We start from the raw sequence: 57,671 nt of genomic DNA on the forward strand, positions 1-57,671 counted from the left end.
GGAATCCAGGATGGTCAACAAATGAAACGCAAGACTTGCATCGCATTTATTGCTTTTTACTGGAATCAACTAAATCGCCGGATCTCACAAAGTTTTCGTAAGAACAATCAAACTAAACCTAACACTTGGTTGTCTTTCCGGCTTGCTTCATCTTTATTCCTATTGTTCTTGGGTGTCAGTTTCATCATTCCTGCACTTGTCATAGGTCAGTGCTCATGTATCCGCCGCATTGTCTGTGGCCAGGATGTGAATACTACCAGACTCTGGAACATGTACCTATAGTTTCGCCCTTTTTGTATTCTGGACGGTTAGATGGTGAGATAATCCTTGAAAAAATAAGGCGTTCCGCACATACCCGGTTTTGTGAAAGATTCTGGGAAGGAGGAACGCCAGTTGAAGAGATCTATACCAGATCCGTTCGGGATTGACGAGATTCATTTCAGAGCGTGTTTCAGCGCACCGAGTTTCCGTATCTTCGTTGCGCTGGTGGTCGGTTGGGTGCTCACTATGGGCAAGCACACTATCAGCCAGGTGATTCTGACCATGAGACTCCATGAATCCAAGCACTTCGCCAGCATCTACCGATTCCTCGGCAAGGGACGATGGGAGACTGACTTTGTCTCCTATTTCGTCTTCAGAATGTTGGTAGAAACGCTGATTGCAGAAGGGATCGAGATCCTTGTGGTGATTGACGACACCTTGAACAAGCACACTGGCAAGAAGATCTGTGGCGCGGGCTGGCAGCATGATGGTTCACTCCCAAAGCATACTAAGCAAAAGGGGTATGGAGTGTGCTTTGTCATCATAGGACTGGCGATTCGCCTTCCCGGCATCAGCGATCGCATGTTTTGTCTGCCATACGCTGCCCGCCTTTGGTGGCCGCCAAAGGCCAAGTTTAATCCCAAGAGCCTGCCCTACAAGACAAAACCCGAACTTGGATTGGATCTTATAAATCTGACTCATTCATGGCTCCAAGAGGGAGAAAGACTGAGAATTGTGTTCGACCTGGGATACTGCTGCGATACCATCCTCAAAGCACGACCCAAGAATGTGCACATTACAGGGAGGCTGAGAAAGGATGCAGCTTTGTTCGCTGTGCTGGAACCTGCTCCATTTACAGTGATGGGCAGACCTCGCAAGAGAGGCGCTCGACTGCCCTCCCTGGAAACGATGTTCCAGGACCCCAATCTGGGGTGGAATGAGATTAGGGTCTTCTGCTATGGAAAACAAACTAAGCTCCTGATACATCAGTTCACGGCGCTATGGTATCATAGCGCAGGGCAACAGCCTCTTTCGATCGTGTTGTGCCATGACCCGGCCGGCCACCATGCCAATATGGTGTTTTTCGATACGGACCCTCAGGCTGCACCACAGCAGATTATCGAGCGCTACGCTGCACGCTTTAGCATTGAGATGACCAATCGAGAGACCAAGAACCTCCTGGGTGCGGCTGAACCTCAGTGTCGGAAAGAGACCTCGGTAACCCGTGCCCCTATGTTTGCTTACTGGGCCTACTGCTTTGTAGTGCTTTGGTTCGTTGGGCAATTCGTCACTGCAAAGAACCTCGTTGCCGACCCGGCTCCCTGGTACTGCCGGAAAAAGTCGTTCACCTTTTCAGACATGCTGGCAGCAGCTCGAAGGAGTCATTTCTCGCTGAGAATTTATTCGAAAGCCAGCCGAATCAATAAGTTCGAAAAACTCAACGGCCCGCGCTCCACGCGCGGACTCGACCATGCAAGAATCGCGAAACTATAGGTACTGTGATGAAGCTTATCAGGCTGCGTCTGCGCAAGAAATCAATCCCAAGCAGACCGGCTGCCGTTTTGAAGTGACTTGCCGGCCGAGTGTAGGGGCAAATTTGCTCAAAAACTCCGATTTTACAAAGGGTGCAGACGAATGGGTGCTGTCATCGAATGATTATTTTGTTTCGGGCCCGTCTGGTAGCCGGTCGGTACTGCATCTTACAAAGAACGGGAATCTATCTCAGATTGTGGACCTGTCGAACAAATTTCTGCCTGCCGGGACCGAGGTAACACTGCTCGTAGACCTCCGCAACCAGGTTAACCCCGAGGATCTGCATACTCTATGTATCTCGGAATTGGGAAGCGCCGATTCGAAGGACTTCAATTTGCTGGCCGGTCGCGAATGCAGAACGGTCAAAACGACCTGTATCTGGGCCGCATTCAGCATTTCGTATAAGAAGAAGTTGAATCAGTCACTGCTTAAGGTAGAAGTATGTTGTGTATCCGAGTCATCCGGGCTGTGCGTGACCAATGTATCTCTCATAGTGGATAAAATTGAATCTTGATGCTGATTCGCTTTTCTTCTCATAATCCGGGATGCTGGAGGTATCCTTCACTATCTTATGTGCATAACTGCGAAATGGTATCATACTCTCTCAATACTGGTATCGGATTACTTTAAGACCTTAGAAACACTATAAACAAAAGGTGAGATTATTGTGGATCGAGCCCCTGATGGGGCTCGGATCTTACAAGGTGTTTGAAGAAAGATGTTCTTGCAGGATGTTCTGGATATATTCCGGGTTGGATGTATGCAATTTGCTATTCTGCCTCGAAGATTTTCTCTCTAAGCTCTTTCCCTGCTTTGAAGAAAGGCAAACGTTTTCCATCCACTACGATTTTGTCCCCGGTTTTTGGATTCCTGCCGGTATATCCTTCATATTCTCGTACCTCGAAGGACCCGAATCCCCGAATTTCGATTCGATCATGGTTTGACAACGCATTGAACATCGTGCCGAAAATCACTTCTACTATTTCTTCGGATTTTCGGAGGGGAATATTCAAGTCCTTGGCCAGGGCTGCACTGAGATCTGATTTGTTCATGGTGTACACTCTTAATTATTCGCCTTTGGCAGCTTCTCTTAAGGCCTTGGCCGCCGTAAAACCGGGAACCTGAGTCGCGGGGATTTCCATTTTTTGACCGGTACGGGGATTGACACCGGTACGGGCTTTGCGCTGGGTGATTTTAAACGTGCCCAGGTCGGGGATGCGGATTTGACCTTCAGAGCTTTTCAAGGCTTCATGTATCGATTGCACAATTGTTTTCAGAACCGAATCGGCGGCTTTTTGCGTGATACCGGCGTCCTTCGCCATTCTTGCGACAAGATCAGTCTTAGTCATGATTCCTCCGACAAATAAATAGTATTCAAATGACCATTGTAGCGCAACATCCTATCCGGAACGACCTTTGTTGTCAAGGCTGCTTAATTCTTACCCCCAATGGATGTTTTATAAAAGGTAGTTGATACAATGACGTACTCAGATGGTTTTGAGCACTCCCGTAAGCCAATCAATTTACCAAGGTTTTTTGCGCATTTTGCTCCATGCTATAGTTTCGCCCTTTTTGTATTCTGGACGGTTAGATGGTGAGATAATCCTTGAAAAAATAAGGCGTTCCGCACATACCCGGTTTTGTGAAAGATTCTGGGAAGGAGGAACGCCAGTTGAAGAGATCTATACCAGATCCGTTCGGGATTGACGAGATTCATTTCAGAGCGTGTTTCAGCGCACCGAGTTTCCGTATCTTCGTTGCGCTGGTGGTCGGTTGGGTGCTCACTATGGGCAAGCACACTATCAGCCAGGTGATTCTGACCATGAGACTCCATGAATCCAAGCACTTCGCCAGCATCTACCGATTCCTCGGCAAGGGACGATGGGAGACTGACTTTGTCTCCTATTTCGTCTTCAGAATGTTGGTAGAAACGCTGATTGCAGAAGGGATCGAGATCCTTGTGGTGATTGACGACACCTTGAACAAGCACACTGGCAAGAAGATCTGTGGCGCGGGCTGGCAGCATGATGGTTCACTCCCAAAGCATACTAAGCAAAAGGGGTATGGAGTGTGCTTTGTCATCATAGGACTGGCGATTCGCCTTCCCGGCATCAGCGATCGCATGTTTTGTCTGCCATACGCTGCCCGCCTTTGGTGGCCGCCAAAGGCCAAGTTTAATCCCCAAGAGCCTGCCCTACAAGACAAAACCCGAACTTGGATTTGGATCTTATAAATCTGACTCATTCATGGCTCCAAGAGGGGAGAAAAGAATGAAAAATTGTGTTCGACCTGGGATACTGATGGGATACCATCCTCAAAGCACGACCCAAAGAATGTGCACATTACAGGGAGGCTGAGAAAGGATGCAGCTTTGTTCGCTGTGCTGGAACCTGCTCCATTTACAGTGATGGGCAGACCTCGCAAGAGAGGCGCTCGACTGCCCTCCCTGGAAACGATGTTCCAGGACCCCAATCTGGGGTGGAATGAGATTAGGGTCTTCTGCTATGGAAAACAAACTAAGCTCCTGATACATCAGTTCACGGCGCTATGGTATCATAGCGCAGGGCAACAGCCTCTTTCGATCGTGTTGTGCCATGACCCGGCCGGCCACCATGCCAATATGGTGTTTTTCGATACGGACCCTCAGGCTGCACCACAGCAGATTATCGAGCGCTACGCTGCACGCTTTAGCATTGAGATGACCAATCGAGAGACCAAGAACCTCCTGGGTGCGGCTGAACCTCAGTGTCGGAAAGAGACCTCGGTAACCCGTGCCCCTATGTTTGCTTACTGGGCCTACTGCTTTGTAGTGCTTTGGTTCGTTGGGCAATTCGTCACTGCAAAGAACCTCGTTGCCGACCCGGCTCCCTGGTACTGCCGGAAAAAGTCGTTCACCTTTTCAGACATGCTGGCAGCAGCTCGAAGGAGTCATTTCTCGCTGAGAATTTATTCGAAAGCCAGCCGAATCAATAAGTTCGAAAAACTCAACGGCCCGCGCTCCACGCGCGGACTCGACCATGCAAGAATCGCGAAACTATAGCTCCATGAGCAGTTTCACAATCTCCTGTTTGCCGGCCCTGGAGGCAACGAGAAGAGCGGAATATCCCAAAGAATTCACTGCCCTGCAATCAACCCCTTTATTTATCAACAGCTTCACTATATGAGTCTGGCCGAAAGCGCATGCACCCAGGAGTGCCGTGTAACCGTCCTGAGTTTCAGTCGCCGGCATTGCCCCGTGAGAAAGCAGAATTTCTACAAGTTCGGAGTGGCCCTTGATGCACGCCAACATGAGAGGAGTGCGACCCTTTTTATCTTGTGCATTCGGGTCGGCTCCGGATGAAAGCAGCAATTCTGCAATTTTCGGAAATCCGTGGCAGCAGGAAACAATGAGAGGCGTGCGCTGATTCTTGTCCGGAGCGTCTGCTGTGGCACCGTTTGACAGCAAGCATTCCGCAACTTCAATATGATTTTCACGGACTGCCACCATAAGAGGAGTGCGCCCCCATTTATCGCGCGAGTCAATTTTGGTCTCTCTCACAAGAAGATGGACCATATCCGTGTGGGCTTCAAAGACCGCCCAATGCAATGCTGTCCAGCCGTTCTTGTCCGAAATCCGGGGATCTGCGCCAGCATCAAGGAGAAGCTGTGCAAATTCTCCGTAGCCCTCGAGTGCGCAGAATATTAGTGCCGTGCGTCCGAATTGATCTAGATCGTCTGGCTGGGCACCATGATTGACCAATATGCGCCCTACTCCAACGTGTCCCGCCCGTGCCGCTTCCATGAGAGGCGTCTTACCCACATGATCCGGTTCGTGTATATCCGCGCCTCGGGCGAGGAGCAGTTCTACGGCTCCGTTGTGGCCGCGAAAAGCTGCCTGCATCAATGCGGTTCGCCCCTGCCTGTCCGTCAAATCGATTCCGGCACCATATTCGAGAAGGAGAGAAATCACCTCCGTTTGTCCACTGAAAGATGCAACTGTCAGTGGTGTGACCCCGAATACGTCGTCTATCTCATTCACGTCCATGCCATGAGTCAACAAAAGTCGGATTGTTTCACAGTCGCCGTTCTGAGCGGCTTTCATCAATGCGTAATCCATGGTACGCCCTAACCGGAACTAGTCGCCGAATCTTGTTCTCAGCAGATACAATTGTAACCGTTTTATTTCGTGAAGGAAAGAGATGCTGTGTCTTGACTTGCCGATTCGAGTCTTGCACCGCAGAAAAACCGGTCCAACCGAGGACCGGAATGCTCGAGGTGAGTTCGGGGAATTTCTCTAAACTGATTACCAAAAATTCTGATGGTTATCTCATGCTCTAACTCAAAATATCAGTGGGGACCGGCGTCCCTGTCGGCCCATTCTATTGATATCATTTATTATATTGAAGATATGCCGGCACGGAGGCCAGCCCCCACCAATACTCTTATCCTCAGTCGGACATTAATTTTGGCAATTATTCTAAAAGGCAGAAATGTACTCCGTCTTTGGCGAGGTTCCCCGATTTTCGAAATGATGTGAATGAGATTCCGATTATACGATTTTGTATTCAAGATGCTAATGCACTGACCTGACTGCGCAGGTCAGTGCTGTCGCCCCAAATGAGACCTATCTCGATCGCAAGTCCGTATTACTATGAAGACGGTTCAGAAATTGACCTTCTCTTTGCCTTTCAAGTGAAGGATTTCTCTGGCCTCATTGGGAGTTGCTATATCACGGTTCAGCATATCGGCCAGTTTAGCGATTTTTTCCACTAATTCAGCGTTGCTCTTAGCCAATACGTTGCGCTTCAAGAAAATATTGTCCTCGAGACCGACCCTCACGTGACCTCCCATCAATATGGCCATGGTGGACAGGTTAATCTCTGCAGCTCCTACGCCGATTACGGACCACGTAAAGTTCTTCTTTCCGAAAAGTACCTCAGCTTTGGTGGTAAGAAATGTCAAGTCTTCAGGCGTGCCTCTGATTGCCCCAAGTACTCCCATAACAAACTGAAGGTGCAGAGGCGGAGACATCAATCCCTCGCTGACAAGATGATCCAGGTTATAGAGGTGGCCGACGTCATAGATTTCCAGTTCGGCTTTTGTGTCATTCTCTCGGGTGACTTTGGCCAGGTACTCAAAATCCTTGAAAGTGTTCTTGAATATGAAATCCTTGCTCATTTCGAGATACTGCTGTTCCCAGGGATACTTGAACTCTTTTATGTGTTTTGCAGAAGTATGCAGAGCAAAATTGATGGAGCCCATATTGAACGAGCACATCTCCGGCTTAAACAGGGGAATTGTCGCGGCTCTTTGTTCTACCGTCATGAGGACCGAACCGCCGGTCGTAATACAGATTACGGCATCACAATTGTGCTTTATTCTCGTGATTATTTCGCGAAAATGCTCCGGATCGGCAGACGGAAAACCGTCTTCGGGCCTTCTTGCATGAATATGGACGATTGAAGCTCCCGCCTGAGAAGCCTCAATTGCTGAATCGGCAATTTGCCTTGGGGTTAAAGGGAGGTAAGGCGATAGTGATGGAATGGTAGCTGCACCTGTTATCGCCGCGGTGATGATTAACTTCTGCATGAGATGCTCCTTTCGGCAGGCCGAACTTAGAAGTCCGAGAGGACCCCGATGGCGGTTTGTTAACCAAACTTTTTCGTCACAATTGACGGTTCATGGCCGGGGATCAGAAATTTCGTATCCCGCAAGAAGGATTTAATGCGATATATCGATTTGAACCATGCATAATGATCGTACACGAGGCTCGAAGCCACAGCCGGTCCCCAATGCCTCGGAGCCGGGGTAATGGGCAGCGGCCGACCGTCCATGAGAATCATCTCGGTCATCTCGGGAAACGCTATGGGTAAGACGTGAATAGTGTCTCCCGCCAGGATATAATCGCCGTCCAGCGTGGTAACGATGAGGCATTGGCTTCCCGCTGTATGCCCAGGAGTGAGAATCAAACGCAGACCCGGCATGAAATCGAGATCGCCAACGAGCTTCATACATTTCAGGCTCTCCAGCACGGGAATGAGGCTCTGATCGAAATCACCCCGGATACGCATGGAGGGGAGCGGATCCAGCAATTCTTTCCACTCGGCCTCCTGAAACACGTGAATCGCGTCCGGGAAAAGATCGCAGTTTCCGGCATGGTCATTGTGGAGGTGACTGTAAATAACGTATTGAATGTCTTTTGGAGACAAACCGATCCCGCCCAGGGAATCGATCACCCATTGTCCGCCACCTTCCGCCGGACTCCCGGCCCATGCCCTGCCGTTCACGATGTACTTTGAATTGATACCTGTATCTAGAAGCACATTGCAGGAACCGTCTGTAAGGTGAAAACCGAGATACGGCACAACCAGCGGCAAACCTGCATCCAGGCCAACGGTGAGCTGGTCTTTTTTTACCTCGATGGTTCCGAAAACCAGCGGTCGAATAACCCAGGTGGACACTTCATTCTCCTTTTCAGGGTCGGTATTTCTTTCAGAGATTTTCTACTTGACGGTCAATTGAACAATGTTCTTCAGTATTCCAAATATTCTTTCATGACCGATTCAGCTCAATTCAAGGAGCAGAGCCGGGTTGAGCAACATCTTCCGAGGTTTCTTCGGGAAGTGTTTTCCGAGGTTTGAAAAATTCGATAATGCCGTTCGGCATAAATACAATAACGACAATAAATAGACAGCCGTAGATAATTCGTGCAAATTCGGCTTTTACAAATGTGGAAAGCCCTTCATTTATGAATGTCAGCGCTGTTGCTCCTACCAGTGGCCCCAGCCACGATGTACCACCGCCGAACAATGCCATGAGAACGATGAGAATAGATATATTTACGTCAAATACAATATCCGGATGAATGTAGGTCAAATAGTAAGCAAAAATTCCACCTGCAACTCCCGGAAAAAAGGCGGAGACAGCGAAAGCCTGAATTTTAAGACGCGGAGCGTTTACCGCCATAGTCTGAGCCACATCTTCGTCTTCCTTGATCGCTCTCAAACCTGCACCGAATTTGGACGACGCAATCCTCATGCTCGCAAGCAGCGTGATGACCGTCAAACCGAGCATTAACTCAAACAGAATCGCCCGGCTCACATGAATAGGCAGTTCCATAGATTTGATCCACAGGCCGTCGGCTCCCCCCAAAAATGAGAAATTCTTGACGGCCAAATGGACGACAAAGGCGAAACAAAGCGTGATAACCGCAAAATACGGCCCCCGCAGTGCCAAACAGGGATAACCTATGATGACAGCTATCAGGGCAGCGATTGCCCCTGAAGGAATTGTGCCGAGCACTGTGCCGATGGGAGAAAGATTCAGGAGATTCGCCATCATCACGGTTGCATACGCACCAATCCCGAAGAAGGCCACATGGCCGAATGAAAGGTAGCCGGCGTAACCGCCGATGATATTCCATGATGTTGCCAGAACGATGTACATGAAGACGGTAAATAAGAAGGAGACAAAATAAACGGGCGGCCCGAGCCATGGGAAAAGAGCCAGGCAGAACAGAACGAAAACTGCTGCAAATACCCAATATCGTTTACTGGGAGAATTGTCCGGCACTGTTCACACCTCACTCGTGAAAAGACCCTGCGGCCTCAATACGAGCACTATCATCAAAAGACCGAATGTAAGGATGTTCACCCATTGATATGGAAGAAACGCCAGGGAAAGTCCTGTGATTATTCCGATCAACAGCCCTGCGGCCGCCGTGCCAAGCACGTTTCCTACTCCCCCGACGATTACCACGAGAAAAAGGTGCACAAGCCACAGGTTGTGTGCATGGGGCTCAAAGGAATACAGGAATGCCATGGCAACTCCGCCGGCACCGGCAGATGCAACGGCAAGTCCGAATGTGATCGTGCTGATCCAATTGAGATTGACTCCGCACAGTTGCGCAGCTTCCGACTGCTGCCACGCGGCTCGAACCGCTTTGCCGGTATAGGTTTTCTTCAAGAAGAAATGAATCGACAAAACGCCGGCCATGGCCATCAAGAATCCTGCCACCCTGGGATACTGAAAATAGAACGGGCCAACTACGAGGACCTTACTCGTGTACCACGTAGTAAGGAGTCGCGGGTCCGGTCCCCAGATCACGAGCATCAGATTTTCCAGGATAATTGCCATGCCAAAAGTGAGTATCATAGAAGACACGATGACTTCCTTGGCCCTGGTGATCGGGTTTATCAGGATCCGATAAAGGAATGCAGCAGCGAAAAAGAGAAAAGGAGTCGTGAATACGAGAGATACAATAGGATCGATTCTCCACGTATTGAGCAGCGTGTACGCAATGAAAGCAGCTATGAGCCCGAACGCTGCATGCGCTATATTGATGACCTTCATCACTCCCCAGGTGAGAGAAAACCCCACCCCAAGGAGAGCATATACTGCTCCCATCATGATCCCACTGAGAAGAGATTGCAGCACCAGTACAGTTTTCATTGCGATCCGAAATCTTCTGTGGCCGTTTGCGTTTAATAGCGAGTGTTATAAACAGTGTCCAATTGCGAAAAGCACTTCTCGGCAATTGGTAGGTGCCGTGCCTCCGTGCCGGCACATTTTTCAAATACCCAAATCAACCGGTTCGGGCCGACTGGGACGTCGACCCCTACCGTCCATTGAAAGCACGATGTGTTCAAGAGGTCCGAAATTATGTCATCTGCTATTCCGGCGATGCGAGTTCTTCGGGCTCAGGTTTCAGCATTTCTCGTATTCGGATGCTCCGGAACAGCCTGACACTAATTTGCATTCAAAATCCCCCATTCCCCCCTTTAATAAAGGGGGGTTAGAGGGGATTTTCTTCCCACTTTGAAAGCAAATTGATATGATGTGCCTGCAATCACTCAAATATCAGACTTCCCGGAGTGTTCCCATCCTTAGTTCCAGGGCGGTTTGGGATATACAGGAGCTTTCGTTCTGAACTTCTCAGGCCAGATTAACTCGACCTGTCCATCGATAATCTGAGTGCAGAAGTTGATCGGCTGGGGCAACCCCTTTTCATCAAAGGTCATGGGGCCGCAGATCGTCTTTACTTCGTTTGCTCGCAACCAATCTCGGATTTTCGTCTGATCCAGGCTCTTCGCTCCCTCGACGGCCTGTCCCAGAGTCTGCATCCAGGCATATCCGAATCCGAAGTACTCGGGATATCCATCGAGTTTGAATTTTTCCTTCACGTACGCATTCAACTTGTCGTTACCCGGATAGCTGAGCTTGTTGTGCAACGAAGTGCCCGAAAAGACATAGTACCCGTCTTTTCCCAACTCTTTCAGCCATGCGGGAACAATGGAGCCTATGCCTTGAACGATTGCTTTCGGATTATAGTCCAGTGCCTTGGCCGCACGAATCATCATGACCCCGTCGGAAAACAGTCCGTTTGCAAAGAAAATGTCGCAGTTCATCTGTTTGGCTTTGAAAATCATTGGAGTCGCGTCCGGCAGAGGCAAATCGTACCTTTCGTCGATGGCTATCTCGATATTCAGTTTCTTGGTCCAACGGTTAATGGAGTCCATGAGAGATCCCCCTATGGGATTGTTCATGGTGTAAACCGCGGCTTTTTTCGGTCTCTTATCCGGTGGCACGGTCTCGAGCCATTGAAAGAAGCCCTCATACCACCATTCACCCATGAGCGGAGGAGCGCCGAAAGAAAACTTGTAGCCCTGTTCGAAGCTTTTCATGTGACCGCCCATGGACACGTACACGTACTGGTGCTTTTCAGCTACCGGCATAACTGCGCGAGCAGCGGTGCCGGGGTATCCACCGAAGAGCAGGTCCACTTTGTCGACAGTGATCGCCTTTTCTGCAAAGGTAACTGCTTTCTGAGCATTCGATTCATCGTCGTAAATCTTGAATTCCACAGGCCGACCCAAAAGCCCGCCTTTTGCATTTGTCTCGTCTGCCCAAAATTTCATGCCGCGTTCGATCCAGACTCCAGTTTCGGCAGCTTGTCCCGTAAGCGGGAGCGATCCTCCGATCACGATCGGTTTCTCGGCTGCAAAAACGAAGCACGGTAGCGCAACCAGGCATGCGACCAATGTCCATAGAGAATAGATTCTCGAGAGGTTCAATGTCATTTGAAAACAGTCCTCCTTTCGGTGGGTTGATTCAACTGAAATCGTCCTAGATCCCCAGATATGACGACTTTACTCTTGGATCTTCCACAAGCGCAGCAGCAGGGCCCGCCAGGGTGATTTTGCCGCTTTCCAACAGATATGCGTATTTCGAGATGGACAGTGTATACAGCACTTCCTGAGACACCAGCAGGACCGTCAGACCGTCCCTGTTCAAGTCCGAGACGATACGAAATATTTCCGAAGCGACTATCGGAGCCAGCCCCAGAGAGGGCTCGTCCAGCATGAGCAAACGAGGACAACTCATGAGGCTGCGGCCCAATGCAAGCATCTGCTGTTCGCCTCCGGACAGCAAGCCTGAAGCCTGATTCCTACGTTCCGCAAGACGAGGAAAAAGATCGAAAACTCTACGGATGGTCTGTACGGATTTCGCTCTGGCCTCAGGAAGATACGCTCCCATTTCGAGATTCTCCTGGACCGTCATTTTGGGAAACAGTTTGCGACCCTCGGGAACCTGCACGATTCCAAGACGGCAAATGGCATCGGGCATGAGATTGGTGATGTCGCGCCCTTCCCAGGTTATGGTTCCGCTGCTACGAGGAACAAGTCCGGAAACTGCATTCAAGAGCGTCGTTTTCCCTGAACCGTTGGAGCCGATAAGTGCTGTGAGATCACTCTTTTCCACCTTCAGCGATACGCCTCTCAAAGCTCTCAAGTGCTGGTAGTTGACTTCGAGAGCGTTAATTCCCAGCATAATCGGCTCCCAGGTAAGCTCGGATCACCTCCGGATGGTTCGCCACTTCCTCCGGTTTCCCGTCGGCAATCTTTACCCCGTGATGAAGCGCCATTATGCGCGAACAGGATTCCATGATGGCCTTCATCACATGTTCGATCATGAAAATCGTGACCCTGTATTCATCCCTGATCCGGAAAGTCAGTTCGATTGCCCCCAGAATTTCCTTACGATTCAGGCCTGCAAAGACTTCGTCCAGGAGTATGATTTCTGGTCTGGAGCCAAGTGCCCGTGCCACCTCGAGCCGTTTTCTGTCCTCCAGGACCAACTGTCCCGGAAGGCTGTAAGCTTTTGCTGCCAACCCCGTAAATCGGAGAATTTCGTACGCTTTATCTTTGGCTTCCGTGGACTCGGAAATTCCCATGCGGCCGTAGAGCACCGCAATAGCAACATTCTCTACGAGAGTGAGATCCATGAGCGGCCGGACGATCTGAAAAGTCCGCCCTATCCCCATGGCTGCGATGCGGTGAGGTGGTTTCCCGCTGATACGCTCACCCAGGAGACTCACCTCACCTCCATCAGGTTTGTAGAAACCGGAAATCACATTGAAGAGAGTAGTCTTGCCTGACCCGTTAGGTCCAATAAGGCCGACAATTTCTCCCCTGTTCACCTCGAAATCAACGTCGGAGAGAGCGACAAGTCCGCCAAACCTTTTGGTTATCCCTGATCCTTTAAGCATGGAACAGCCTTTCGCCGCGGCGGACAAAAATGTCCCGTTGCGCACGGGACTGTGTGCTCCCACCGATCACAGTGTGTGACTCGAAGCATTGAATTGAGAAAAAGACTTTCAGTCCTCTTCTACTATGGCAACCGGCCGCACCCAGCCTGCGCTGGCACCCTTGATCTTCACAGGGAAACAGCACACAGTAAAGCCGTGTGACCTGCCGATTGCCGAGAGGTTGGCCATCTTTTCCATATGGCAGTAGCCGATTTCTATACCTGCAAAATGCGCTTCCCAAATTACTTTGGGATCGCCGGTCTCCTGAAAATCTTTCGCGAGGAATGGCAGGGGTCGGTCCCAACTCCAAGCGTCGATACCGACAACTCGGATCCCCTTTTCCGTCAGAAAGAGAGTGCTTTCTCTGTCCATACCCGGCCCTTTTACCAGGTATTCCGGAGTTCCCCACGCTGAATCCGCTCCTGTCTGAATCAGCACAATATCCAACGGCTTGAGCTCATATCCGATTTCATCAAGCGATTTCTCCACGTCAGCCGCGGTAATACGATCTCCGTCGGATTTGTGCCGAAAATCCAGAACAACACCATCGGCAAAACACCATTCCAGAGGAATTTCATCTACGCACAGAGCCTTTTTGCCTCCGTCCATAGTAGGGTGATAATGGTACGGCGCATCCAAATGTGTACCACTGTGTGTGGTAAGCGTAAGGAACTCTACCGCCCAGCCGAGCCCCCCGGGTAACTGATCCGTCGTTACACCGGGGAAAAACATCTTCATCTGCTCGGCCCCGCCTGCATGGTCCAAGTAATCGATTTTCGGGATCATCATAGGCGGGTCGCTCGGAAGTCCTGCTTCTATAGCAATACTCAGATCGACCAAGCGCTTGCGACCCATAGTTGTTACCTGCCTACTTTAACAAGCTTCGGTTTCTTCAATGGTTCGGAAATAGTCTTTCTTACAAGTTTCTTCCTGGCTACCGGAATAGGTTTCTCCTCTTCCTTCTCTTGCGCTTCCGCGCGTATTCCTTCCAGGAAGATTTTTGCGCAATCGTGACTAAGTTCCTCTACGGTCACGAACTCCATCTGCTTCATTACATTTTTGTAAATCGCGAGATTGGATATCATGGCTTGATAGCAGAAGATTACCGTTCTGGGATCGAGATCCTTGAAGGCGCCCTCTGTAATGCGCTGGCCTACATATTCCGACAAGCGACTGATCATGAGGGTGTCTTTTTTGTGGAAATGAACTCTATGGAACCGGTCTTCCTTCAGCCGTGCATACATGAGTATCTTAAAGATCTCTCGATCTTCTCTGTTTACCGTGTGTCCCAGAATGTGACGGGCAAACGCCTCGAAAACTGCAAAATCGTCCTTACGCTGGATCGGTTCTGCAAGATCTTTGTCCATGGGGTGGCCTTTATAGGCCGCCTCGGCTATGGTTTCGTAAATGTTCTGTTTTGACCCGAATAGCTGAATTATTCTCGGCCTGCTGACTCCCACTTTCTCTGCTATATCGTCGAGGGTGGCTTCCGCATATCCCTTTTTGGCAAAGAGTGTGCGTGCAGCCGAGAGAATCTGCGCCTTCCGGTCATCAGAAGACAGCTTCTGTTGCATTTTTGGTTTTTTCATGATGTGAATCCGAATTTACACCCGCCAGGTGGCCAATACATCCCCCTTTGCGGGAGAATAAAATATATAGAGCGACTGCTGGATATGAGATCGCTTTGTGACATCTATAAATTACGTTATCTCGGTTGTCAAGCTTTTTGTCTTACTGACGGGTAAGTCATCCGTTTTCTTACTCTAATAAGAACTCCGACCACGTTTCCCCCTCTCGTATGTACGCTAAATAAGGCTGATTATGAGCCACGATTATCCGTGCGCACTCAACTCTTGTGTCGCAACTTGTTACGAAATATGCAGCGTCAGTAAGCATATAATCGCCATCCACCCGTTTTTCTCCGCGCCCGACGATTGACTATTTTACTGTTCGTGATATGTGTAATGGTTTGTTGAACTGCATGTCAGTACGGCCGAATCGGCCGGATTTTTACTCAGGAAGGACGGCGACCGGATTCGTCACCGTCGGAGGCGTCCAATGGATTACAAAAACACCTTGAATCTGCCCCAAACAGCCTTCCCTATGAAAGCAAACCTGCCCAAGCGAGAGCCGGATCTTCTCAAGAAATGGGAAGAAGAAGAGATCTATTCGAAAATACTTGAAACAAGCAAGGGCAGGAAAAAATACATTTTGCACGACGGCCCCCCGTATGCCAACGGCCATATTCACCTGGGAACCGCGCTGAACAAAATTTTGAAAGATATGATCGTCAAATCCAGATTTATGGCGGGGTTTGACTCCGACTATGTTCCGGGCTGGGACTGTCATGGCTTACCCATCGAGCATCAAGTGGATAAGGAACTCGGCGCAGAAAAGGCCAAGATGAATTATGTCGAGATTCGCCGCCGCTGCAGAGGTTATGCTGAAAAATTCATCGATATTCAGCGGGAGGAATTCAAACGACTCGGCGTATTCGGCGAATGGCAGGACCCGTATCTGACGATGAAATACAAGTATCAGGCTACCATCGTCCGGGAACTGGGTAAATTCTTCGCAAATGGGTCAGTCTATCGCGGTAAGAAACCGGTGTACTGGTGTGCTTCGTGTGTTACTGCGCTTGCGGAAGCTGAAGTGGAATATATGGACGATTCAAGCCCGTCCATTTACGTGCGATTCGCTGCAATCGACGATTTCTCCCAAAGAATACCCGAAGTCAAGGACAAGAAAGTCTTCGTGGTAATCTGGACCACGACTCCATGGACCATTCCTGCGAATCTGGCAATAGCAGTGCACCCGGATGAATCGTATGCAGCCGTCCAAGTAGGTGAGGAAGTTTACATTCTCGCTGAAAGACTTGTCCCGATAAATATGGATGCTTTCGGCATATCCGATTATCGGATTATTGCACGGTTTCAAGGCAAGATCCTGGAAGGGCTCAAAGCGCGGCATCCTCTGTACGACCGCGAATCGCAACTCATCCTCGCGCCTTTTGTAACACTCGACGCGGGCACCGGTTGCGTTCATGTGGCTCCCGGCCATGGGCAAGAGGACTATGAAGTGGGCCGCAAGTACGGCATTGAAGTGTACGCGCCTGTTGACGATCGAGGAATCTTCACCGATGATGTTGAGTTCTTTGCCGGAAAATTCGTTTTTGCCGCGAACAAGGATGTCATCGCCAAATTGAAAGAGGTTGGTGCACTCATGGCATCCGAAACCATGAGCCATAGCTATCCTCATTGTTGGCGATGCAAAAAACCCGTTATCTATCGGGCAACGTTCCAATGGTTCATCTCCATGGAGAACACCGGTCTCAGGAACAAAGCTCTGAAAGAGATCGATACAGTCGGATGGATTCCCAAGTGGGGCCGCGACAGAATCTACGGTATGATTCAGCACAGACCGGACTGGTGCATTTCGCGTCAGCGAGCATGGGGAGTTCCGATCACCGCGCTCAGATGCGCGGATTGCGATGACATTGTAGCGCCCCCTGAATTGTTTGAAAAAGTTGCTCAATTGTTTGAAGAGCAAGGAGCTGACGTTTGGTTCGAGCGCGATGTCACGGATCTTGCGCCTCCGGGAACCACATGCCCGTCGTGCGGAAGCTCCTCACTGATCAAGGAAACCGACATCCTGGATGTGTGGTTCGATTCCGGGGTTAGCTGGGCCGCTGTGTGCGAGCAACGTCCCAATCTGGATTATCCTGCACAGCTTTACCTGGAAGGGAGCGATCAGCATCGAGGATGGTTCCACAGCGCATTGCTGACTTCCGTGGGTACGCGCGGAAGAGCGCCCTATGACGCGGTCCTTACACACGGATTCGTGGTTGACGGTCAGGGTAAGAAGATGTCCAAGTCACTCGGAAACGTAATCCAGCCCGGAGAAATCATTGACAAGTACGGTGCGGACATTTTGAGGCTTTGGGTCTCTGCAGAAGATTACCGAGACGATATCAGGATTTCAAAAGAGATTCTTGAACGGCTTTCCGAAGCGTACCGGCGCATTCGGAATACCTGCAGGTTTCTCCTGGGAAATCTTGCCGATTTCGATCCACAGCAGCACATGATGCCGGTTGCAGACATGAAGCAACTTGACAGGTACGCTTTGCACCGACTCAATGCAGTGATCGCAAGGATTCGGAATGCGTATGAAAATTTCGAGTTTCATGTGGTATTTCACACGCTGTACAACTATTGCACGGTTGACCTGTCCTCCTTGTATTTGGATATTCTGAAGGACCGCCTCTATGTGGAGAGAACCGACGGTACGCTTCGAAGATCTGCTCAAAGTGCACTGTACCGAATCCTGGATGCCCTTGTAAGGCTTATGGCGCCCATCATTACGTTTACTGCCGAGGAAGTGTGGTCAGCCTTCAAAGGAGACCACGCGAGCAGCATCCATTTGACGGAATTTCCCGAGACGATTGGTGGAGTGGATCTTACAGCGGAAGAGAAGAATCGCTGGGATGCGATGTTCTCACTGAGGCAGGATGTTGCAAAATCTCTCGAGGAGGCGAGAGCTTCCAAGATGATCGGATCGTCACTGGAAGCGAAGGTCCTGATCGAGGTCCATCCTGCTCTGGTTACAGCGATCAGGGAAACGGAAGATCCGGCAGGATTCTTCATTGTCTCGCAGATCGAGGTACGGGAAAACGGCTCAGATCCTGCGGAAGGCGAGGAGATACCTGCCCCGAAAATCACCGTTACCCGGGCGGAAGGCGGAAAGTGCCCCCGATGCTGGACGTGGAACCCGGGAGTCGGCGCGGACGAGATATACACGGAAGTGTGTCCCCGATGTGCGGGAGTCCTCCGTGAGTCAGGCGTTTCGCCGGATTGAGCTTACTTGAAAACATGAAGGTGTCCAACCGAAGAAATATTTCAATGGCATTTGGCATAGCTCTTCTCATCGTGGTTGCGGATCAGTTCACCAAATATCTTGTAACCGCTTGGATTCCTTTACATACTGTATCCGAAGTAATCCCGGGATTCGTGAACCTCGTGCATGTCAGGAATCCCGGGGCAGCATTCGGGATATTCTCCGACTCTCAGTCTATGCTGACGCGTTGGTTCTTCGTATGTATTTCCATTGCAGCCGTAATGATCATTGGATGGCTGATACTCACGGGTGAAGATACGGATACATACTTGCTCGTGGGTTACGCGTTATTCGTTGGAGGCGCGCTGGGAAATCTTATCGATCGGATCAGATTCGGGGCAGTAGTAGATTTCTTGGAATTGTATGTAAATAGCTTTCACTGGCCCGCGTTCAATGTGGCCGATTCCGCATTGTGCGTGGGCACCGCGCTGTTCTTCATTCATGTGCTTACCGCGAAAAAACGAAACGGAGCCGAAGCCTGACGGTCCGCTGGAGAAAACACGGACATTCAGAGCTACGAACGCGAAATCACGACCAGAACAATTGCCAAGAGTTCTGACGTTTATTCCACGCTCCAATACAAGATATTAGTGGGGACCGGCGTCCCTGCCGGTCCATTCTGTCGATATCATTGGTCATATTGAAGATGTGCCGGCACGGAGGCTGGCACCCACCAATACTTCTACTCTCAATCGGACATTAATTTTGGTAATTGTTATAAAAACTTGCTCTGCTTTCTCTATTTCGTTCAGAAGTCTACCACTTTGCCGTCATAGGCCATCTCATGGCTGATCGTAGAACCTCTTGCGAGCATGTCATTGTTCATATGTGTTAGAATCAGCCGCCTGGGATGTATCTCCGTGAGGTGTTTTTCCAGCGTGCTAAGATTCAGATGATACCTGATCGCCTTCTCATAGAAATAAGCCTCACAAACAAAAAGATCGGCTCCACGAGCTGCTTCCGCCAGCTCGTCGCACCAGTCTGCATCGCCGGAATACGTTAGAATGCGTCCCTCCGTCTCCACGCGAAGTGCGAAAGACAGCGACGCTGCAACGTGTTCGGTACTGACCACGTACGGAGTAACTGCCAAGTCGTTTACAACGGTCTGCACCCGAGGCTCCAATTCCAGAATTCGTATTTCGAATTTCTGCGGAATTTTGGAAGATCGGGGAAAGAACAGATCCATTGCTTGTGGCAACAGGCTGCGCAATCCCGGTGGTCCGGCGATCGTCAACGGAGTACTACGTTTCGAGAATTGTGCGTCGAGGATGAAATATGGCAGTCCTCCAAAGTGATCGACGTGATAATGCGTGATGAGGATTGTCTCAATGGAATCCGGCGAAACGCCGAATTGCTTCATGGCAATGAGGGACGATGCTCCGCAGTCCAGAAGAAATCGAGTGGTTGCGCTTTCCACCAGCATGCATGTGTTGAACCGCCCTCCACTTCCGAATGCGTCTCCGCTACCGAGAAATTGTAGCCGCATGGCTCAGTCTCCTTGTGCACCGCGTCGTGGAGCAAATGTTGGGGCCTTCCGGTAGAGAGGGTTCCGTATACGTTTCTCAGGGACACTTCGCGAAGATAGACCTGGAGGCAGACAAACAGCAAGAGAATTGTTGTCCGCTATTTTTCTGATCTCGCCTGCTTCGGGTACGATTCCGCCGACCTATTTCGAGAATAATCCGCAGCCCCATTCGGATCGGATGATCTCTTGTTCGAGTCTGATATCGCCATGAGCCAGTATGTTTTTTACTTGATCCCACTGGTCCAGAGGAACGCCGGAGACGATCAAGTATCGTCGAAACAGGCTCGCGAGCAGATCCTTGTTGGCCATGAGCGTCATGGGATCGAGATTGGCCGTTACGATATCTGCAGACTCCCGGGTTTCCCGAAGTGACGCGCACGCCAATTTTACCGAATCTCCGACATTATTCAGCTCAAGATTCTTGCGAGCGGATTCCACAGCAACCGGATCGTTGTCTACAGCTCGAACATCGGATGCTCCCAGTTTCACGCCCGCAATGGCAAGAATTCCGGATCCGCATCCCATGTCCAGCATCGTGAAACTCTCATGGGTTTTCCTTAATTGAGTTACAGCTTCTTCGAGAAGTTCGAGACATCCCCGGGTTGTTTCGTGGGTCCCGGTTCCGAATGCCTCCGCTGGTTCAATGATTATCAGATGTCTCTCGGTGGAGTCGGGAACCAGCCAGGGCGGAGCTATCAACAACGTCTCTCCGATATTCATCAGTTGAAAATTGTCTTGCCAAAGAGTTGCCCAGTTCTCGTGCTCAATGATGGAGACTTCCAGCCGAGGTTCCGGAGCGCCCGGGAAAAGCTCGCGTAACGATACAACGTACCTGAGGAGATCCGCGTGGACGGCTTCCCAATTTTCGGTGGGAAAATATGCGGTTATCACTGCCTGTTCTTCCGAGGTATCTTCCAGCACAAGTCCTTCGGACCCGTGTTCGTGGCAGAAATTGGCGACTGCATCTGCCAGGTCACGAACCACAAAGATACGTGCATTCATCCATTTCAGATTGGCTGTATTCATCCGAATTATCCTGCGTATAAATCTTCAGAGGAATTATATACCAAGTGACGACAGGAGTACGGTCGAGGCCGTGTGCACGAGGAAAAAAGCGCGGCATGTGGGGATTAAAGAATGCTACCGCATGGAGAGGAAGGGATGCGGGGAGACCTGCACTCCCCGCGACTTGCCTGCATGATCAAACACTACCTGAGACATAGCTACCCGGCACGGTGCCGGTTCTCTAATCGGTGGATTTCATACACTGTTTGGCTTCTTCTGAAGCTTGTCGGTAAAGCTCTCGAAATTTGTTCTCCAGTGCCCTATTTTCGTCGTATTGAGTGAAGAGTTGATCTATTGCGGCAATTGTGGCCTCATTCTTGGGCTGCCGCGCCATGGCTTCAATCTGCTGCATGAGCACTTTGGCGATACGATTATGCTGCGTTGAACGAGCTTCATACGCACGCGCCTGATTCAAGAGCTCCTGGCATACGACGAGAAACTGCGTACGCTCTGTGCCGGCGTACCCATTTGAAGCGCATATTCCCAGAATCAAGAGAACGATGATTATTGAAGCTGCCCTGAGGTTCATCTGTGACCCTCTCGATTTTTCTTGCCCATATAGCACATTAAGATATTTTTTAAAATATTTTTTTAGTATTTATGGATAACCATCAATTATTTTTAGCTTAAGCATCAAGGTGAGTCAAAAAAACGCGCGCCGCTTGCGCATTGCTCACAGGCTGATTTTATGCAACAATCATAACTGTCTCTTTATAATGGCGAAAAATGTGCATATGAAATTCCCGCGGTGCCGTGGTTTCCGACGCACTAAACGGATATTGAAGACACGCTTGGTCCTGCCCTGTCCTCTCTGGACCCAAAGCCCTTCTGCTCCAAGTTCATGAGCTCAAGAGAAGGGACCTTTGATAAGGCTTTGCGGCTGTTCTCATTCGCCTTATATTGGACCGCGAATTTTCCGTGACATGCTTTGTACCAATGGGCTATCAAAGAGGTCACAATGCTGAAGCCGGCTCCGGTGGGTCTCCGAAGCGAAGTCAGGCTGTGCCGTCCGTAGCGGAGGAAATGTCATAAGCATAATCCGCCAGGATCCGAAGAATCGACAAAAGGCCATTGAGGAGGAAACTCGTGGAAGATCCCTTCAGAACCATTGAATGGAAGGGCGATCATATCAGGCTTTTGGATCAGACGTTGCTCCCTTCAAGGGAGGAATACATCGCCATACGAACTGTCGACGAAATGTGCGACGCCATTTACCGCTTGGCTGTCAGGGGAGCTCCAGCTATCGGTGTGGCTGCCTGCATGGGTGTCGCACTCGGGATGTTGACTGCACCTGAAGATAATCGCGAGGAATTCGACACGCGTTTCAAAGCCATTTGTGCTCAAATCAGCGCGACTAGACCGACCGCAGTGAATCTCTTCTGGGCAGTCGAGCGGATGGAAAAGCTGTTTCAGGCTGCATCCGGGATGGCTCCGGCGCAAATCAAGGAACTCCTGGTGGCGGAAGCAATCGCAGCAGAGCGGGAAGACCGGACCATTTGTGAGAATATCGGTCTTATGGGTCGAGACCTCATCGATGATGGCGACACCATACTCACACACTGCAATGCAGGGGGGTTGGCTACGGCAGGATATGGGACCGCTTTGGGGGTCATTCGTGCCGCTTTTGAACAGGGCAAGAAAATAAAGGTATTTTCGGACGAAACCAGGCCCTTGAACCAGGGCTCCAGGATTACGTGCTGGGAGCTGCAGAAGCTTGCCATTCCCGTAACGCTCATCACGGATAGCACGGCTGGATCGCTGATGCAGAGAGGCCTTATTCAGAAGGTAATTGTCGGAGCGGACCGGATTGCATTCAACGGTGACGCAGCGAACAAAATCGGTACTTATTCCGTGGCGGTTCTTGCTCACTATCACAAGATCCCTTTTTATGTGGCCGCTCCTCTTTCCACAATAGACAAGAAGATCGATTCGGGAACCCAAATTCGTATTGAAGAGAGAGACCCGTGCGAGGTCACTCACATCGGTGGAATCTGTGTAGCCCCGTCAGATGTACGAGCGCTCAATTACGCGTTCGACGTGACTCCTCACGAGCTCATAGCAGGAATAATCACGGAATGCGGGGTGGCCCGAGATCCGTTTGTCAAAGATTTTGAGAGTTTCTTCTCTCGATAAAGGCGATGGAGCAAATCGATGAAGCTGGTATTTCGAGATCCGGTTTCCGGCCGATTACTGGACAACATAGAAATTGTTGAAGCAGATACCGGAAAGAAAATGGGCAGGTTGGACGCCGCTCATGCGATAGAGGCTCAGCGAAGCAAGAACTACACTATGGACACGGATTTGTACGAACTCACCATGGCTGCCGGATACAAAGTCATGAAAAGGTCAAATCAGCGTGCCTGCTTCGATCTGTATTATCGGCAAAACCCCGATGATGGCGCTTTCTGCATTTTTGCCGGTCTTGAGAGCGTCATTCGTTACATCAACAATCTCGCTTTTTATCCTGATGATATCGAATATTTGAGATCGCTCGGGTTATTTCCGGACGAGGCGCTGGAGTACTTGTCCAACGGTCTGCAATTCACGGGCGATGTCTGGGCAGTTCCCGAAGGATCCGTGGTGTTCCCGAACGAGCCACTGATAAGAGTCGTAGCGCCCATAGCTGAAGCACAGGTGTTGGAGACCACGTTGCTTGCTCTTGTGGGCCATCAGACGCTCATTGCCACCAAAGCGGCCAGGCTCTGCATAGCAAGTCGCGGAGCCCCCGTGGTTGATTTCGGGACACGCAGGGCTCACGGTGTTCATGCCGCATTATATGGCGCAAGGGCGGCGTACATAGGTGGGGTGGTAGGCACCTCGAATGTGAAAGCGGGTAAAATGTTCGGGATTCCCGTGAGGGGAACTCATGCCCATAGCTGGGTAGAGAGTTTCGATACGGAAATAGAAGCTTTCGAGGCTTTCGCCAAGGTGTTTCCGGACAATAGTGTGCTGCTGGTCGATACGTACGACACGCTTCAAGGAATCGCAAATGCCATAGAAGTAGCAGAGCGCATGCGATCTGAAGGCCGTGAGCTCAAAGCAATTCGAATCGACAGCGGCGATCTCGCATACTATTCCAAAGAAGCGCGCGGTATGCTGGACCAGGCCGGATTCCAGGGTGTACAAATACTTGCCAGCGGGGATCTGGATGAATGGCTCATAGAAAGCCTGAGAGATCAAGGTGCGCGTGTGGATGTCTGGTGCGTGGGAACACGGCTTATAACCTCGTACCATACGCCTGCCCTGGGGGTTGTGTACAAGCTCATGGCCGCAGATTCGGCCGGCGGACCGATGCAGCCGAAAATAAAGATCTCTCAGAATCCGAGGAAGGTCACGAATCCCGGATTGAAGAAAATTATCCGTTTCTACAACGGGAACGATCGGATGATTGGGGATTTGCTCACGTCGGATGACGAACCGATACCGAATGGCGAGTACGTACGGGCTCACCACCCCATGTACGATTATATGAAAAAAGTATACAAGCCGCCGTACAAGGCCCAGGAGTTGATGATCCCGGTTTTCAGAGAAGGAAAGCAGGTCTACGATCCGCCGAGTCTCGAAGAAATCCGGAAGCGTGCCGCAAAAGACATAGAGCGACTCGAGCCCGAGTACAAGAGATTTTCCAATCCCCACATTTATAAGGTCTCTCTGTCCGATTCGATCTATCGCATGAAGAAGGAGTTGCTCAACTATTATCAGGAGACGTTGCAATAGTGAGGTCGTTCAGCATATATATGTAAAGTTTTTATGTATTTTCTTAGGGTGCGGAGGGATCAGATAGATACTGGAGCTGATGAATGGCAGATAAGGAGAAGGAAGGCCCTTCCTTTGAATTCGAAGAGACAGATTTTGACTTATTGAAAGCGGACGGCGATCTGGCCGAGACGATCGACGTGGGAGCCTTGTTCACGTCGGAATTTACCGAGACCGGGAGCTTTGACGTCAGTATGTACGATCAAACCGGTCTAGGTAAGTTACTGAATGGCTTACCGATTCCTGCGATGATGATCTCGAGATCCGGCACCGTGGTTTTTGCCAATGCATCCTGTGAGAAGATTGCTTCCGATAACGGAATATCCCCGGGACTTCATTTTCAGAATCTGTTCACTCGTCAAGACCAGGCGGAGAGAGCACAGGAGCTTTTCAAGCGAGTTATTTCTCAGGGAAAACCGCAAGTCGGAGAAGTGCTATTCGGAAAGGACCGGCGCAAAGTAGTGGGCAGGCTGCATCTCCGCTCAGTCAGAGCATGGGATGAACACCTGATTCTTGCAGTAGTAGAGGATCTCACTGCTGAGAAGAAAAAGATTATCATTGCGCGCAAACATCAGGAACTATCCCGGCAGACGCGAGAGGAGCTTGAGAATAGGGTCCAGGACCGAACTGCCGAGCTGATCAAGGCGAACAAGAAGCTTCAGTACGAAATTGCATATCGTAAACGAGCGGAAGTGCTTTTGCGCAAGAGCGAAAGCAAATTTCGGGCAATGTTCGAGACTGCTCCGGTTGCGATCATGGAAATCGAGATCAGTGCTCTGAAAGCAGCGATACAGACGCTTCGCAAAACAGGCATGGATGATTTTTCCGCTCATCTCGAGGATAATTCGGAATTTCTGGTGGAAGCGTGGGACCTTGTGCAAATGGTGGATGTCAACGATGCCGCCGTAAAGCTGTATCGTGCTTCCGGAAAATCGGAGCTTCTTAAAACTCCGAGCATCTTTGCCCCCGAAGCTATTGATTTGTTCAGGGAAATCGTCTTGGCAATCGCCGATGAAACCCCTGTGGTGGAAATAGAGACAATCACCAGAACCTGCGATCGAAAATTGTTGAACGTCCTGGTCAGGGCTGCTTTGCCTGTTTCTTCTTCTCCGACAAAACGAGCCATCATCACCATAATGGATATCACCCAGTTGAAGCAGGCCCAGGAAGCTCTCGCGATGATCAAGAGAGAATGGGAACGTACATTCGATGCAGTCCCGGACCTCTTGGCAATCATGGACATGAAGCATCGGATTATTCGGGTGAACAAAGCAATGGCCCTTCGAGTGGGGAAAAGAGCCGAGGAAATAGTGGGGCAACACTGTTTCGAACTCTTCCACCAGACCCGAATCCCCTTGCAGAATTGTCCCCACAAAAAGCTCATTACCGATGGCAAACAACATGTCGCCGAAATAGTGGATGATTATCTTGGCGGCACATTCATGGTTTCCGTCACTCCTTTGACGGATGATCTTGGAGACCTGATCGGATGCGTCCACGTTGCTCGCGATATAACGGAACGCAAACGCCTCGAGGAAAAGCTCACCTTATTAGCTACCAGCGACCCGCTCACGGGATTATTGAACAGACGTCATTTCATGGAGTCTTTGGGTATGGCTTACCGCAACGCCAAGCGCTATGGACACCCACTGAGCGTCTGTTTGTGTGACCTGGATTATTTCAAGTTCATCAACGATACGTACGGTCACCAGGCCGGGGACAAAGTACTGGCGGTATTCGGAGAGATAATTCGGTACGAGCTGCGCAGTACCGATATTGCCGGCAGATATGGCGGTGATGAGTTCATCTTGGCCTTTCCTCATACCAATGCGACCGATGCCCGGGAGTGTCTTGAGCGTGTCCGTCTTCACCTTCAGCGCATTGTGTTCAAAGAGGACAACAGCAAGTTCCAGACGACCTGTACGGCAGGTATAGCTGAACTGCATCATGAGCTGAATGCTGCTGAAAGCCTTGTACGAAGCGCCGATAAGGCGCTGTATGAGGGAAAAGCACAGGGCCGCAATCAGGTTGTAATATTGAAACGCACTTAGAGCGATTGAGAAAAATTCTGACGTTTATCCAACGCTCTAATATAAGATATTAGTGGAGACCGGCGTCCCTGCCGGTCTATTCTATCGATATCATTGATCATATTAAATATGTGCCGGCACGGAGGCCGGCACCCACCCATAGTCCTATCCTCAATCGGACACTAGTTTTGGCAATTGCTATACCCGCCTTTTGGAAAGGGGGATTTGATTTGGAATTTTTGAAACTGGATTACCATCGGTCAGGATGGACCTTTTCCGCATTGTATCGGTTCGGCGGATGCTTCCTTTCGCCTGGCCAACCGAGCGATACCATGGATAATGGAACGATATGGTCCGGAATTCCCAGAAGACTCCTCGCGCCCTCAATTCTTTCCGGCACGGGATAGATTCCTACCCAACAAGCCCCTAAACCCAGCGCATTCGCAGCAATCAGCATATTTTCCGTAGCCGCTGCACAGTCCAGGACCCACCTGCCCTTCAGCGCTTCAGCTTCGGGATCTCCGCATACGAGAATAGCAGCAGTCGCAGATCTGAGCATGTGCGCGTGAGGATGAAACCTGGTAAATCCTTCCAGCACTTCTTTGTCTCGTATGATTACAAAATGCCATGCCTCGCCTGCAGCCGTGGGGGCATTCATTGCGGCATGCAATAATTTGTCCAGGAGTTCGTCGGATACGGGTTCATCGGTGTATTTTCTGATACTGCGCCTTGTTAAAATAGCTTCCAGAGCATCCATGCCTCTCTCCATCAGTGGCTCGGGTATTAGGACTTTGTCCCAGGGGGTCGATGTGCCGAGAAAATTTTACAAAATTCCGTTGGAAGGGACGAGACAAATGTCGGGGCCAAATCAACTTCGGAAATCTACTGGACCATAGCTGCGGAAGCTTGTCTTTTCCGACTTGACTCTCGTTCCGCGACACGAGCTTTTTTCTGCCATTCTTCGATCTGAGCATGTTGAATTTGAGCTTTGCGCATCAATTGCCTGTAACGCGCTTCCAGAGACGGATTTGAACTTCCGACTTGCTGATACATGTTCATGAAACGCGTATCGTACGCATTGCCTGCCGATATGGCGCCCATGAGTACAACCAAGCACGATACAGCGGCAACAATTATTCTTGTCATGGCACATCCCCCTACCCCAACGAAACGTGTTTACCGAATTAGATAAATGTACTTCGAGAACGATTCGAAAAATTGTGAAGCAACATTCATTTGTCCTGGGGAAAAAAAAGGAGTGTCGAGTCCCGGAGAGGCGAACCAACGATAGCCGCGAATGCAGACTATCCATTCAGTTGTCCGTGCGAAAAATCCCCCCTCCCCTCCATAGGTGCCAAAATAAGAGCATCCACTCTCAGCTTTCCTGGTGGGGGTCGGCGTCTCTGCCGACACATGTTGATGGAAAACGCTCGCGAACAGCCAGGAATCTACCATTCAGCAACTAGCTGTAACAATGAAGTCTCTAAGGATTCTCGTTGTTCACTCTCGAGCGGTTCTGGTGTCGACCTTTTCTGCTTACCCACATCCTGAACGATTAGGAAGCCTTGAGACAGTCTCCGAGATCTACCCCTGCAGTCAACATGCTCAAGTGAGTGATCGTGTTAAAAAAACTTTTTCATTGACCGTCGAGCACCCCAACTGTACAAATCATGCTGAATCTTCAACTCTCTCCCTGATCTCCACTATTTACTTCGGAAAGGAGGGTTCCCATGCGAAAGACTGGAATTCTTTCGGCTTGCGCAGTTGCGGTACTGGTTGTTCTCGTCTGTTTTTCCTGGGCCGGCGAGGAAGAGGTTATAAACTCCATTGTAGCCGCCAGGACCTCCACAAAAACGTTCCCCTTACCTTCCGCTCAAATTCCGGACTTGGATCTCAATAAAGCCTATGCGCTGCAACGCACGCTAACGGAACGTCTGGTAAAGAGCGGTCACCGGATCGGCGGCTTTAAGGCCGGCTTGACTTCTGAAGCGGGCCAGAAAAGGTTCGGGGTGGATCGTCCTTTATTGGGACCGTTGTTCAAATCGGGAGAACTGGAGCCCGGAGTTTCCCTGGAACCGAAGGATTTCACGAGACTTTTCATCGAGGTGGAAATAGGGTACCTCCTGGGTGACAAGATAACCGAACCAGTTCAAGACGTGGAGACTCTGAAAAAGAAGATCAAGGAAGTGTTTCCTGCCGTAGAGCTTCCGGACCTCAGGTTCGATGATATGAAAAATCTCAAAGGCGCGGATATCGTCGTAGATGCAGTTTCTTCATCCAAATATATCGTGGGAAGAAGAATGCCAGCCGATAAGGTGGATGTATCCGCAGTGTCGGTGATTCTGAAACTCGATGGTAACGAGATAAACAAGGGCCAGGCTTCCGATGCTCTGGGAGACCAGTGGAAAGCGCTGCTCTGGCTGGTGAATAGCGCGGTAGAACAAGGCTGGACTCTCGAACCGGGCTATATTTTCATCACTGGAGCATTGGGCAACATGCTTCCCGGCAAACCGGGTAAGTACGAAGCAGACTGGGGATCGTTAGGTAAAATCTCCTGGACCGTAAAATAAATGAAAACAGCAAGATTGCCTGGGCCGCACCAAAATGACATGGCGAATTCACCCGGGAGTGAGACGTAAATCGTCGAGGTGTGTCTAATAGGGTACGACTCATCTTATTCGTAAAAAGTTAAGAGTTTAATTTGAGGAGAGAGATGCTATGAGGTTCTTGATAATTGGTATACTGTTGATTGCATTCTCGAATTTTTATCGTTCTGCTCCATCGAGGTGCTGTAGAATCGTAGATTCCAAGAATTCGTTTGCCCATCGAGTAGAAGCGTCTCAAACCGCTTCCACGAAGAAATAACCTACGCGGAGCATCGCAGCTCCGCGGAACAATCCCGCTTTCATTTTTTTGAGGGTTTTTCGTCATAGAATAGAATGTCCAGCATCAGGGCAATTCCCCCACCTGCAGCAGCAAGAAAGAACAGCATGGCAATACCCGGATACCCCAGAATCCTGAATTCCGTCTGTACATTGAACAGCATTGCTGCTCCAACAATGAGCGCTGCCAATATGAGTCCCAGAGTAATTCGGTTCGCGATTTTCTGAAGCCCATTCATGAGGTATTTCTCATCAATGGCATCGATCTTCATTTCAAGCTCGTTCTTGGCCAGTTTCTCCAGGCTGGTTCCGAGGACTGTGGGAAGGCGCGTGAAAAACTCTTTCATCTCCAGAATATTGCCGAATATGGTCGAAGGTGAGGCACTCTTGAGGATTTTGGAACGGATGATCCGTGCCAGGTTTGACCGGATAGATGTATTGGGGTCGAAGTTGGGGTCCAGAGTGCGGGCTACGATATCCAGATTCAGGAGGGTTTTCCCCAGAAGCGTTAACTCCGGAGGCAAACGGAGCCCCGAATCTCCAGAAAATCGAACAAATTCCATAATGGCTGTCCCGATATCCAAATGTTGCATGTTCAGATCGGTTATCATCACCGCAATATGATTTCTGAATCCGTCTTGATCGAATTTAGGCCTTCTTTCCCCTATCTTTATTGCGAGCGCGGCAACGTCCTCATGGCGCCCCTCACCTATGGCTCTGATGAGGTGCAACAATCGGTCCTGTAATTCCGGAGATATTTGTCCTACCATGCCAACGTCCAGCAATGCTATGCGATGGTCATTCGTAAGAAACAGGTTGCCTGGATGAGGATCTGCATGGAAGAAACCGTCTACAATGATCTGGCTGAGGTAGGCACGGAATAATTCCTCAGCCAGAGCGGTTCCGTCTATTTCTGTCCTGGCAAGGGGAGTCAGTTCGGTAATTTTCCTGCCCGAAATGTACTCCATGGTAAGCATGCGAGAACTGGAATATTCGTCTATCGGCAACGGCACCACAACGAGACTGAATCCCGCGAGGTTGCCTGCCAGGAGTTTCATATTGCGAGCTTCCTGTCGATAATCGAGTTCTCGCATCAGTGTCCTGCGGAATTCTTCCACCATCTTGTGGAATTCAAAGCGCTCGCTGAGAGGTGTTCTGTCCAGGAACTCAGCGATTTGCATGAGTATTTCCAGGTCTTCTACAATTTGGGCGCGAATTCCCGGTCTTTGGACTTTGACGGCAACCGTGCGTCCGTCTTTCAGACAGGCTTTGTGGACCTGCCCCAGCGATGCCGCGGCAATTGGTGTTTTATCGAAATGGTCGAAAGCAAGTGGTATGCGGATACCCAATTCCGATGCAACGATTGCATCGACCTGATCGTAGGGAAACGGCTCTATTTTGTCTTGAAGCCGTGCCAGAGCCCGAATATATTCCACCGGGAGAATATCTGCACGAGTGGAGAGGATCTGACCGAGTTTGATGAATGTAGGCCCCATCCGCTCAAGATCGCTCGCCAGTTCCTCGGCTCTGGGAACTACCTCGGTAATAGCTGTCTCATGCCTGAGAGCCTCCTCCAAACCGGCGCTCTTCACCAGGTCCGATCTCCCGTATTTTATGAACAGCAAAATAATATCTTTGTAGCGTCTCAGATGTAATGGTGTAAGCCGAATGTCCACACATGACCTCGCGTTTCATCAAGCGGTTTGCGCGTTTGTCGTCGAGTACCACACCGAACAATCGTAGCGTTATGTATTCACTCTTCTGACATCTCCAGAGACGAAAAGTTGAAGATCTGTTCACGGATTGTGTCGACCATCTCCGGCATCCCAGGTTGATAGTTGAGTAAGATGTTCAAAACCGCACGAGTTCGGTGAAAGCGGCCCAATTTGGGATCAATGTTGGCGGCGGCCCGAAAAAACGCTGACTTTCGCTCCAGTTCACGTTAACATAAGAAAGGCTTCCGCTAATGAGAACTCAATCATACATTACGGAATTCTTCCATTTACGTCGACATGGCGTCAACACCTGTTGTCTGGAACCGCACTCATGACGTATGCAACAGTAATCGAATTCGGCTCGAACACGACAAAAGATCCGCTTTTCCGCTTTTCCGAACGACCAGATATCTCGCTCGTACATTCATGCGGCAGATGTCACCCGATGAGTAAACAGGGTTTGCGCTTCGTTTTTTGCTTCATTGTATTTTTCTTGACAACGGTGACGAGCGAAGCAGGTCCTGACAACAAAATATCGTTCTTGCCTCAATGGCTGCCTCAGGCACAATTCGCCGGCTATATGGCGGCCCGGGATAAAGGCTTTTACCGGGAAAAAGGATTGGATGTGAGCATGATGCGGGGTGGGCCCGGTGAACCGCCTATGGACGCATTGAATGCAGGAAAAGCCGACTTTTGCACCACCTGGTTATCTACGGCTATTCAGCGACGAGCAGCAGGAGACCCCATTGTTAACATCGGTCAAATTATCCAAAGATCCGCCCTCATGTTGATTTCGAAGAGAAGTGGAACCATCCAGGCGCCCATGGATTTTGAAGGCAAAAAAGTCGGCATTTGGGAAGGAGATTTTCGCATTCAACCTCTGGCATTTTTTCGCATGCACAAACTCAATGTCCATATCGTGCCGATGTACGGAACCATCAATTTGTTTTTCAAGAACGGCGTCGATGCCATAACCGGTATGTACTACAATGAATATCACACGCTTATAAATAGCGGCATCGACCCGGACGAACTGAACGTGTTTGCATTCCGGGACAATTCCGCTCTCGATTTCCCCGAAGACGGCATTTATTGCCTGGAGAAAACGTTTCAGGAAAACCCCGAAGTATGTGCTAAGTTCGTGGCAGCCAGCCTCAAGGGATGGCTCTATGCATTTCGGCATCCCGATGAAGCACTCGATATCGTCATGAAGTACGCACAGGAGGCGAATACCGGGACGAACAGGGCCCACCAGAGATGGATGCTTCAGAGGATGAAAAATCTCATCATGCCGGCAGGATATGAAAAACGTCTGGGTAAGTTGGCCCCTGACGATTACCTCCGGGTTGGAAACGTTTTGCAGGAACTGAGTTTTATCGGGACTATTCCCTCATATGACGAATTCTACCGAGGACAGAGATGATACTGAGGGTGAGAAATAGCATCAGCCTCAAAATCTCGCTTCTGGTCATGGCCGGTACATCGATCGTTTTCGCTATGGTATTGGCTTATAGCTACAATTACTCGCGAAATCTCATACTTGTCGACGCAGAACGGAGCGCAAAGAATCTCACCCTTGCCGTAGTTCGACGTATAGAACAGGAATTCAGAGCGGTTGAAAAAGGCCCGACCTATCTTGCGGGTTTTTTGGAATCCACATCCTGCGATCGGATTACGCTGGAAACCCTCCTCAAGAGAATCGTGGAAGACAGTCCTGAGATTTACGGTTCCGCGGTGGCATTCGAATCTCGCGCATTTGACCCGAAGATGCTGTATTACGCCCCGTATTGCTGCCGCGATCCAAACGGCTTGAAACTGATGGATTTGGCAGCGAGCGGATATGATTACCTTCGCCACGATTGGTACCATGTCCCGAAAGAATTGCGGAAGCCCGTCTGGAGTGAACCTTACTTTGATGAAGGTGGAGCCGATGTGCTCATGGCAACTTACTCCCATCCTTTGTTCGATCGATTACCGTCGGGATCCCATGAACGAATAAAGGGTGTAATAACCGCCGATGTTTCCCTTGAGTGGCTTACGGATCTCATAGCATCGATAAATGTGGCAAGGTCGGGATATTGCTTGCTCATTTCCGGAACCGGCAGATTCGTCTCCCATCCTAATCAAGAATTCATCATGAACGAATCTATCTTCAGTATCGCAGAGGAAAGGAACAGCCCTTTACTCCGCTTCATAGGACAGGCGATGATGCGGTCCGAATCCGGATTTGAGGACGCGAAGGACTGCCTCACCGGAAAAGATTGTTTTGTTGCCTATGCAAAAATCCCTGCAACAGGATGGTCTCTTGGTGCGGTTTTTCCTCGAGACGAACTCTTTGCGGACTTGTCGGCACTCCATCAGAAAATCTTGATTCTTTCAGTTATCGGAATAACTCTCCTCATGATCGTGAGTCTCTTTGTGGGCCAGTCGATTGCCAAGCCCCTGCGGACCATGGCGCAGGCCACGGAGAAGGTTGCAGCGGGCAATCTGGATATAGACCTCTCTAACATCCGGAGGACTGATGAAGTCGGAAAACTCGCAGAGGGTTTTACAAGAATGACCCACGGCCTCAAAGAACGTGACTTCATACGAGACACCTTCGGGCGATATCTGACAAAAGAAGTGGCCACGCGACTGCTTGAATCCAAAGACGGTCTGAGACTCGGAGGTGAAGAACGGGAAATATCCATATTGATGTCGGATTTGCGCGGTTTTACTGCCTTGACTGCCCATATGCCTCCCGAGCAGGTAATTTCTTTTCTGAACAGATATCTCGGCAGAATGGTCGAAATATTAATGGATTATCGCGGAATTATCGATGAAATCATGGGGGACGGCATTTTGGCCTTTTTCGGTGCCCCGGAACCGCTGGACGATCATCCTGCCAGAGCGGTTGCATGCGCCTTGAAGATGCAATCAGCCATGGAGGAAATCAGCAGACAGAATGAAGCCGAAGGGCTTCCGCACCTGGAAATGGGGGCTGCTGTAAACACCGGAAGAGTCGTAGTGGGCAATATCGGCTCAGAAAAACGAACAAAGTACGGGGCTGTAGGATCGGAGGTCAATTTCACGGGCCGTGTCGAGTCGTTCACGGTCGGAGGTCAAGTCCTTATCAGCAGCTCCACATATGATAAGTTGGCAGACATATTGGAAATTGGAGAAATTATCCCTGTTCGCATGAAAGGCATTGCAGAGCAGGTAGAACTCTATGACGTGAAAGGGATTCGCGGCGGATACAATGTTCAGTTGCCTAAAAGGGAAGAAACGCTTATCCCTCTCCTGAATCCGCTCCGAACAAAGATTTACCCGATCCTCGGGAAGACCGTATCGAAAGCGATTATTATGGCCGATGTAACCAAAGTCTCAAGCACGTCGGCAATAATTGTGCCTGAGCAGCCCATTGCTCAATGGGACAATCTTAAACTGGAACTCATGGAAGGCAGTTCCCAGTTGCCGGAAGAAATCTACGCCAAAGCTGTATCAGTTACGGGAAACGAAGTTCTGATTCGATTTACTTCAGTTTCTGCCGAAGCGTACAAAGTTTTTCGCCGAGTTGCCACCCCTGAATAATTCAAAGCTTATCGGAACATTCATATCCATCGGAAATAAATCGAACAGTGCTCTTGAATGCGACACATCCTCTGAAGCCATTCGCCACATAAATTGAACGATTCTTCGAGTATTTGGAGATAGTCTCCAGACGAATACAGGGCTTTTAGCGTTCTCATGGCAAAATTTCACCCATTCTGTTTCAATTTGCATGATCTTGGGGGTCTTTTCTACCCCTCGTGAATATCTAAAACACTCGGATGCGTATTCCCATTACCGTTTTGCTGATTTAATTGTCTAACATTGTTCAGCATTAAAAAGGCCATCACTGGGAACGAGGTTTTACAAGCTTTGGCACAGGCATTGCTACAATTTTGGTTATTCGGGACACTCCCGCAATTGAAGCGCGTCTCAATATACGGCGCCAAACAATACAGAATTATTACCGGAGGATTGAAGTGGCCGATCCGAGAAGAATTACGCGAGAAATGCTCCACAGGCCGATTGACGTTCACGTGAACGGAGTCTCCCTGAATTTAAAAAATGCCAAAGTGATTGCTGACGAGAAAGCTTTAGAGTTCAGCTCGAATCCGATTCTGCTGGCCTGGTTTGAGAAAAAGACAGGTCGTCACTCTCCCAATATCGTATACGGTGCACAAGAGAAACCGAGTTGGCTGGTGTATGCACAATTTCGAGGAGGCTCGATTTCCGTAAACATCAATAACGAGGAATACGTTTTTATCTACAGATCGGGCGAGCATACTCCTTATCAGTTACCGTAGAAAAGTTGTGTCTTCGGAGAAAAACCTTTATCGTGTTCCTTACTGAAAAATTCTTCTGAAGCCGAGCACGATTTTTGAAATTTCTTTTCACGTTGCACAACTTTTTTCCGGAGCCACTCTTCGGCAGCGAAACAGTGTGTGTCCGACAAATGCGGGAATTATTGGCACGCGGGGACGAGGTAGGGCTATTTTGCGCGTCCAACAAAACGGTTAGTATCCAAAAGCTTACTGAAGAAGGACTTCAAGACCTGAAGATTTACCGGGTTGGATTCGGACCGGCTCGTGCCCAGGTTCTTTTGTCCGTGTGGAAACCACACGTCGAAGCCGCATTTTCTCGGGTACTCGAAGAATTCAGACCGGACATCGTCATTTTTCATCATTTGGTCAGGCTTTCCATGGGATTGCCGGGACGAACCAGGAAGGCGGGAATTCCGTCAATCTACTATTTGCACGACTTTTATCCCGTGTGTCCTTCGTATTCCCTGTTGAATCATGAAAACGATTTGTGTTCCGGAGGGTCTCCAATTGACTGCGGTAGATGTCTTTTCTCAAGCAGATTCCCGACGCTGCCCGGTTTTGTACACGGAATCGCTCCATTCCTCGCTGTTCCGCTCCTGATTCCTCGAAGGTTCTTATCAGAACATCTATTGCAGGATGTGGATCTTTTCGTTTCTCCTTCGGCATTCCTGCGGGACAAGCTAAAGGAACTCGGTTTCAACATGGAACGATGCCGGTTGATCCCCTATCCTGCGGGCAGTCGTCCGATCGAACAGGAGCAACCGAAGAGCACAGAAGGACTCACGCTCGGATACCTGGGAAAAATTTCTCCCAAGAAAGGTGTATCGATCCTCGTCCGGGCTTTTGAGCAGCTTGATTCAGTGAGGCTCATCATCCGTGGTTTCTCCGATGACAGCGAGATAAGAAGATTCCGGCAGGAAAATCCTCGCTCCAATGCAATCCTCGAAAAGTTCTGCTCTGACAGAAGTGAATTCTTCCGGAAAATCGATGTTCTGATAGTACCGTCAGTATGGTACGAAAATCAGCCCAATGTCATCATCGAAGCTTTTATTCACAAAGTGCCGGTAATATGCAGTGATCTCGGTGGAATGGCTGAAATGGTGAGGGACGGGGCATGGGGAATTGTCTTTCGTCCGGGCGACGCACGCGATCTTGCAGAAAAGGTCAGAACTCTCAATGAAAACCCGTCCGAAGTCTCGCGCATGAAAGCAGCGATTCCTGACTGGCCGACGATAGACGAACATGTAAATACACTTCTGGAAGCTGCAAACCTGCTCGTTCAGGCAAGCAAGAAATAACGGCGATTTTTTTCTTGCCGGTTTGGGCGGTCATTGTTTACTCGGATGTCCCGCAAAAATCATCTTCTCAAAACTATAGTGCAGTTGCCAAAATTAGTGACCGATTGAAGATGAGGAATATTGGTGGGTGCCGTGCCTCCGTGCCGGCACATCTTCAATATGATCAATGATATCGATAGAATGGACCGGCAGGGACGCCGGTCTCCACTCGTGCCTTGTATTAGAGCATGGGATAAACGTCAGGACCTTTGGCAATCGCTATAAGACGGGACGGGCGGATGGGCACAGTATGAGAAGGATTGAGCGAGAACGCGCGCCTGTACTTCATGCAGCGAGCTTGTGTTCGTGCTGTCCCACGTGCTAGGATAGCCTGACACGGAGTGGGGGATGATGGCATTCGAAGCTCTTTTGAGGATGCTATATCAGGATTACCTGCGGATTTTTGTTGCGTACGGTTCCACTCTCATCCATCTCTAATCTAATGCGTCTAGATGATTAGTCGCGAAAAAAGAAATCACCGATAATCTTGGTTAAGGGCTATGGATCTCACCAGTACTCACGTTGCCTGTGTCATCGTCACATATAATAGACTCGGATTACTGAAAAACACCGTCGCTGCTGTTACCGCTCAGACAAGAAAGCCTGAAACCATTGTCATTGTGGACAATTGCAGCACTGACGGCACCCGCGACTGGTTGCAGCACCTTGCCTCCGGGCGATCCGATATCATGCCCGTCTTTCTGGACACGAATATCGGAGGTGCTGGAGGATTTCATCACGGCATCAAGCGAGCGTACGAAACCGGTGCGGACTGGATCTGGACCATGGACGACGACGTGTTTCCTCAGGACGATGCGTTGGAGCAGCTCCTGGAACCAGCCATCCGCATCGCAAACCATGATATGGGTCGAATAGGTTTCCTTGCATCCCAGGTCAACTGGCGTGATGGTTGCCGTCACGTAATGAATACCCCTCACCCGAGCGCCGACTGGTGGTACGGACATCCGGAATGTCCCGGCTGCATTCGTCTCTGGAATGCTTCATTCGTCTCCATACTCATAAGTAGAATTGCGGTCGAGCGGGTCGGTTATCCTGTGAAGGAGTTCTTCATCTGGTTTGACGATGTGGAATACACCCGAAGGATATATGGAGCGGGACTAACGTCTTACTACATAGAATCCAGCAAAGTGGAGCACGTTACTCCCGCAAACCAGGGAGTGGAATACAAGCACATTGTGCAAAAAGATCTCTGGAAATGGAAATATGGAGTGCGAAATCATGTGGCGCTGTCCAGGGCGGAGGGTGGTAAATTGAGAGCCTTGGCCACTATTGGAAACATTGTGCGGCTCATGTGGGCCCATGATGTTCCCTTACGGCTGCAGATTCCGCTCTTTTGGGCAGGCATAAACGGATTCTTTTTTAACTACCGAAAATGCATAACGTATCCCGTAACAGAAATCCCATGAGCGGTTCTGATGTTGACGACTTTCAGGTTCTTTCGAGACCTGTAACATCCGCTGGAAATGGAACAGGCGAATGCTGCTGATAATCGGAGGAGGGCCGTGCGGCTTAGGCGCTGCGTGGAGACTGCAGGAATTAGAAATATCCGACTGGCTACTTTTCGAAAAAGAGGATTACTGGGGAGGGCTTTCCGCGTCCTTTGTCGATTCCGAAGGCTATGTTTGGGATGTGGGCGGCCATGTTCTCTTCAGCCATTATGAGTACTTCGACCGCGTTTTGGATACGGTGATTCCCGCAGAAACCGGTTGGGTTCATCACGAACGCGAATCCTGGATTCGGATTGCAGATCGATGGGTTCCCTACCCGTTCCAGATGAATATTCATCATCTGGACGAAGCCGATTTTCTCAAATGCGTCAACGGCATTATAGAGGTGCTGAAATCCGGGAACAATTCCAGCCCTCGCAATTTTTCCGAATGGATAATCGCTACTTTTGGCGAAGGCCTCGCAGAAATCTTCTTGCGCCCCTATAACTGGAAAGTATGGGGTTTTCCGCTTGATACCATGTCCTGGAAATGGGTCGGCGAGCGAGTGGCACCGGTAAATCTGTCCCGGATAATCGAAAATTACGTGTATAAACGGGACGATGTTGCGTGGGGACCGAACAATAAATTTCGCTTTCCTTTGCACGGTGGCACGGGTGCAATCTGGAGATCGGTTGCAGCCTCGTTGCCGTCCGACAAGCTTGGTCTTTCCCGGGAGCTGATTCGCATCGATCTTGACAGGCGAAAAGCTTTCTTCAAATCAGGTTCGGTCATCGACTATGACACTATGATAACGTCCATTGGATTGCCGCAGTTATGCAGGATTGCAGGGATAGAATCAAAATTCCCCCGAGTTCGGGATTTAGGGGTTTCGTCTACTCATCTTGTGGGATTGGGAGTTGATGGTACCCCGCCGGAGCACCTCGGGAAAAAATGTTGGATGTATTTTCCGGAAGAAAACAGCCCCTTTTACAGAGTGACGCATTTCAGCCACTATTCGCACAATAATGTTCCAGACATTCGCAAGACATGGTCCCTGATGGCTGAAGTAAGTGAGACGAAACACAAAGCTGTCGAAAAGAATAGAGTGGTTGACCGGGTGATTCAGGGCGCGCTCCGGACAGGGCTCATCAATAGCACCTCCAGCATTAGACACGTGTATTATTCGCGACATGCCGACACGTACCCCATACCGACAGTCCATCGTGATGAAATAACTGCACCTGTCCTTGAATTTTTGGCGGATCATGGTGTATTCAGCAGAGGAAGAATGGGCGCGTGGAAGTACGAAGTGGGAAACATGGATCATAGTTTCATGCAAGGTAAAGAATGTGTCGATCACATACTTTCGGGCTCTCAAGAACAAACTTTGCATTATCCGCACGTTGTCAACAAACTGAAATAGTTCTCAACGCGAATGGATCATGTCCTTAATTCAACTGAGAGTCAGTCAAGATTTCCGGCAAAGGCCGTTCCTGGCCCAGCGGGTGAAGGCCAATGCGAACCGGGTAGGGGCATCCCTTGTGGGTGCCCGGTAGTGACCGGCCTCAGTGCCGGCCATTCCAGATGGGCAGGCACGAGACCTGCCCCTACGATGGCTGAACCCGCAATGCCATCAAATCGGAACTGAACTAACGACATAATCCAAAAGCGAATATCCGAATCGAAAGGCGAAGCATGAGTTCCGGTTTCAAGAAAGCTCTCAAACCTCTGGCAATGAGTGTGCCGTACCTTGGCAAAGTCATCTCTCAACGTGATCGCTATCTAACTGAAAGAGATGCAGCTTTCGCACATATCGAATCCCTTGACACGGAAAAACAATCGTTGATCCACAGGAACTCGGAACTCATTCAGGAATGTGAGAGCCTCATCGGAATTCGAGATAATTTGATCCTCGCAAGAGACAATTTACAGCAGACACTGGCGTCTGTTCGAGAGCCTCTCGATGCTCAAATAAAGCAACTGAATTTGGAGAAGTACATTCTGACGCAGGCGCTCGTTCCCCATAGGCCCTGGTTGGCGTTGGATGTTAACATTCATGAGACTTATTCTATTCCTTCTCTCATGTCACCCGAAGAGTCTCTCTATCTCCACTGGATCGCTCGGGAATACTACGAAGGAGTAGGTGAAATTTTTGATGGAGGCCCATTGCTCGGAGAATCTACGTGTGCACTTTCTTCAGGCCTGGCACTGAATTCAAGAGTTGGGAACAAGCACAAGCGTATACATTCCTATGATTTGTTCATGTATGCCGAGTATTACATGGCTCCTCTCTTTACCGGTACCGGCCTCCAGGATGGGGAGAGTTTTCTTCCTCTATTCCTGAAGAACACCATGCAGTTTAAAGATTATATCGATTTTCATGCAGGCGATATCTTGACTATGGACTGGACCGGTGAGCCGCTGGAGATCGCGTTCATCGATCTCGCCAAGAGCAGGGAAATCAACGACCACCTGGTTAAACAGCTTTTCGGAGTTCTCATTCCGGGAAGATCCATTGTCGCACAGCAGGATTATTTCCATTTCTACTGCTACTGGATTCATCTCACCATGGAATACCTGAAAGATTACTTCAGCATCATAGAGTCACCGTATGGAGGAACCCTTTGCTTTCTCCTGAAGCATAAGATTCCCGATGAACTGCTGGAGCTGCCTGCCTCGGAAGTTTACGAGAAAGGCCGGTCGCTACGTCTCATAGATGACTGCATCGCACGTTTCCGGGGATTGCAGAAACTCAAAGTGACAACAGCGAAAATTCGTCTCCTTGCAGCCCTGAACGAAATGGAACAAGCGGCGGCGGTTGCCCGAGAAGTCAGAAACTCTCCGGAATGGATCGAATCCGGCGATATGTATTGTGACATTCTCATGGATATGAGCGAGGCGCAGAATTTTATACCCAGGACTATTCTGTTTCCCGGTGTTACCGACGGTACCAAATTACGTGGTATAAGCCGTCGATACAATATCTTTGGCCTGGATGAGGAGTTCTTCGCGGTTCCTGCAAGCACCGAAAAATTCGATGTACACGATGCCGCGGATCGAAACCGTGAAGAAGTGGTCAAGGCCCGAAATTTCCATGAATTACATAATCTGATCGGCGAAAATATTATGCCGACACCACCGGAAGAATACACGGAATCTAATTAGTTACCAATAAAGAATGCGAGAGAACGTTTTTTGATCTAGATAGTCCATTGGTGCTAACTTTGCGGTAATTCATTGTCCCGTAGGGACTAAAGAAAATAACCCGGTAATTCAGACGCTGTCTCAAAAGTCAAAATTGATGCCTGATCGTATCACGATTTTATCATCATCTGCCCGGCCTGATCGTAGGGGCGGGCCTAGTGTCCGCCCAAAATAAGGGCAGGCACTAGGCCTGCCCCTACAAAGATGGCGGATCGTGGCATGATGTCCTGTCCACTCATGAATTTTGAGACGTTTCTTCATTGCCGGTAGGTGGATTCACATGCGACCTTTTAAAGGATTGTTTGTTACCGGAACAGATACCGGTGTAGGCAAGACAGTCATCAGCACGATCCTGGTGAGACTCGCGAGACGCAGAGGCGTGAACGCCGTCGGCATTAAGCCCGTTGAAACCGGATGCAATTGGCGAGATGGTGTTTTACATCCCGAGGATGGCGCATTGTTGACCGCTGCATCCGACAATGAGATTTCGCTGGACGACGTTACTCCGTTCAGGTTTTCTTTGCCTGCATCTCCTGCACGAGCCGCTGCAATGGAAGGGCGAAAACTGATGCTGTCGGACATTGTGGGGCATATTTCAGCGATTGCGGAATCATCGGAATTGGTAATCGTAGAGGGTGCCGGCGGTCTGATGGTTCCGATTCAGGAAAATCTCATGATGATCGACCTGATTGAGCGTCTTGGATTTCCTGTGATCCTGGTCGCCCGTATGCGGATCGGTACGATTAACCATACGCTCTTGAGCGTGTCCGCTCTTGAAGCGAGATCGCTCGGTATAGCGGGCATTGTGCTGTCGTGCTCGTCCAGGGAATTCGGTCCGGAAGAAGAACACACTGCAGGAGACATTGCACGGCTGGTGAAACACATACCCGTGGCGGTCACCCCTTTCTTGGATGAAAATGATCTGGCAAATCCGGATTCCGTTACAGATGTCATTCAGTCGTCATGGCCCGAGGAGTTTCTTTCCCGACTGCTTGGCTGACTCATTCCTCGCGATACTGTAATATTGCTGGAGAGACTAACAACAATTTGCTTTTAAAGTTAAACGAGAATCCCTCTAACCCCGGGGAACGGAGGGATAGGCGCTAACTTTTCTGTAATTCTTTGTCCGCAGGAACTAAAGAAAATAGCCCGGTAATTCATTGCCGGGATTTTGTGTATCAGCCGTCCCTCCGGGACTCCAAAATCATTAGGTTTTTTCCTTATCCGGCGATGAATCGTCGGCCTATTGTCAGTTGTTCCTCCGGAACAAACGACCAAAGATGCCATAAGTTGGCCCTATGGGGGAATGGAAGGATTTTGAGTGCAAATTGATATAAGTCCTATTCTTCGCTTCTCCTCAGCTCTTTAAGGATAAATGCCCCTGATGACAATTGCATCGGCAACGCGCTGAATCGCGAGTATCTGGGCAGCTTCCCTTGTCGATACCCCATACGATTCGGCACACTCCATTACGCTCTGGAATGCTTTAAGCATGAGTGTGGTCAACTTGCGGTTGATCTCCTCAACGGGCCAGAAGAATGATTGCAGGTCCTGGACCCATTCCAAATAGCTGACGGTGACTCCGCCGGCATTGCACAGTACATCGGGGATGATGAAAGCTCCGTTTGCATTCAACACTTCATCCGCCTCCGGAGTAGTAGGACCGTTAGCTCCTTCTGCAATGATTCTTGCCTTGACTTTGTTCACGTTGCGCGCAGTAATCTGGTTTTCTGTTGCCGCTGCCACGAGCACGTCGCAATCCAACGTAAGCAGCTCCTCATTGCTGATGAAATCGCCCTCAGGAAAACCGGTAAGTCCTTTGGATTCGTCGTAGTACTTGATGAGATGCGATGGACTCAGGCCGGATCTGTTGATGACTCCTCCCTTGGAACTCGAAGCCGCAATTACCTTCATGCCCATGTCATGAACGAGCTTTGTGGCAATTGACCCTACATTCCCGAAGCCCTGGACAGCTACGGTTATAGACCCCGGATTCAAATTCTTGAGTTTGAGGCTTTCAAGGATCGTGACGGCAACGCCGCGTCCGGTTGCCTCGGTGCGCCCCAGAGAGCCCCCTATTTCCACAGGTTTTCCGGTGACAACTGCAGGCACTGAAAAACCCCGATGCATAGAGTAGGTGTCCATGATCCAGGCCATAACCTGAGGACTGGTGCCCATATCCGGAGCAGGGATGTCGCTTTCAGGTCCCATGAGAATGCTGATTTCCGTCGCATACCTTCGAGTCAGCCGCTCAAGTTCCCGAGAGGAAAGTGATTTGGGATCGACTACGACTCCCCCTTTTGCCCCACCGTAAGGCAGGTTCATGAGAGCGCATTTCCAGGTCATCCACATGGCAAGCGCTCGAACCTCATCCAGCGTCACGTCGGCAGAGTAGCGTATGCCGCCTTTGGTAGGGCCTTTTGCAATCGAGTGATGCACGCGGTAACCGCGGAAAATCTTGATATCACGATTATCCATTTCCACCGGAAAAGAGACGGACAGCTCGCGTTTGGGAAAACGCATGGCTTCGATGACTCCCTGTTTGAGGTTCAAATGCGCTACTGCTTTGTCGAATTGAACGAGCGCATTTGCGTACAGGTTGTCTCCATTGGGTTGACGATTCGTCAAGTAGCCGGATATGGAAAAAGGAGCGTGTTTGCCGCTCTCAGCAGGCTTTTCAGGCGAATTCATTTCAGTTACTCCCGCACACTATATGCAACTAGATCAGACAGTATAGAACGGAATTTAGCCCAAGAGAATCAGAAAAAACCACCGTCACTCATCGTGGGATCTTCTTATACAATGTGCAATCAAAGAAGTAAGACCGGGGAAACCCTTCTTGTAAGAAGTGTTTCCCCGAGCCCCTTCCTAAGAACTTCTAGCATTTACTTAACCTATCGTTTTTCCAAGGGAAAAACGATAGGTTAAGCCAGTGTTAAAAGTTTTTGGAGGGGTTTGGGGAACCTTTTTACAAAAAGGTTCCCCAATATTACCGCTTTGAAAGCACTTCGGTATAAGAAGATCCCACGATTTCAGCAGATGCGGGGGAGCAGTTCGCCTGAGGGTTCGGCCATGATTCTGGAACCGCCGATTCGGGTGATCATGACCACTTTCGACGGGTTTGTTGTGGTGATTTCACCGATTACTGCCGCATCTCTCGCCAGGGGAGAATCTCCCAGGAGTTCCAGAGCCTTAGAGCCAAGACCTTTTCCCACAACGGCAACGATTTTTCCTTCGTTGGCAGCCTGAAACGGGTCGATTCCCAGTATTTCCGCTGCAGCAGCAACGGATTCGTCCACAGGTATAGCGGTTTCAGTCACTCGCACGCCTTTGCCCGTTGACGCGGCTATTTCGTTCAGGGTTGCCGCAATTCCTCCCCGGGTGGGATCGCGAAGAAACTTGAGTCCGTCACCAAGCTCGAGAAGACGCTCGGCAAGGGGCCATATGGAAGCAGAGTCGGATTTCAAGTCAAAATCGAAGGAGAATTCTGCGCGGCTGAGCATAACTGCCATGCCGTGATTTCCCACCGGACCGCTCACGATGATCTCATCACCTTCGACAATACAGGATGGGGAAAGTCGAATATCGGTTTCCAACTTTCCGATTCCTGAGGTATTGATGAAGATGCCGTCAGCACTGCCTTTCGGAACAACCTTCGTATCACCGGTAACTATTTGGACACCTGCATCGTCTGCGGCAGCAGCTATTGAGGTGACAATCGAGTCAAGCTGCTCCAGAGGAAATCCTTCTTCCAGGATAAGGCCAAGCGACAGGAACAATGGCCGCGCCCCGGAGCATGCGAGATCGTTGCAGGTTCCGTGAACGGAGAGGGAACCGATATTGCCTCCGGGGAAAAAGAGCGGGGAAACCACGAAGGAATCGGTAGTGTACGCAATGCTACTGCCAAGCCCGTTGAGAACGACTGAATCCGGCAACGGTCCGAGTGCGCCTCGGTCCAATCTCGGCAGTATCACATCGCGAATGAGCCGACCCGTCATTTTTCCTCCCCCGCCATGGCCGAGGAGAACTCTTCCGTTGCTCTTTTTTGGCATGTTCAGACCGCTCCGTACTTGTAATACGCGGCGCATGTTCCTTCCGACGATACCATGCACGGTCCTACCGGCTCTTCCGGCGTGCATTCTTTGCCGAACAATCCACATCGGTCGGGAGTTCTGGACCCGGTAAGGATTGCGGCACAGAGACACCGTGGATCATCTTTGCTTTCTGGCACTTCCACAGGAAATCGTGCAGCAGCGTCAAATCTGGCGTAAGACTCGCGGAAAGCGAGGCCGCTCCTCGGAATCATTCCCAGGCCACGCCACGATGCATCCGCAGGTTCGAACACTTCGTTCATAATCTGCCGAGCAACGGGATTACCGTGGTGGCGAACAACCCGCTGATAATCGTTCAATATTGCCGGGCTCTTCTCCAGCGTCATGCGAACAAGATCACGGACCGCCAGGAGAATGTCCAAAGGCTCGAAGCCGGCGATTACTCCCGGCTTGCCGAAGTCTTCCGACAAATACCGGTAACAGTCCGATCCGATGATTGCGGACACGTGACCGGGAAGGAGAAAACCGTTCAGGTCTTGCTGTTCTGCAAGTATCTTGAGAGGCTGATGGATTGTCTTGAATGCCGGGAGCACAAAGAGGTTTTCAACACCTCTTGCCTGTGCTGCTTTGAGTGTTGCGGCAACCGTCGGAATAGTCGTCTCGAAGCCTACCCCCAGAAAAACGGCCGGTCTCGGCAACTGCGACAATGCAACTTCGATAGAATCCAGAGGTGAATATATAACTCTAACGGAGCCGCCTTCGGAGCGCCACGAAGCGAGCGATCCGGTTGAACCGGGGACTCGCACGAGATCGCCGAAAGTCACCACAGTTGCGTCGTATTTTTTAGCCAGAAGTATCGCGTGATCTATGAAGTGCTTCTCCGTGACGCACACCGGGCAACCCGGCCCTGAAACCAGGCTGATGTTATCGGGAAAGAGACTCTTGAGGCCGGCGGCATGGATCGCCATGGTATGTGTACCGCATACTTCCATGAATCGCATGCGTTTCGCGTATTTTCCTGCCAGGTTCTTGATCTCTCGAACAAGCGCCTGTGCTGCTTGTTGTTCCTGGTTCGGAATCACGCATCCTCCATATTTGCAGTGGCAGCGGCCAGCTCTCGGAAAAGATCCAGGCGTATCGCCGCTTCCTGCTCGTCCAGCACTTCAATGCCGAAACCTGCATGTACGATCAAATAATCGCCAATTTGGGCGTGAGGAAGCATGGCAAGGCTCACGTCAATCTTCACGCCTCCGGAATCGACCTTGCCGATTCCTTCTCCGGTGAGTTCTACCAGTTTCATGGGAACAGCCAAACACATCTTGTTACCTCAACGAGTATCCATTCAAAATGGTGTGATTGCCACAGTTATAGCATGCATAATCTCTGACCTTTTGAACACCCTACCTTTTATGAGAAACGGTAGGGGCCGGCGTCCCTTGTATGTTTCTGTCCATGAAGTACTGAATCTCTGGAACCGGTACCGAGCTGAGGGGAGGGGCTGATACTGGATCAATGATACGAGGTACTTCAAAAAATAGGACTCTTGGTTGCCAAGATATAAGAGTCCTGATAGAGGGGGGATGCACGTCTGTCAGACTCTCTGCAGGAGTCGGGCAGAGGCACCGGTAGATCGTTCGTCCCTTGGTCCTCTGAGACTGCCCGGCAGCTGGATCACCGGAGGCCTTCGTGTAAAAAGCCCGAACAGTCGCCTGGACTCGTTGAGAAGTCCGTATCCACAAGGGTGGGATGTTACACATGCATGAAGAAGTTTTTGTTGGCATAGATATCTCTAAAGATCAGTTGGATGCGCATGTGCTGCCAAAAGGCATGCACACCACCGTCAAGAATGACACTCAAGGCATCGACTCGCTGATTGAGATCCTCCACGCAGAGACCCCCATGGTAATCGTGATGGAAGCCACCGGAGGCTACGAGATAACCGTTGCGGCCCAGTTAGGTCTCGCCGGCCTGCCGATCGCTGTCGTCAACCCTGGTCAGGTGCGGGACTTTGCTAAAGGCATCGGAAAACTCGCCAAGACAGACGCCATCGATGCTTATGTGCTGGCACGCTTTGCCCAAACGGTTAGGCCCATACCGAAGCCGCTGCCAACGGAGGACGAAAAGCAAATCAAGGAACTCGTAACACGTCGAAAGCAGCTTGTTGATTTGCGTGCATCAGAAAAGAATCGCCTCCATCGAGCCCGTTCCAATCGCGTGCAGCGCAGCATTCAAACGGTCATAGCAGCCCTAGATAAGGAAATCGAAGACATCGATAAAGATGTCGATGACCTTATCAGGAAATCGCCTCTGTGGCGTGAAACAGAGGAACTCCTCCGAACCTTCAAAGGCGTGGGCCCCATAACTGCCAGAGTGCTCATGGCAAAACTGCCCGAACTGGGACATGTCAGCCGTCATGAAATCAGTCGCCTCGTCGGCCTGGCGCCTCTCAACAAAGACAGCGGAAAGAAGAAAGGCAAGCGCGAGATTTCGGGTGGACGGGCGGATGTACGCTCAACCCTGTATATGGCTGCAGTCGCGGCCATAACGTCCAATGTAGTCATCAAGCCTTTCTATCAACGCCTCATTGAGGCTGGAAAACCTTTCAAGGTTGCCATCACGGCTTGTATGCGTAAGATGATCGTCATCCTAAACGCAATGCTCAAGAAAAAACAGCCTTTCCAGGTAGTTTTTCCTTGACAAGAAACACAGTCGCTGCCGGGCCGAACTGGTCGATTTGTTCTGAGAAATGTGCCGGCACGGAGGCACGGCACCCACCAGTTTTCGAGAAGCGCTTTTCGCAATCGGACAAAAATTCTGACATTCCTATATACGGATTGTGCAATTGCTTGTCTTTCGCTTACGCAGGCGCCGACAGGATGCAAAGAACCGCCATTACCCGTTTCTAAGCCAATCTCGAAAGCGCTGACAAGGCCTGCCCTGCTGCAATTCCTCCATCGTTGGGCGGTATGGAACTATGCAGGAGCGCGTGCAGATTCGTCTCACGCAGCAGTTCCACGGTGCGCTCCGTAAGTAGCTTATTCTGAAAACATCCGCCGGTGAGCCCCACCGTTTCCAGCCCGGTCCGCTGTGAAAACTCCAGGAGAGCACGGGTGATCAGCCGAGCCATACTGTTATGGAAGCGAGCCGCAATACGGCTCTGTGCCGTTCCGGAGAGCATATCCCGTGCAGCTTCCATAATCAAGGCTGCGCTGTCTGCGATGAGGGGGTCGTCTCCAAGAAAACGAATGGGATATTCGCCGGTTTCGTGAGGATCAGCCAGCGCTTCCAGCCACATTGCCGCTTGTCCTTCGAAGGTTACGTGCCTATGAAATCCCGCAACAGCGGCAGCAGCGTCGAAGAGACGCCCCGCTGACGAGGTGTAAGGCGAATTCAACCTTTTCCGTACTGCTTCCAACCAGAGTGGCGCCTTGTTGATATGCGATCCCAGAAGCGGGCCGAATTCAGACCGCAATTCCCCATCTTGAGCAAGTAAACCTGCTAGTATGCGGATGGGTTCCCGAATTGCAGCTTCCCCACCCGGAAGCGGAAACAGGCTCAGATGCCCTGCTCTGCTAAAATTTCTCCGGTCCGCGATGAGAAATTCCCCGCCCCAGATGGTTCCATCCGTGCCGTAACCTGTCCCGTCAAAGACAGCAAAAATAGCAGGGCCGGATAATCCATGCTGAAACAACAGGCTGACAGCATGCGCATGATGATGGAAGACTTCATCCACAACAAGTTCCGTTTCGGAAGCCAGGGTGCTGCTGAAATACTCGGGATGCGGGTCCACTGCGACTATTCCGGGCTCAGCCTCAAGGTATTCTGTAAGAACTCGAACTGACTGGAGAAAATAATCCTGTCCCACAGGAGAAGCCAAATCGCCCACATGGGGACCCGGTACGAGCCGGTCGCCTTTAATCACCGCAGCGGCATTTTTGAGATCTCCACCCGCCGCCAGAATCACGGGAGCCAAGGAGTCATCCTTTTCATTCAAGCCTGACCCGATCCGTGGCACCCTGAATTCGCCGGGAACCAGACCTCTGGATCTTCTGAACACAGTCGGATTGCCTGCTATAACGCGAAGTATAGAATCATCGGTTCTGAGCACGATTTCCCTGTCGTGGAACAAAAATGCATCCACCAGATCGTGCAATCGATCGAGCGCTTCCTCATTGTCCCGGGCTATGGGCTCTTCGGAACGATTACCGGAGGTCATCACCAGGACTTCAGGTCTGCGGTCCGGAGGAATATCCGGAGGACGAAACAGCAAATGATGAATCGGTGAATACGGAAGCATTACTCCCAGCGTGCCCACAAATGGAGCAACATTTTCGGCGGTCTGTTCCGCGCCCTTCTGCATCAGCACAATCGGCGCCACTGGAGAAGTCAGCAGGTCCCTTTCGGATTCGGTTACTATGCAGTATCGTTCCACCGTCGCTATGTCAGGCATCATAACAGCAAAGGGTTTCTCCGCACGTCCTTTTCTCTGCCTGAGAAGATCCACCGCCTCCGGATTCAGTGCATCGCAGGCCAGATGAAATCCTCCTATTCCTTTGATCCCGAGGACCTTTCCTCGCATGAGGAGTTCTACTGCCCGTGAAATCGGGTCTCCGGAAATCGGTTCGCCACCGGAATCGGTAAGCCAAAGCTTTGGCCCGCAATCCGGACAGCAATTGGTCTGGGAATGGAATCTGCGGTCTTCCGGTGTGGAGTATTCTGCTGCACACTGAGGACACATGGTAAAATCCGCCATGCTCGTACGTTCCCGATCGTACGGAAACGAGCGCACCACAGTAAATCTCGGACCGCAGAGTGTGCAGGTAGTGAAAGGATACAAGAATCTGCGGTTTTCAGGATCGAACAGCTCTGACACGCATTCACCACAGGTAGCTGTATCGGGCGGAATAGGAGTAACCGTGCGTTCGCCTTGGATGCTCGCTTCTATGCGGAAATCCGACTCGCCTTTGGGAGGAACATCCTGAACCGTCGTGGCGTCGATGCGACCGGGCAATGGAATGGCTTGGGTGAGTTCTTTGAGAAATCGATCGCACTGTGATTCAGGGCCTTCGATTTCAATCTGTACCCCCTGGGTGGTGTTCACAACCCATCCCGCCAGGCGCAGCCGCAGAGCAACACGATAGACCGTCGGCCTGCAACCTATTCCCTGGAGAATACCTGTAAGAACTATGTGTTTTCGAACCGTTCGAGGCATGGATTGATGGGACTTCACCTAACGCGCCTTTCGCTTTTCGCCTATAAAACTATCAATTTTCAGGGAAAAACGGAAGGGGGGAAGGCGTATCGGATTTTCTTAGAATTGTGAAAAGCACAGCGATCCCTGAGCTCGCAGGATAATCTCCAGACTCAAGCACCTCATTTCAGGCGATTGCTTCTTCGCTCGTAATGACAGGCATTCAGACGTTCTGGCATCGACGATGCGGTTCGCTTTGCTCACCGGCATCCTGCGTACTCAGACAAAATACCTCTCATACTATTTCGCAATTATGCATATAAGATGGCGCAGGCTGAGGTGTTCTAAGCGGAGTGATTAGACGGCTTTGCGTCGTCCGGAGCGAAGGATACCTCCAGCCTGCCAGATTACAAAAAGAAAAGCGAATCGGTATCAAACCACCACCCGAGACTGAGCCTTACATCCAAATGCAAAAAAACGGTTGACAAAATTTCCGTTGTTCTTTACCCTGAACAATCACAGGTGGAACTCCATGATACCCTTATGCAACCTCAACAATTGGTGGTGGTGCTGGATAAAACGAACACGGGAGGTCTGCCTGTTTTGATGACGGACGTATAAAACACTGTAAATAACAGAACCGAATTCAAGAAAAGGCCATGGGCAGACAGCCCATGGCTTTTTTGCGTTCTGCACCGGAACAAATGCGAATCGCTATGAAAGGCCTGGAAATGATCACACCCGATTTCACCGAATTTGAGAGACTCAGCGTCGCCGGCAATCTCATCCCCATGTGCACCGAGATACCCGGGGATTTGAATACTCCGGTTTCCGCGTTCATGAAGATCGATGATGGGAAAAGCTCTTTTCTCCTGGAAAGCGTCGAAGGTGGCGAACGCTGGGCACGATATTCCTGTCTTGGCGCACAGCCGAGAACGATCGTCAGAGCTAAACAAGGTCGGATCGAAATTACCAGGGACAACGGTACAACGGAACAGGCGGTTTCAGACGATCCCACAAGAATCGTCAGAAAGCTGCTGGATGAATTCAAGCCGGTCCGAGTGCCAGGAGTGCCCGAGTTTTTCGGCGGAGCAATCGGATTCCTGGGCTATGACATGGTGCGTCACTTTGAACGTATTCCCCGTCTCTCCCGTCCGGATCTCGGATTTTACGATGCATGTTTCATGCTTACCCGAGACATGGTCCTCTTCGATAATCTCGAACACAAGATCATGCTGATGACTGCGGTAAACCCCGAAGAACATGCTTCACTCCCGGCAGCTTACGAGCATGGACTCCAGAGGCTCCAGGATCTCAAGGATAAGCTCGACGGCCCCATTCCCATGCGCCCCGCTCAGGAAGGCTGCACCAACGGCAACGATTTTCAATCCACTATTTCCAAGGAGGATTTCGAAAAGATGGTCCTTGTGGCCAAAGAGCACATAGTGGCCGGGGACATCATTCAGGTGGTCCTGTCTCAAAGATTCCAGGGACATATCGATTACGATCCTGTGGACGTGTACAGAGGGCTCCGCATCGTCAACCCCTCGCCGTACATGTTCTTCCTCCGTTTTGGCGACGAAGTCCTGGCGGGTTCGTCACCAGAGGTCATGGTTCGGCTGCGTGATGGAAATGCAGTGGTACGACCCATTGCCGGGACTCGGCCCAGAGGTGAATCACCGGAGCACGACGCCGAATTGGAAAGGGAGCTTCTGAACGATGAGAAGGAATTGGCCGAACACGTGATGCTGGTCGACCTCGCTAGAAACGACCTCGGACGCATAGCCCGTCCGGGGACGGTCCGAGTGGATGAGTTCAAGATCGTCGAACGCTATTCGCATGTGATGCACATGGTCTCGAACGTTCGAGCAGCCGTTGCTGACGGTTACGACGCCTTTGACGTGCTCCGGGCAACATTTCCCGCAGGAACACTCTCCGGCGCTCCCAAGATTAGGGCCATGGAGATTATCGAATACCTGGAACCGGAACATCGGGGCCCGTACGGAGGGTGCGCCGGGTACTTCTCCTATTCCGGGGCCATGGACATGGGCATCACGATTCGGACCGTCACGATGAAAGGTTCCACTGCATACTTCCAGTCCGGGGCTGGAATTGTCGCCGATTCGGTCCCGGAGCTGGAATACCTCGAAACGCTCAAAAAAGCCGAAGCAATGAAAAAAGCACTGAAAATGGCTTCAAACCTGAATGGGAGGCTCAAATGATTCTGGTTATAGATAATTACGATTCCTTCACTTTTAATCTTGTTCAGTATTTCCAGGAACTTGGAAAGGAAGTCCAGGTGCTGCGCAATGATAAGGTCAGCCTGAAGCAAATTGTGGAATCCGACCCTGAGGCAGTGGTGATCTCTCCCGGCCCGGGCGGACCGGAAGAGGCGGGGATTTCGCTTGATGTGATCAAGGGTCTTGGTGACCGCATTCCGATACTCGGGGTTTGTCTCGGACACCAGGCTATAGCCGCTGCTTTCGGCGGCAAAGTGGTGAGAGCTTCACGGCTTATGCACGGGAAAACCTCCCCCGTATTTACCAAAGGCACAGGGTTGTTCTTCGGGATGGAAATCCCTTTTGACGCGTGCCGTTACCACAGCCTCATTGTGGATGAGGAGAGCCTGCCATCCTGCCTTGAAATCACCGCATGTACCGACAGGGACGAGATCATGGGAATCAGGCACACAGAGTTTCCCATTGAGGGAGTGCAGTTTCACCCGGAGTCCATTCTTACTCCGGACGGCAAACGGATACTTTCTAACTTCTTAGAAATGACTCGGGATTTTCACGAGAAGAAGGCCAACGGGAATTCGGGCAAACACATATTCGGAACACCTGAAATGGAGAGGGAACATGCTCAAAGAAGCAATTAAGAAAGCCACTGCAAAGGAAAATCTTACTCGGCAGGAATCCGAGGAGGCTATGGAAGAAATCATGGCCGGCCAGGCTACCGGCGCTCAGATCGGAGCTTTTCTGACCGCGTTGAAGATGAAAGGAGAGACCGTGGATGAAATCACCGGGGCTGCCACGGTAATGCGTCGGAAAGCTCGCCCGGTCGAACTGGATCTCATGGAGGCTCCGCTTATCGACACCTGCGGAACCGGAGGCGACGGGACCGGCACATTCAACATTTCAACCACGGTCGCTTTCATTCTTGCCGGAGCAGGAGTTCGGGTGGCAAAACACGGAAACAGATCGGTTTCCAGTTCCTGCGGAAGCGCTGATGTGCTCGGAGAATTGGGAGCTAACCTCGACCATACTCCGGAAGAAGTGAGCCGATGTATTCGAGATACCGGATTCGGTTTTCTGTTTGCTCCGATGTTTCATGTGGCCATGAAGCACGCTGCCGGTCCACGACGGGAAATGGGTATTCGTACTCTGTTCAACGTGCTCGGACCGCTCACGAATCCCGCGGGCGCGTCCTGCCAGTTGGTGGGTGTCTACGATCCGGCCCTCACGGAACCCATTGCCTACGCGCTTCAGGGACTTGGCATCGAATCGGCAATCGTTGCGCACGGGATGGACGGGCTGGACGAAATCTCGTTGTCCTCGGTGACCAAGATTTCTCGTCTTCACAAGGAGACTGTGACCACCACCTATTTCGATCCTGCTGAACTGGGGATGGAGAAGTGCCCTCTTGAGGCAGTGAAAGGCGGAAATGCAAAAGAAAACGCCGTACACCTTCTGAACGTATTGGAAGGAAAACCGGGTCCCCGGAGAGATATAGCTCTCATAAACGCAGCCGCTGCATGCATTGTTGCCGATAAAGCAGGGGATATGGCCGAAGGGCTTGAAGTGGCTAGGAAAGCAGTGGATTCAGGGGCAGCTCGCCGGAAACTGGACGAATTCCTTGCCTTCGGGAGTGCGTGATGTCCGGATTTTTGCAGAAAATTGTCAAAATCAAAGCCGAACGACTCGCGCTTCAAATCGCTCATGCAAATGCAGGAGCATTGGAGGCGCAAGCCAGGCTGGCATCTCCGCCGAAGGCATTTCTCGATGCTTTTAGAGGACCGGGAATACATATCATTGCTGAGATCAAAAGAGCATCGCCATCGAAAGGTTTGCTGAATGCTGACTTGGAACCCGCTAGCCTTGCTCGAACCTATGCATCAGGTGGGGCTTGTGCGATTTCGGTCCTTACAGAGGAAGACCATTTTCGCGGGAGTCTTTCAGACCTTAAGGAAGTTCGCAGAGCGGTCCCGCTGCCGATCCTCCGAAAGGATTTCATCCTGGAACCTTTCCAAATTTTTGAAGCTCGGCTTGCCGGAGCAGATTCTATTCTCCTTATTGCCGCCGTCCTGGATGAAGGGACTTTGAAATCACTCATTGAGTTGAGCCGAAGCATGGCCATGGAACCGTTAGTGGAAATCCATGACAAATACGAACTCAGTATGGCACTTAACGTCGGCGCCGGGTTGATCGGTATCAACAACCGCGATCTGAGGACGTTCGGGACCGATCTGAATGTTACCGTGAAACTCGCGGGCCTCATTCCAAGCGACAGAACAATCATATCGGAGAGTGGCATTCGCACTCACCAGGATATCTCACGTTTGCGGGACGCCGGGGTGCACGGTTTTCTTATAGGCGAAACGCTCGTGAAATCCCCTGATCCGGAAGCCGCGCTTCAGGAGCTGTTACATGCTTGATACGCATGTCCGTGTGAAAATCTGCGGGATTACCCGTATTGAAGATGCGATTGCAGCGGTGAGATCCGGTGCTGATGCGTTGGGCTTCGTCTTTTATGCAGGGAGCCCGCGGTTCATTCATCCGGAAGATGCCCGCGATATCATCCGTCGGATGCCTCCGTTTGTTACGACGGTGGGCGTATTCGTCAATGAAGAACGAAACAGAATTGAAGCAATGAGCCGTACGTCCGGCATACACTCGATCCAATTGCATGGTTCAGAGCACCCCGAGGATTGCAGCGGTTTCGACAGGCCAGTCTTCAAGGCTCTGCGCGTGAGCGGACTGGAAAGTCTGGCTTCGATCCAACTCTATGAGACGGCTGGAATACTCCTGGACTCGGCAGTGCCCGGAACATGGGGTGGAACTGGAACCGTTCCGGACTGGAAATGTATTGGAGACTTTCTCGACAAAGACATTTCGGGAATACGAAAACGGTTGATTCTTGCCGGAGGATTGACTGCAGAGAACGTCAAAATGGCCGTCAAAATCGTTCGACCGTGGGCAGTCGATGTTTCCTCCGGAGTGGAATTCGAGCCGGGAATCAAGAATCACGAAAAAATGAAGGAGTTCACATATGCGGTGCACTGCGCAACCTGCGCTTGATACAGTTCCCGACATAAAGGGATATTATGGACAATTCGGAGGGCGCTTTGTCCCCGAGATTCTCATTACTCCACTTCTCGAGCTGGAAGAAGTCTTTCTCGACATAGTTCATTCGCCTGATTTCTCACAAAGACTGATTCGATTACTGGAGACCTATGCGGGCAGGGAAACGCCTTTATTCCAGGCCTCACGTTTGGCCGCGAAGTGGGGAAAAGCAAAACTCTACTTGAAACGCGAAGATCTCCTGCATACCGGGGCTCATAAAATCAACAATACGCTCGGTCAGGCGCTTCTCGCACGGCACATGGGGAAGCGCAACGTGATAGCTGAAACCGGCGCAGGCCAGCATGGTGTCGCAACTGCCGCTGCTGCTGCTCTCCTTGGACTGGAATGTAAGGTGTTCATGGGGGAGGAGGATATTCGCAGGCAGGCGCCGAATGTTTTCCGTATGAAGCTCATGGGCGCTGAGGTGATTCCGGTCGCCTCAGGAACGGCAACACTCAAGGATGCCATGAATGAAGCAATGCGGCACTGGGCCACGTATATCAGAGATACGTTTTACGTCATCGGGTCCGTAGCCGGGCCGCATCCATATCCGCTCATGGTGAGACATTTTCAATCCGTTATAGGCCAGGAAACCCGGCGGCAAATACTCAGGGCTGAAGGCAGGCTGCCCGACAAAATCGTTGCATGCGTCGGTGGAGGAAGCAACGCGGCGGGAATGTTCCATGCATTCCTGGAGGATGAGAGCGTAAAACTGATCGGAGTGGAAGCTGGCGGTCTGGGAATAGAATCCGGCAAACACGGAGCTACAATCTGCGCGGGCGAGCCAGGGGTGTTTCACGGTTCGCGATCTTACGTGCTCCAGGACGAAAACGGTCAGATCAAGGAAGCTCATTCCATTTCGGCAGGGCTGGACTATCCGGGCGTGGGGCCGGAGCACTCGTTCCTCGCATCCAAGGGACGAGTCAAATACGTTCCTATCAATGATGACGAAGCCCTGGAAGCATTCAGTGAGCTCTGCAAGACAGAAGGGATCATTCCCGCGCTGGAATCGTCCCATGCTTTGGCCCAGGCAAAGAAAGAAATGGCGCTGATGCAAAGTGGCGAGATCTGTGTCGTGAATTTATCCGGCAGGGGTGACAAGGACATGCCCATAATCGAAAAAGTGCTGGCAGGTGACTGAAATGAAAAGAATTGCAGAAACGTTCGAAAATCTCCGCAATCAGGATAAGACCGCATTCATCCCGTTTTCCGTTGCAGGCTTTCCGGATGTGAATGCGTCGCTGGAAATATTCCTGAAATTGGCCGAAGCGGGCAATGTCGTGGAGTTCGGATTTCCCTTCTCAGACCCGACAGCAGATGGACCTGTGATCCAGCAGGCCGCACACACCGCAATCCAAAACGGGATGAATATGGATGCGGCTTTTGAAATGATCCGAAAGATCCGAACTAGAACGGACACCCCGATTATCTTCTTCAGCTATTTCAATCCCATACACAAGTACGGTCCTGCACGGTTTGCAGCAACTGCAGCAGAGTGCGGCGTTGACGGTGTCCTCGTGGT

Annotated in this window: 47 protein-coding genes and 1 pseudogene (1 of these 48 only partly in view); 25 read left to right on the top strand and 23 right to left on the bottom strand. The window is 50.6% G+C overall.

Going from position 1 to position 57,671, the window contains the following annotated elements; all coding sequences use genetic code 11:
• The first annotated feature begins 393 nt into the window (after positions 1-393).
• Together DESTI_RS20185 and DESTI_RS20190 are read left to right on the top strand one after the other, a co-directional pair.
• Positions 394-1,755, top strand: coding sequence for an IS701 family transposase (locus DESTI_RS20185; protein ID WP_014808181.1), 1,362 nt, complete (start codon positions 394-396; stop codon positions 1,753-1,755).
• On the top strand, positions 1,733-2,308 hold the full coding sequence (locus DESTI_RS20190) for a hypothetical protein (RefSeq protein WP_014811833.1): 576 nt from the start codon (positions 1,733-1,735) through the stop codon (positions 2,306-2,308). The genes DESTI_RS20185 and DESTI_RS20190 overlap by 23 nt, the downstream gene beginning before the upstream one ends.
• A 256-nt stretch (positions 2,309-2,564) precedes the next feature.
• Here the strand turns inward: DESTI_RS20190 and DESTI_RS20195 are convergent, their stop codons facing one another.
• The gene (locus DESTI_RS20195; protein WP_014811834.1) at positions 2,565-2,846 is read right to left on the bottom strand and encodes an HU family DNA-binding protein; all 282 of its coding nucleotides are present in this window, start codon (positions 2,844-2,846) and stop codon (positions 2,565-2,567) included.
• A gap of 15 nt (positions 2,847-2,861) precedes the next feature.
• A complete protein-coding gene (locus tag DESTI_RS20200; RefSeq protein ID WP_014811835.1) occupies positions 2,862-3,143 on the bottom strand; it encodes an HU family DNA-binding protein in 282 nt (93 codons plus the stop codon).
• Between the two features lie 323 nt (positions 3,144-3,466).
• On the opposite strand from DESTI_RS20200, the pseudogene DESTI_RS31895 reads away from it, so the two are divergent.
• Positions 3,467-4,834, top strand: a pseudogene (locus tag DESTI_RS31895) (IS701 family transposase).
• Here the strand turns inward: DESTI_RS31895 and DESTI_RS20215 are convergent.
• The 10 genes from DESTI_RS20215 to DESTI_RS20260 all read right to left on the bottom strand — a co-directional run bounded on the left by DESTI_RS20215 (position 4,829) and on the right by DESTI_RS20260 (position 14,949).
• Positions 4,829-5,890: an ankyrin repeat domain-containing protein gene (locus tag DESTI_RS20215; protein WP_014811836.1), complete on the bottom strand. Its 1,062-nt coding sequence runs from the start codon at positions 5,888-5,890 to the stop codon at positions 4,829-4,831. The pseudogene DESTI_RS31895 and the gene DESTI_RS20215 sit on opposite strands and share 6 nt — an antisense overlap.
• A 545-nt stretch (positions 5,891-6,435) precedes the next feature.
• Positions 6,436-7,362 (bottom strand): beta-keto acid cleavage family enzyme, encoded by a 927-nt coding sequence (locus DESTI_RS20220; RefSeq protein WP_014811837.1) that lies wholly within the window; start codon positions 7,360-7,362, stop codon positions 6,436-6,438.
• A gap of 59 nt (positions 7,363-7,421) precedes the next feature.
• Complete coding sequence (locus DESTI_RS20225) at positions 7,422-8,234, bottom strand: N-acyl homoserine lactonase family protein (RefSeq protein ID WP_014811838.1); 813 nt, start codon at positions 8,232-8,234, stop codon at positions 7,422-7,424.
• Positions 8,235-8,346: 112 nt separating this feature from the next.
• Positions 8,347-9,345 (bottom strand): branched-chain amino acid ABC transporter permease, encoded by a 999-nt coding sequence (locus DESTI_RS20230; RefSeq protein WP_014811839.1) that lies wholly within the window; start codon positions 9,343-9,345, stop codon positions 8,347-8,349.
• A 3-nt stretch (positions 9,346-9,348) separates the two neighbouring features.
• Positions 9,349-10,224 carry a branched-chain amino acid ABC transporter permease gene (locus DESTI_RS20235; protein WP_014811840.1) on the bottom strand — a complete coding sequence of 292 codons (876 nt, stop codon included), beginning with the start codon at positions 10,222-10,224 and terminating at the stop codon, positions 9,349-9,351.
• Between the two features lie 434 nt (positions 10,225-10,658).
• Positions 10,659-11,852 carry an amino acid ABC transporter substrate-binding protein gene (locus DESTI_RS20240; RefSeq protein WP_014811841.1) on the bottom strand — a complete coding sequence of 398 codons (1,194 nt, stop codon included), beginning with the start codon at positions 11,850-11,852 and terminating at the stop codon, positions 10,659-10,661.
• 46 nt (positions 11,853-11,898) lie between these two features.
• Positions 11,899-12,603: an ABC transporter ATP-binding protein gene (locus tag DESTI_RS20245; RefSeq protein ID WP_014811842.1), complete on the bottom strand. Its 705-nt coding sequence runs from the start codon at positions 12,601-12,603 to the stop codon at positions 11,899-11,901.
• Positions 12,590-13,321, bottom strand: a complete 732-nt coding sequence (locus DESTI_RS20250; RefSeq protein WP_014811843.1) for an ABC transporter ATP-binding protein — start codon at positions 13,319-13,321, stop codon at positions 12,590-12,592. The genes DESTI_RS20245 and DESTI_RS20250 overlap by 14 nt, the downstream gene beginning before the upstream one ends.
• 108 nt (positions 13,322-13,429) lie before the next feature.
• A complete protein-coding gene (locus tag DESTI_RS20255; RefSeq protein WP_014811844.1) occupies positions 13,430-14,215 on the bottom strand; it encodes a cyclase family protein in 786 nt (261 codons plus the stop codon).
• A 5-nt stretch (positions 14,216-14,220) separates the two neighbouring features.
• Positions 14,221-14,949 carry a TetR/AcrR family transcriptional regulator gene (locus tag DESTI_RS20260; RefSeq protein ID WP_014811845.1) on the bottom strand — a complete coding sequence of 243 codons (729 nt, stop codon included), beginning with the start codon at positions 14,947-14,949 and terminating at the stop codon, positions 14,221-14,223.
• A gap of 469 nt (positions 14,950-15,418) precedes the next feature.
• Here DESTI_RS20260 and ileS point away from each other — a divergent pair, with 469 nt between their 5' ends.
• On the top strand, positions 15,419-18,214 hold the full coding sequence (gene ileS, locus DESTI_RS20265; RefSeq protein WP_014811846.1) for an isoleucine--tRNA ligase: 2,796 nt from the start codon (positions 15,419-15,421) through the stop codon (positions 18,212-18,214).
• A gap of 14 nt (positions 18,215-18,228) precedes the next feature.
• Positions 18,229-18,735: a signal peptidase II gene (gene lspA, locus DESTI_RS20270; protein ID WP_014811847.1), complete on the top strand. Its 507-nt coding sequence runs from the start codon at positions 18,229-18,231 to the stop codon at positions 18,733-18,735.
• A gap of 266 nt (positions 18,736-19,001) precedes the next feature.
• Here lspA and DESTI_RS20275 read toward each other — a convergent pair whose 3' ends face one another.
• The 3 genes from DESTI_RS20275 to DESTI_RS20285 form a co-directional block, all read right to left on the bottom strand.
• The gene (locus DESTI_RS20275) at positions 19,002-19,739 is read right to left on the bottom strand and encodes an MBL fold metallo-hydrolase (RefSeq protein ID WP_014811848.1); all 738 of its coding nucleotides are present in this window, start codon (positions 19,737-19,739) and stop codon (positions 19,002-19,004) included.
• A 180-nt stretch (positions 19,740-19,919) separates the two neighbouring features.
• On the bottom strand, positions 19,920-20,804 hold the full coding sequence (locus DESTI_RS20280) for a 50S ribosomal protein L11 methyltransferase (protein WP_014811849.1): 885 nt from the start codon (positions 20,802-20,804) through the stop codon (positions 19,920-19,922).
• Positions 20,805-21,024: 220 nt separating this feature from the next.
• A complete protein-coding gene (locus DESTI_RS20285) occupies positions 21,025-21,372 on the bottom strand; it encodes a hypothetical protein (RefSeq protein WP_014811850.1) in 348 nt (115 codons plus the stop codon).
• A gap of 557 nt (positions 21,373-21,929) precedes the next feature.
• On the opposite strand from DESTI_RS20285, the gene mtnA reads away from it, so the two are divergent.
• The 3 genes from mtnA to DESTI_RS29180 all read left to right on the top strand — a co-directional run bounded on the left by mtnA (position 21,930) and on the right by DESTI_RS29180 (position 26,650).
• On the top strand, positions 21,930-22,976 hold the full coding sequence (gene mtnA, locus DESTI_RS20290; RefSeq protein ID WP_014811851.1) for an S-methyl-5-thioribose-1-phosphate isomerase: 1,047 nt from the start codon (positions 21,930-21,932) through the stop codon (positions 22,974-22,976).
• An 18-nt stretch (positions 22,977-22,994) separates the two neighbouring features.
• Positions 22,995-24,560 carry a nicotinate phosphoribosyltransferase gene (locus tag DESTI_RS20295; RefSeq protein ID WP_014811852.1) on the top strand — a complete coding sequence of 522 codons (1,566 nt, stop codon included), beginning with the start codon at positions 22,995-22,997 and terminating at the stop codon, positions 24,558-24,560.
• Between the two features lie 83 nt (positions 24,561-24,643).
• Entirely contained in the window at positions 24,644-26,650 is a 2,007-nt protein-coding gene (locus DESTI_RS29180; protein ID WP_014811853.1) for a sensor domain-containing diguanylate cyclase, read from the top strand.
• 229 nt (positions 26,651-26,879) lie between these two features.
• Here DESTI_RS29180 and DESTI_RS20305 read toward each other — a convergent pair whose 3' ends face one another.
• Positions 26,880-27,386 (bottom strand): nitroreductase family protein, encoded by a 507-nt coding sequence (locus DESTI_RS20305; protein ID WP_014811855.1) that lies wholly within the window; start codon positions 27,384-27,386, stop codon positions 26,880-26,882.
• A gap of 125 nt (positions 27,387-27,511) precedes the next feature.
• The gene (locus DESTI_RS20310; RefSeq protein WP_014811856.1) at positions 27,512-27,775 is read right to left on the bottom strand and encodes a hypothetical protein; all 264 of its coding nucleotides are present in this window, start codon (positions 27,773-27,775) and stop codon (positions 27,512-27,514) included.
• Positions 27,776-28,359: 584 nt separating this feature from the next.
• On the opposite strand from DESTI_RS20310, the gene DESTI_RS20315 reads away from it, so the two are divergent.
• On the top strand, positions 28,360-29,199 hold the full coding sequence (locus DESTI_RS20315) for a 2-keto-4-pentenoate hydratase (protein WP_014811857.1): 840 nt from the start codon (positions 28,360-28,362) through the stop codon (positions 29,197-29,199).
• A 335-nt stretch (positions 29,200-29,534) separates the two neighbouring features.
• Here the strand turns inward: DESTI_RS20315 and DESTI_RS20320 are convergent, their stop codons facing one another.
• A complete protein-coding gene (locus DESTI_RS20320) occupies positions 29,535-31,187 on the bottom strand; it encodes an ABC1 kinase family protein (protein ID WP_014811859.1) in 1,653 nt (550 codons plus the stop codon).
• Positions 31,188-31,557: 370 nt separating this feature from the next.
• Between DESTI_RS20320 and DESTI_RS20325 the strand changes: the two genes are divergently transcribed.
• From DESTI_RS20325 to bioD, 8 genes are all read left to right on the top strand, one after another.
• The gene (locus tag DESTI_RS20325) at positions 31,558-32,649 is read left to right on the top strand and encodes an ABC transporter substrate-binding protein (protein WP_014811860.1); all 1,092 of its coding nucleotides are present in this window, start codon (positions 31,558-31,560) and stop codon (positions 32,647-32,649) included.
• Positions 32,646-34,796 (top strand): PDC sensor domain-containing protein, encoded by a 2,151-nt coding sequence (locus DESTI_RS29185; protein WP_014811861.1) that lies wholly within the window; start codon positions 32,646-32,648, stop codon positions 34,794-34,796. Before DESTI_RS20325 ends, DESTI_RS29185 begins: the two co-directional genes overlap by 4 nt.
• Positions 34,797-35,233: 437 nt before the next feature.
• Positions 35,234-35,557, top strand: coding sequence for an AF1514 family protein (locus DESTI_RS20335; protein ID WP_014811862.1), 324 nt, complete (start codon positions 35,234-35,236; stop codon positions 35,555-35,557).
• 74 nt (positions 35,558-35,631) lie between these two features.
• On the top strand, positions 35,632-36,873 hold the full coding sequence (locus DESTI_RS20340; RefSeq protein ID WP_014811863.1) for a glycosyltransferase: 1,242 nt from the start codon (positions 35,632-35,634) through the stop codon (positions 36,871-36,873).
• Positions 36,874-37,412: 539 nt separating this feature from the next.
• Complete coding sequence (locus DESTI_RS20345) at positions 37,413-38,339, top strand: glycosyltransferase family 2 protein (RefSeq protein ID WP_014811864.1); 927 nt, start codon at positions 37,413-37,415, stop codon at positions 38,337-38,339.
• 70 nt (positions 38,340-38,409) lie between these two features.
• Entirely contained in the window at positions 38,410-39,783 is a 1,374-nt protein-coding gene (locus DESTI_RS20350) for a protoporphyrinogen/coproporphyrinogen oxidase (RefSeq protein ID WP_014811865.1), read from the top strand.
• A 272-nt stretch (positions 39,784-40,055) separates the two neighbouring features.
• On the top strand, positions 40,056-41,525 hold the full coding sequence (locus DESTI_RS20355; RefSeq protein ID WP_014811866.1) for a hypothetical protein: 1,470 nt from the start codon (positions 40,056-40,058) through the stop codon (positions 41,523-41,525).
• A gap of 319 nt (positions 41,526-41,844) precedes the next feature.
• A complete protein-coding gene (bioD, locus tag DESTI_RS20360; RefSeq protein WP_014811867.1) occupies positions 41,845-42,564 on the top strand; it encodes a dethiobiotin synthase in 720 nt (239 codons plus the stop codon).
• Positions 42,565-42,929: 365 nt separating this feature from the next.
• Here the strand turns inward: bioD and DESTI_RS20365 are convergent, their stop codons facing one another.
• From DESTI_RS20365 to DESTI_RS20380, 4 genes are all read right to left on the bottom strand, one after another.
• Positions 42,930-44,255, bottom strand: a complete 1,326-nt coding sequence (locus DESTI_RS20365; RefSeq protein WP_014811868.1) for a Glu/Leu/Phe/Val family dehydrogenase — start codon at positions 44,253-44,255, stop codon at positions 42,930-42,932.
• A gap of 341 nt (positions 44,256-44,596) precedes the next feature.
• Positions 44,597-45,616, bottom strand: coding sequence for a hydrogenase expression/formation protein HypE (hypE, locus tag DESTI_RS20370; RefSeq protein WP_014811869.1), 1,020 nt, complete (start codon positions 45,614-45,616; stop codon positions 44,597-44,599).
• Positions 45,617-45,618: 2 nt separating this feature from the next.
• Complete coding sequence (gene hypD, locus DESTI_RS20375) at positions 45,619-46,698, bottom strand: hydrogenase formation protein HypD (RefSeq protein ID WP_014811870.1); 1,080 nt, start codon at positions 46,696-46,698, stop codon at positions 45,619-45,621.
• Positions 46,695-46,934, bottom strand: coding sequence for a HypC/HybG/HupF family hydrogenase formation chaperone (locus DESTI_RS20380; RefSeq protein WP_014811871.1), 240 nt, complete (start codon positions 46,932-46,934; stop codon positions 46,695-46,697). The genes hypD and DESTI_RS20380 overlap by 4 nt, the downstream gene beginning before the upstream one ends.
• A gap of 437 nt (positions 46,935-47,371) precedes the next feature.
• Here DESTI_RS20380 and DESTI_RS20385 point away from each other — a divergent pair, with 437 nt between their 5' ends.
• Entirely contained in the window at positions 47,372-48,313 is a 942-nt protein-coding gene (locus tag DESTI_RS20385; RefSeq protein WP_014809154.1) for an IS110 family RNA-guided transposase, read from the top strand.
• 205 nt (positions 48,314-48,518) lie between these two features.
• On the opposite strand, the gene hypF is transcribed toward DESTI_RS20385, so the two are convergent.
• Positions 48,519-50,828, bottom strand: coding sequence for a carbamoyltransferase HypF (hypF, locus tag DESTI_RS20390; protein ID WP_041286359.1), 2,310 nt, complete (start codon positions 50,826-50,828; stop codon positions 48,519-48,521).
• A gap of 710 nt (positions 50,829-51,538) precedes the next feature.
• On the opposite strand from hypF, the gene trpE reads away from it, so the two are divergent.
• The 7 genes in view from trpE to trpA are tightly spaced (at most 1 nt apart) and all read left to right on the top strand, a layout consistent with a single transcriptional unit that may run on beyond the window.
• Complete coding sequence (gene trpE, locus DESTI_RS20395) at positions 51,539-53,029, top strand: anthranilate synthase component I (protein ID WP_041287385.1); 1,491 nt, start codon at positions 51,539-51,541, stop codon at positions 53,027-53,029.
• On the top strand, positions 53,026-53,685 hold the full coding sequence (locus tag DESTI_RS20400; RefSeq protein WP_014811874.1) for an anthranilate synthase component II: 660 nt from the start codon (positions 53,026-53,028) through the stop codon (positions 53,683-53,685). Before trpE ends, DESTI_RS20400 begins: the two co-directional genes overlap by 4 nt.
• Positions 53,666-54,682 (top strand): anthranilate phosphoribosyltransferase, encoded by a 1,017-nt coding sequence (gene trpD / locus DESTI_RS20405; RefSeq protein ID WP_014811875.1) that lies wholly within the window; start codon positions 53,666-53,668, stop codon positions 54,680-54,682. Before DESTI_RS20400 ends, trpD begins: the two co-directional genes overlap by 20 nt.
• Positions 54,682-55,461, top strand: coding sequence for an indole-3-glycerol phosphate synthase TrpC (gene trpC / locus DESTI_RS20410; RefSeq protein WP_014811876.1), 780 nt, complete (start codon positions 54,682-54,684; stop codon positions 55,459-55,461). The genes trpD and trpC overlap by 1 nt, the downstream gene beginning before the upstream one ends.
• Positions 55,454-56,104 carry a phosphoribosylanthranilate isomerase gene (locus DESTI_RS20415; protein WP_014811877.1) on the top strand — a complete coding sequence of 217 codons (651 nt, stop codon included), beginning with the start codon at positions 55,454-55,456 and terminating at the stop codon, positions 56,102-56,104. The genes trpC and DESTI_RS20415 overlap by 8 nt, the downstream gene beginning before the upstream one ends.
• A complete protein-coding gene (gene trpB, locus DESTI_RS20420) occupies positions 56,076-57,290 on the top strand; it encodes a tryptophan synthase subunit beta (RefSeq protein ID WP_014811878.1) in 1,215 nt (404 codons plus the stop codon). Before DESTI_RS20415 ends, trpB begins: the two co-directional genes overlap by 29 nt.
• A 1-nt stretch (position 57,291) precedes the next feature.
• On the top strand, positions 57,292-57,671 hold the 5' portion of the coding sequence (trpA, locus tag DESTI_RS20425; protein WP_014811879.1) for a tryptophan synthase subunit alpha. 400 nt of this gene lie beyond the right edge of the window; the window shows 380 of its 780 coding nt (coding positions 1-380); its start codon is at positions 57,292-57,294; its stop codon lies beyond the right edge, outside the window.

Origin of the sequence: Desulfomonile tiedjei DSM 6799 (genome assembly GCF_000266945.1) — a bacterium.
Taxonomy (GTDB): Bacteria; Desulfobacterota; Desulfomonilia; order Desulfomonilales; family Desulfomonilaceae; genus Desulfomonile; species Desulfomonile tiedjei.

What these genes read in the sequence shown, in the direction of transcription:
- DESTI_RS20190 (WP_014811833.1), top strand. Translation starts at nt 1,733, where the DNA reads ATGCAAGAATCGCGAAACTATAGGTACTGTGATGAAGCTTATCAGGCT.
- DESTI_RS20195 (WP_014811834.1), bottom strand. Translation starts at nt 2,846, where the DNA reads ATGAACAAATCAGATCTCAGTGCAGCCCTGGCCAAGGACTTGAATATT.
- DESTI_RS20200 (WP_014811835.1), bottom strand. Translation starts at nt 3,143, where the DNA reads ATGACTAAGACTGATCTTGTCGCAAGAATGGCGAAGGACGCCGGTATC.
- DESTI_RS20215 (WP_014811836.1), bottom strand. Translation starts at nt 5,890, where the DNA reads ATGGATTACGCATTGATGAAAGCCGCTCAGAACGGCGACTGTGAAACA.
- DESTI_RS20220 (WP_014811837.1), bottom strand. Translation starts at nt 7,362, where the DNA reads ATGCAGAAGTTAATCATCACCGCGGCGATAACAGGTGCAGCTACCATT.
- DESTI_RS20235 (WP_014811840.1), bottom strand. Translation starts at nt 10,224, where the DNA reads ATGAAAACTGTACTGGTGCTGCAATCTCTTCTCAGTGGGATCATGATG.
- DESTI_RS20240 (WP_014811841.1), bottom strand. Translation starts at nt 11,852, where the DNA reads ATGACATTGAACCTCTCGAGAATCTATTCTCTATGGACATTGGTCGCA.
- DESTI_RS20245 (WP_014811842.1), bottom strand. Translation starts at nt 12,603, where the DNA reads ATGCTGGGAATTAACGCTCTCGAAGTCAACTACCAGCACTTGAGAGCT.
- DESTI_RS20250 (WP_014811843.1), bottom strand. Translation starts at nt 13,321, where the DNA reads ATGCTTAAAGGATCAGGGATAACCAAAAGGTTTGGCGGACTTGTCGCT.
- DESTI_RS20255 (WP_014811844.1), bottom strand. Translation starts at nt 14,215, where the DNA reads ATGGGTCGCAAGCGCTTGGTCGATCTGAGTATTGCTATAGAAGCAGGA.
- DESTI_RS20260 (WP_014811845.1), bottom strand. Translation starts at nt 14,949, where the DNA reads ATGAAAAAACCAAAAATGCAACAGAAGCTGTCTTCTGATGACCGGAAG.
- ileS (WP_014811846.1), top strand. Translation starts at nt 15,419, where the DNA reads ATGGATTACAAAAACACCTTGAATCTGCCCCAAACAGCCTTCCCTATG.
- lspA (WP_014811847.1), top strand. Translation starts at nt 18,229, where the DNA reads ATGAAGGTGTCCAACCGAAGAAATATTTCAATGGCATTTGGCATAGCT.
- DESTI_RS20275 (WP_014811848.1), bottom strand. Translation starts at nt 19,739, where the DNA reads ATGCGGCTACAATTTCTCGGTAGCGGAGACGCATTCGGAAGTGGAGGG.
- DESTI_RS20280 (WP_014811849.1), bottom strand. Translation starts at nt 20,804, where the DNA reads ATGAATACAGCCAATCTGAAATGGATGAATGCACGTATCTTTGTGGTT.
- DESTI_RS20285 (WP_014811850.1), bottom strand. Translation starts at nt 21,372, where the DNA reads ATGAACCTCAGGGCAGCTTCAATAATCATCGTTCTCTTGATTCTGGGA.
- DESTI_RS20295 (WP_014811852.1), top strand. Translation starts at nt 22,995, where the DNA reads ATGAAGCTGGTATTTCGAGATCCGGTTTCCGGCCGATTACTGGACAAC.
- DESTI_RS29180 (WP_014811853.1), top strand. Translation starts at nt 24,644, where the DNA reads ATGGCAGATAAGGAGAAGGAAGGCCCTTCCTTTGAATTCGAAGAGACA.
- DESTI_RS20305 (WP_014811855.1), bottom strand. Translation starts at nt 27,386, where the DNA reads ATGGATGCTCTGGAAGCTATTTTAACAAGGCGCAGTATCAGAAAATAC.
- DESTI_RS20310 (WP_014811856.1), bottom strand. Translation starts at nt 27,775, where the DNA reads ATGACAAGAATAATTGTTGCCGCTGTATCGTGCTTGGTTGTACTCATG.
- DESTI_RS20315 (WP_014811857.1), top strand. Translation starts at nt 28,360, where the DNA reads ATGCGAAAGACTGGAATTCTTTCGGCTTGCGCAGTTGCGGTACTGGTT.
- DESTI_RS20325 (WP_014811860.1), top strand. Translation starts at nt 31,558, where the DNA reads ATGACGTATGCAACAGTAATCGAATTCGGCTCGAACACGACAAAAGAT.
- DESTI_RS29185 (WP_014811861.1), top strand. Translation starts at nt 32,646, where the DNA reads ATGATACTGAGGGTGAGAAATAGCATCAGCCTCAAAATCTCGCTTCTG.
- DESTI_RS20345 (WP_014811864.1), top strand. Translation starts at nt 37,413, where the DNA reads ATGGATCTCACCAGTACTCACGTTGCCTGTGTCATCGTCACATATAAT.
- DESTI_RS20350 (WP_014811865.1), top strand. Translation starts at nt 38,410, where the DNA reads ATGCTGCTGATAATCGGAGGAGGGCCGTGCGGCTTAGGCGCTGCGTGG.
- DESTI_RS20355 (WP_014811866.1), top strand. Translation starts at nt 40,056, where the DNA reads ATGAGTTCCGGTTTCAAGAAAGCTCTCAAACCTCTGGCAATGAGTGTG.
- bioD (WP_014811867.1), top strand. Translation starts at nt 41,845, where the DNA reads ATGCGACCTTTTAAAGGATTGTTTGTTACCGGAACAGATACCGGTGTA.
- DESTI_RS20365 (WP_014811868.1), bottom strand. Translation starts at nt 44,255, where the DNA reads ATGAATTCGCCTGAAAAGCCTGCTGAGAGCGGCAAACACGCTCCTTTT.
- hypE (WP_014811869.1), bottom strand. Translation starts at nt 45,616, where the DNA reads ATGCCAAAAAAGAGCAACGGAAGAGTTCTCCTCGGCCATGGCGGGGGA.
- DESTI_RS20380 (WP_014811871.1), bottom strand. Translation starts at nt 46,934, where the DNA reads ATGTGTTTGGCTGTTCCCATGAAACTGGTAGAACTCACCGGAGAAGGA.
- DESTI_RS20385 (WP_014809154.1), top strand. Translation starts at nt 47,372, where the DNA reads ATGCATGAAGAAGTTTTTGTTGGCATAGATATCTCTAAAGATCAGTTG.
- hypF (WP_041286359.1), bottom strand. Translation starts at nt 50,828, where the DNA reads ATGCCTCGAACGGTTCGAAAACACATAGTTCTTACAGGTATTCTCCAG.
- trpE (WP_041287385.1), top strand. Translation starts at nt 51,539, where the DNA reads ATGATCACACCCGATTTCACCGAATTTGAGAGACTCAGCGTCGCCGGC.
- DESTI_RS20400 (WP_014811874.1), top strand. Translation starts at nt 53,026, where the DNA reads ATGATTCTGGTTATAGATAATTACGATTCCTTCACTTTTAATCTTGTT.
- trpD (WP_014811875.1), top strand. Translation starts at nt 53,666, where the DNA reads ATGCTCAAAGAAGCAATTAAGAAAGCCACTGCAAAGGAAAATCTTACT.
- trpC (WP_014811876.1), top strand. Translation starts at nt 54,682, where the DNA reads ATGTCCGGATTTTTGCAGAAAATTGTCAAAATCAAAGCCGAACGACTC.
- DESTI_RS20415 (WP_014811877.1), top strand. Translation starts at nt 55,454, where the DNA reads ATGCTTGATACGCATGTCCGTGTGAAAATCTGCGGGATTACCCGTATT.
- trpB (WP_014811878.1), top strand. Translation starts at nt 56,076, where the DNA reads ATGCGGTGCACTGCGCAACCTGCGCTTGATACAGTTCCCGACATAAAG.